At 72.5% G+C, this 57229-nt stretch carries 47 protein-coding genes (2 of these 47 cut by a window edge); 21 read left to right on the forward strand and 26 right to left on the reverse strand.

Annotated elements, in window-relative coordinates:
* The 3 genes from gltX to ABZY20_RS19360 form a co-directional block, all read right to left on the reverse strand.
* Positions 1-963 carry the 5' portion of a glutamate--tRNA ligase gene (gene gltX, locus ABZY20_RS19350; RefSeq protein ID WP_356442730.1) on the reverse strand. The gene continues 531 nt to the left of window position 1, outside the view, so 963 of the gene's 1494 nt are visible here — the first part of the coding sequence; it begins with the start codon at positions 961-963; the stop codon falls past the left edge of the window.
* Positions 956-1732: a fumarylacetoacetate hydrolase family protein gene (locus tag ABZY20_RS19355; protein WP_356442731.1), complete on the reverse strand. Its 777-nt coding sequence runs from the start codon at positions 1730-1732 to the stop codon at positions 956-958. The genes gltX and ABZY20_RS19355 overlap by 8 nt, the downstream gene beginning before the upstream one ends.
* A 173-nt stretch (positions 1733-1905) precedes the next feature.
* Positions 1906-2097, reverse strand: coding sequence for a hypothetical protein (locus ABZY20_RS19360; protein ID WP_356442786.1), 192 nt, complete (start codon positions 2095-2097; stop codon positions 1906-1908).
* A 600-nt stretch (positions 2098-2697) separates the two neighbouring features.
* Between ABZY20_RS19360 and ABZY20_RS19365 the strand changes: the two genes are divergently transcribed.
* From ABZY20_RS19365 to ABZY20_RS19400, 8 genes are all read left to right on the forward strand, one after another.
* Positions 2698-6474 carry a nitrate- and nitrite sensing domain-containing protein gene (locus tag ABZY20_RS19365; protein WP_356442732.1) on the forward strand — a complete coding sequence of 1259 codons (3777 nt, stop codon included), beginning with the start codon at positions 2698-2700 and terminating at the stop codon, positions 6472-6474.
* A gap of 9 nt (positions 6475-6483) precedes the next feature.
* The gene (locus ABZY20_RS19370) at positions 6484-6897 is read left to right on the forward strand and encodes a roadblock/LC7 domain-containing protein (protein ID WP_030851929.1); all 414 of its coding nucleotides are present in this window, start codon (positions 6484-6486) and stop codon (positions 6895-6897) included.
* Positions 6898-7008: 111 nt separating this feature from the next.
* Positions 7009-7404, forward strand: coding sequence for a DUF742 domain-containing protein (locus ABZY20_RS19375; protein ID WP_031121441.1), 396 nt, complete (start codon positions 7009-7011; stop codon positions 7402-7404).
* Positions 7385-7960, forward strand: coding sequence for an ATP/GTP-binding protein (locus ABZY20_RS19380; RefSeq protein WP_356442733.1), 576 nt, complete (start codon positions 7385-7387; stop codon positions 7958-7960). The genes ABZY20_RS19375 and ABZY20_RS19380 overlap by 20 nt, the downstream gene beginning before the upstream one ends.
* Positions 7961-8338: 378 nt before the next feature.
* Complete coding sequence (locus ABZY20_RS19385; protein ID WP_356442734.1) at positions 8339-11638, forward strand: nitrate- and nitrite sensing domain-containing protein; 3300 nt, start codon at positions 8339-8341, stop codon at positions 11636-11638.
* A 10-nt stretch (positions 11639-11648) separates the two neighbouring features.
* Positions 11649-12062, forward strand: coding sequence for a roadblock/LC7 domain-containing protein (locus tag ABZY20_RS19390; protein ID WP_004983065.1), 414 nt, complete (start codon positions 11649-11651; stop codon positions 12060-12062).
* A 94-nt stretch (positions 12063-12156) separates the two neighbouring features.
* A complete protein-coding gene (locus tag ABZY20_RS19395; RefSeq protein WP_356442735.1) occupies positions 12157-12729 on the forward strand; it encodes a DUF742 domain-containing protein in 573 nt (190 codons plus the stop codon).
* Positions 12710-13291 (forward strand): ATP/GTP-binding protein, encoded by a 582-nt coding sequence (locus tag ABZY20_RS19400; RefSeq protein WP_014675207.1) that lies wholly within the window; start codon positions 12710-12712, stop codon positions 13289-13291. Before ABZY20_RS19395 ends, ABZY20_RS19400 begins: the two co-directional genes overlap by 20 nt.
* 171 nt (positions 13292-13462) lie before the next feature.
* Here the strand turns inward: ABZY20_RS19400 and ABZY20_RS19405 are convergent, their stop codons facing one another.
* The 4 genes from ABZY20_RS19405 to ABZY20_RS19420 form a co-directional block, all read right to left on the reverse strand.
* Complete coding sequence (locus ABZY20_RS19405) at positions 13463-13657, reverse strand: acyl-CoA carboxylase subunit epsilon (protein WP_356442736.1); 195 nt, start codon at positions 13655-13657, stop codon at positions 13463-13465.
* Between the two features lie 35 nt (positions 13658-13692).
* Positions 13693-15276 carry an acyl-CoA carboxylase subunit beta gene (locus ABZY20_RS19410; RefSeq protein WP_356442737.1) on the reverse strand — a complete coding sequence of 528 codons (1584 nt, stop codon included), beginning with the start codon at positions 15274-15276 and terminating at the stop codon, positions 13693-13695.
* Positions 15277-15430: 154 nt separating this feature from the next.
* On the reverse strand, positions 15431-17818 hold the full coding sequence (locus ABZY20_RS19415) for a polysaccharide lyase 8 family protein (RefSeq protein WP_356442738.1): 2388 nt from the start codon (positions 17816-17818) through the stop codon (positions 15431-15433).
* Positions 17819-17910: 92 nt separating this feature from the next.
* Positions 17911-18762, reverse strand: coding sequence for an SDR family NAD(P)-dependent oxidoreductase (locus ABZY20_RS19420; RefSeq protein ID WP_356442739.1), 852 nt, complete (start codon positions 18760-18762; stop codon positions 17911-17913).
* Between the two features lie 358 nt (positions 18763-19120).
* Here ABZY20_RS19420 and hpnR point away from each other — a divergent pair, with 358 nt between their 5' ends.
* Both hpnR and ABZY20_RS19430 read left to right on the forward strand, forming a co-directional pair.
* Complete coding sequence (hpnR, locus tag ABZY20_RS19425; protein WP_356442740.1) at positions 19121-20620, forward strand: hopanoid C-3 methylase HpnR; 1500 nt, start codon at positions 19121-19123, stop codon at positions 20618-20620.
* Positions 20621-20635: 15 nt separating this feature from the next.
* A complete protein-coding gene (locus tag ABZY20_RS19430) occupies positions 20636-21523 on the forward strand; it encodes a DMT family transporter (protein ID WP_356442741.1) in 888 nt (295 codons plus the stop codon).
* A 208-nt stretch (positions 21524-21731) separates the two neighbouring features.
* On the opposite strand, the gene ABZY20_RS19435 is transcribed toward ABZY20_RS19430, so the two are convergent.
* A complete protein-coding gene (locus tag ABZY20_RS19435) occupies positions 21732-23021 on the reverse strand; it encodes a glycosyltransferase (protein ID WP_356442742.1) in 1290 nt (429 codons plus the stop codon).
* 135 nt (positions 23022-23156) lie between these two features.
* Between ABZY20_RS19435 and ABZY20_RS19440 the strand changes: the two genes are divergently transcribed.
* Together ABZY20_RS19440 and ABZY20_RS19445 are read left to right on the forward strand one after the other, a co-directional pair.
* Complete coding sequence (locus ABZY20_RS19440; RefSeq protein ID WP_356442743.1) at positions 23157-23762, forward strand: YceI family protein; 606 nt, start codon at positions 23157-23159, stop codon at positions 23760-23762.
* 218 nt (positions 23763-23980) lie between these two features.
* Complete coding sequence (locus ABZY20_RS19445; RefSeq protein ID WP_356442744.1) at positions 23981-24766, forward strand: serine protease; 786 nt, start codon at positions 23981-23983, stop codon at positions 24764-24766.
* Positions 24767-24981: 215 nt separating this feature from the next.
* Here ABZY20_RS19445 and ABZY20_RS19450 read toward each other — a convergent pair whose 3' ends face one another.
* Entirely contained in the window at positions 24982-25575 is a 594-nt protein-coding gene (locus ABZY20_RS19450) for a helix-turn-helix domain-containing protein (protein ID WP_356442745.1), read from the reverse strand.
* A gap of 71 nt (positions 25576-25646) precedes the next feature.
* On the opposite strand from ABZY20_RS19450, the gene ABZY20_RS19455 reads away from it, so the two are divergent.
* Positions 25647-26585, forward strand: coding sequence for a DMT family transporter (locus tag ABZY20_RS19455; protein WP_356442746.1), 939 nt, complete (start codon positions 25647-25649; stop codon positions 26583-26585).
* 165 nt (positions 26586-26750) lie between these two features.
* Positions 26751-27932 (forward strand): Cmx/CmrA family chloramphenicol efflux MFS transporter, encoded by a 1182-nt coding sequence (locus ABZY20_RS19460; RefSeq protein WP_356442747.1) that lies wholly within the window; start codon positions 26751-26753, stop codon positions 27930-27932.
* Positions 27933-28265: 333 nt separating this feature from the next.
* On the opposite strand, the gene ABZY20_RS19465 is transcribed toward ABZY20_RS19460, so the two are convergent.
* Positions 28266-29603, reverse strand: a complete 1338-nt coding sequence (locus ABZY20_RS19465; RefSeq protein WP_356442748.1) for a hypothetical protein — start codon at positions 29601-29603, stop codon at positions 28266-28268.
* Between the two features lie 154 nt (positions 29604-29757).
* Here ABZY20_RS19465 and ABZY20_RS19470 point away from each other — a divergent pair, with 154 nt between their 5' ends.
* Entirely contained in the window at positions 29758-30444 is a 687-nt protein-coding gene (locus ABZY20_RS19470; RefSeq protein ID WP_356442749.1) for an SLATT domain-containing protein, read from the forward strand.
* A gap of 24 nt (positions 30445-30468) precedes the next feature.
* Here ABZY20_RS19470 and cimA read toward each other — a convergent pair whose 3' ends face one another.
* From cimA to ureA, 5 genes are all read right to left on the reverse strand, one after another.
* Positions 30469-32073, reverse strand: coding sequence for a citramalate synthase (cimA, locus tag ABZY20_RS19475; protein ID WP_356442750.1), 1605 nt, complete (start codon positions 32071-32073; stop codon positions 30469-30471).
* 348 nt (positions 32074-32421) lie between these two features.
* On the reverse strand, positions 32422-33027 hold the full coding sequence (locus tag ABZY20_RS19480) for a TetR/AcrR family transcriptional regulator (protein WP_356442751.1): 606 nt from the start codon (positions 33025-33027) through the stop codon (positions 32422-32424).
* Positions 33028-33035: 8 nt separating this feature from the next.
* On the reverse strand, positions 33036-34112 hold the full coding sequence (locus tag ABZY20_RS19485; protein WP_356442752.1) for an agmatine deiminase family protein: 1077 nt from the start codon (positions 34110-34112) through the stop codon (positions 33036-33038).
* Between the two features lie 10 nt (positions 34113-34122).
* On the reverse strand, positions 34123-35835 hold the full coding sequence (locus ABZY20_RS19490) for an urease subunit alpha (protein ID WP_356442753.1): 1713 nt from the start codon (positions 35833-35835) through the stop codon (positions 34123-34125).
* Positions 35832-36536 (reverse strand): urease subunit gamma, encoded by a 705-nt coding sequence (ureA, locus tag ABZY20_RS19495; protein ID WP_356442754.1) that lies wholly within the window; start codon positions 36534-36536, stop codon positions 35832-35834. Before ureA ends, ABZY20_RS19490 begins: the two co-directional genes overlap by 4 nt.
* Before the next feature lie 115 nt (positions 36537-36651).
* On the opposite strand from ureA, the gene ABZY20_RS19500 reads away from it, so the two are divergent.
* Positions 36652-38115, forward strand: a complete 1464-nt coding sequence (locus ABZY20_RS19500) for a cytosine permease (protein WP_356442755.1) — start codon at positions 36652-36654, stop codon at positions 38113-38115.
* A 553-nt stretch (positions 38116-38668) separates the two neighbouring features.
* On the opposite strand, the gene ABZY20_RS19505 is transcribed toward ABZY20_RS19500, so the two are convergent.
* Entirely contained in the window at positions 38669-39757 is a 1089-nt protein-coding gene (locus tag ABZY20_RS19505) for a branched-chain amino acid aminotransferase (RefSeq protein ID WP_356442756.1), read from the reverse strand.
* 241 nt (positions 39758-39998) lie between these two features.
* Positions 39999-41042: a 3-isopropylmalate dehydrogenase gene (locus ABZY20_RS19510; protein WP_356442757.1), complete on the reverse strand. Its 1044-nt coding sequence runs from the start codon at positions 41040-41042 to the stop codon at positions 39999-40001.
* Between the two features lie 143 nt (positions 41043-41185).
* Here ABZY20_RS19510 and ABZY20_RS19515 point away from each other — a divergent pair, with 143 nt between their 5' ends.
* On the forward strand, positions 41186-42754 hold the full coding sequence (locus ABZY20_RS19515) for a metallophosphoesterase family protein (protein ID WP_356442758.1): 1569 nt from the start codon (positions 41186-41188) through the stop codon (positions 42752-42754).
* Between the two features lie 46 nt (positions 42755-42800).
* Here the strand turns inward: ABZY20_RS19515 and ABZY20_RS19520 are convergent, their stop codons facing one another.
* Both ABZY20_RS19520 and ABZY20_RS19525 read right to left on the reverse strand, forming a co-directional pair.
* The gene (locus ABZY20_RS19520; RefSeq protein WP_356442759.1) at positions 42801-42932 is read right to left on the reverse strand and encodes a hypothetical protein; all 132 of its coding nucleotides are present in this window, start codon (positions 42930-42932) and stop codon (positions 42801-42803) included.
* A 252-nt stretch (positions 42933-43184) separates the two neighbouring features.
* Complete coding sequence (locus tag ABZY20_RS19525) at positions 43185-43727, reverse strand: GNAT family N-acetyltransferase (protein ID WP_356442760.1); 543 nt, start codon at positions 43725-43727, stop codon at positions 43185-43187.
* Positions 43728-43822: 95 nt separating this feature from the next.
* On the opposite strand from ABZY20_RS19525, the gene ABZY20_RS19530 reads away from it, so the two are divergent.
* Entirely contained in the window at positions 43823-44770 is a 948-nt protein-coding gene (locus tag ABZY20_RS19530) for an NADP-dependent oxidoreductase (protein WP_356442761.1), read from the forward strand.
* A 59-nt stretch (positions 44771-44829) separates the two neighbouring features.
* Here ABZY20_RS19530 and pruA read toward each other — a convergent pair whose 3' ends face one another.
* Positions 44830-46461 carry an L-glutamate gamma-semialdehyde dehydrogenase gene (gene pruA / locus ABZY20_RS19535; RefSeq protein WP_356442762.1) on the reverse strand — a complete coding sequence of 544 codons (1632 nt, stop codon included), beginning with the start codon at positions 46459-46461 and terminating at the stop codon, positions 44830-44832.
* Positions 46462-46648: 187 nt separating this feature from the next.
* Positions 46649-47575 carry a proline dehydrogenase family protein gene (locus ABZY20_RS19540; RefSeq protein ID WP_356442763.1) on the reverse strand — a complete coding sequence of 309 codons (927 nt, stop codon included), beginning with the start codon at positions 47573-47575 and terminating at the stop codon, positions 46649-46651.
* A 151-nt stretch (positions 47576-47726) separates the two neighbouring features.
* On the opposite strand from ABZY20_RS19540, the gene ABZY20_RS19545 reads away from it, so the two are divergent.
* Complete coding sequence (locus ABZY20_RS19545; RefSeq protein ID WP_356442764.1) at positions 47727-49055, forward strand: helix-turn-helix domain-containing protein; 1329 nt, start codon at positions 47727-47729, stop codon at positions 49053-49055.
* A 100-nt stretch (positions 49056-49155) separates the two neighbouring features.
* Positions 49156-50445: a vanadium-dependent haloperoxidase gene (locus ABZY20_RS19550; protein WP_356442765.1), complete on the forward strand. Its 1290-nt coding sequence runs from the start codon at positions 49156-49158 to the stop codon at positions 50443-50445.
* A 27-nt stretch (positions 50446-50472) separates the two neighbouring features.
* Here the strand turns inward: ABZY20_RS19550 and ABZY20_RS19555 are convergent, their stop codons facing one another.
* The gene (locus ABZY20_RS19555; RefSeq protein WP_356442766.1) at positions 50473-51051 is read right to left on the reverse strand and encodes a TetR/AcrR family transcriptional regulator; all 579 of its coding nucleotides are present in this window, start codon (positions 51049-51051) and stop codon (positions 50473-50475) included.
* 85 nt (positions 51052-51136) lie between these two features.
* Here ABZY20_RS19555 and ABZY20_RS19560 point away from each other — a divergent pair, with 85 nt between their 5' ends.
* Positions 51137-52672 carry an MFS transporter gene (locus ABZY20_RS19560; RefSeq protein ID WP_356442767.1) on the forward strand — a complete coding sequence of 512 codons (1536 nt, stop codon included), beginning with the start codon at positions 51137-51139 and terminating at the stop codon, positions 52670-52672.
* 116 nt (positions 52673-52788) lie between these two features.
* On the opposite strand, the gene serA is transcribed toward ABZY20_RS19560, so the two are convergent.
* The 4 genes from serA to ABZY20_RS19580 all read right to left on the reverse strand — a co-directional run.
* Complete coding sequence (gene serA, locus ABZY20_RS19565; RefSeq protein WP_356442768.1) at positions 52789-54378, reverse strand: phosphoglycerate dehydrogenase; 1590 nt, start codon at positions 54376-54378, stop codon at positions 52789-52791.
* A gap of 221 nt (positions 54379-54599) precedes the next feature.
* Positions 54600-55598: a ketol-acid reductoisomerase gene (gene ilvC / locus ABZY20_RS19570; RefSeq protein ID WP_356442769.1), complete on the reverse strand. Its 999-nt coding sequence runs from the start codon at positions 55596-55598 to the stop codon at positions 54600-54602.
* A gap of 121 nt (positions 55599-55719) precedes the next feature.
* A complete protein-coding gene (gene ilvN / locus ABZY20_RS19575; protein ID WP_010048631.1) occupies positions 55720-56244 on the reverse strand; it encodes an acetolactate synthase small subunit in 525 nt (174 codons plus the stop codon).
* 21 nt (positions 56245-56265) lie between these two features.
* Positions 56266-57229, reverse strand: the 3' portion of a protein-coding gene (locus tag ABZY20_RS19580; protein WP_356442770.1) for an acetolactate synthase large subunit. It continues 884 nt past the right edge of the window; 964 of the gene's 1848 nt are visible here — the last part of the coding sequence; its start codon lies off the right edge, out of view — the gene reads right to left on this strand; the stop codon is at positions 56266-56268.

The following is a 57229-nucleotide window of genomic DNA, read 5'->3' on the forward strand; positions in this document are numbered from 1 at the left end:
GTTCGGGTTCACGTCGGAGATGTCGAACGCGGCGACCATCTCGTCGATCGTGAAGACGTCCTGGTCGGCCGAGAGGGACCAGCCGAGCAGCGAGAGGTAGTTGAGCAGGCCCTCGGGGAGGAAGCCGCGCTCCCGGTAGAGGTTGAGGGAGGACTGCGGGTCGCGCTTGGAGAGCTTCTTGTTGCCCTCGCCCATCACGTACGGCAGGTGGCCGAAGGACGGGATCTCCTTGGCGATGCCCAGCTCGATCAGCGCCTTGTACAGGGCGATCTGGCGGGGGGTGGAGGAGAGCAGGTCCTCGCCGCGCAGGACGTGGGTGATCTCCATCAGGGCGTCGTCGACCGGGTTGACCAGCGTGTACAGCGGGGCTCCGTTGGCGCGGACGATGCCGTAGTCCGGGACGTTCTCCGGGGTGAAGGTCAGCTCGCCGCGGACCAGGTCGGTGAAGGTGATCGTCTCGTCGGGCATGCGGAAGCGGACGATCGGCTCGCGGCCCTGGGCCCGGTACTCCTCGACCTGGGCGGCGCTCAGCTCACGGCAGTGGCCGTCGTAGCCGGAGGGCTTGCCGGCGGCGCGGGCGGCCTCGCGGCGGGTGTCCAGCTCGTCCTGGGAGCAGTAGCAGTGGTAGGCGTGGCCGGCGTCGAGCAGCTTGGCGGCGACGTCCTTGTAGAGGTCCATGCGCTGCGACTGGCGGTACGGCGCGTGCGGGCCGCCGACCTCGGGACCCTCGTCCCAGTCGAAGCCGAGCCAGCGCATCGAGTCGAGCAGCTGGGTGTACGACTCCTCGGAGTCGCGCGCCGCGTCGGTGTCCTCGATGCGGAATACGAATTGAGCACCGCTGCCCTGGTGGTGCTTGGCGAACGCCCAGTTGAACAGGGCGGTGCGCACCAGGCCCACGTGGGGGTTACCGGTGGGCGACGGGCAGAAACGGACGCGTACGGGGGAGCCGGGTGCGCTAGCCACGCTTGACAACCTTGTTGGTGAGAGTGCCGATGCCTTCGATGGTGACGGCGACCTCGTCGCCGACGTTGAGGGGGCCGACCCCAGCCGGGGTGCCCGTGAGGATCACGTCGCCGGGCAGCAGCGTCATGGCCTCGGAGATGTTGACGATCAGGTCCTCGACGGAGTGGGTCATCTCGCTGGTGCGGCCGAGCTGGCGCTGCTGGCCGTTGACCGTGAGCTGGATGGTGAGGTCGGCCGGGTCCAGGTCCGTCTCCACCCAGGGGCCCAGCGGGCAGGAGGTGTCGAAGCCCTTGGCGCGGGCCCACTGCTTCTCGCGCTTCTGGACGTCACGGGCGGTGATGTCGTTGGCGCAGGTGTAGCCGAGGATCACCTCCTTCACGCGCTCGCGCGGGACCTCGCGGCACATGCGGCCGATGACCACGGCCAGCTCGGCCTCGTGGTGCACCTCGGAGGAGAAGGACGGGTACTGGATCTCGTCGCCGGGGCCGATCACCGAGGTGGAGGGCTTGAAGAAGGCGAAGGGCGCCTCGGGGACCTCGTTGCCCAGTTCCCTGGCGTGCTCGGCGTAGTTGCGGCCGAAGGCCACGACCTTGTTGGGGAGCACCGGCGGCAGCAGCCGGACCTTGCCGAGGGGCACCTTGGTGCCGGAGAGCTCGAAGTCCGCGAACGGGATGCCCTTGATGATGTCCAGGACGAGCTCGTCCTGCTTCTCGCCCTCGATGGCGCCGAAGGCGACGTTCCCGTCGATGGAGAATCTGGCGATGCGCACGGGATGCTTGGCCCCTTGACTGAAGCGGCTGGAGTCTGACGCTCCAGGCTAACGCGGGGAGGGGTCCCCGCAGCGCGCACGGCGAAGGGGCGCCCCCGTCCGTGGGAGCGCCCCTGGAAATCCGTCGCCCGCCGCCGTGAGCATCCGGCGGCCGGTACGCGTACTACCCGGTGTCATTCCGCGGCCGCGGCGGCCGCGACCGGGGGGTCCATGAGGACGGTGCGCTTGGGGTTGGCGGTCTGGGTGGGAAGTTCGACGCGGTGCTCCGGCTGTTCCGGCGTCTGCAGTTCGTCGGCGTCGTCCAGGTGCGCCAGCGTCGTGCGTCGCGGGTTGGCGATCTTGTGGAACATCGTCGTCGTCTTCACTGTTTACTTGACCCTGTCCTGTCACGGGCGCCGGGAGGGTGCGGGACCCCCACGGGGGCGCGGGTTGTCGGTTTTGCCTTCTCTGTAAAGCGTCAGGCTAAACATGGGATTCCCGGCTCTTTCGCTGAGGAGCCGCCTTCGGCGTGTGAGTTTGCTCACGAAGTAGAGGGCAATTCCGGCAATCCGGACGCACCCCGCAGACCGACGAAGCGGACATTGACCCCCTGAAGCGCTTATTCCGCTCCTGATCATGGCGACTGGGACACCGGACCGCACTCGGCAAGTCGCGTGCATATGCCCGAAATGGGCGAACTCGCTTTCTACGGCGGGTGATTCGCCACTCACGTGGTGTCACCTATGTCACGGCCTGGCCTACGAGCCTTGTTGGAGATCCTGTGCTGTGCTGGAATGCCACGGACCGCCGCGGGATCGAGCCGGCGCACAGGGGGCGCACAGACGCGCCGAGTGGCGGCCAGAAGGGGGAGCCAGCGCCGGTCACTCACGACCACCACGGGGGCGTTTTCAGGGCGTCCCCAGAACGCCGACACCGTGCCCCGCCGTCCAACCGACGGGGTGCCTGGTCCAGAGGTTGCGACGCTAGTGCAGGGACGTTTCAAGAGGGATGGCAACGCTTCGGCGGAGCCGGAGCCGCACGGCGGGACTGGCCCCATGAATGGCGGCCCCTCGCCCCAGCACGCCCAGAACCCGGGCCCGGCGGGCGACGGCGGTGAGCGCCCCGGGCGCCCCGGTGCGTCGGCCTCCTCCGGACCCGCGAGCCCGCCCGCCCCGGCGCTGAAGCCGCCGACGGGCCCGACCGGCCCCGGCCCGCGAATAGCCCTGCGGAACTGGCGCATCTCCACCCGACTGGTGTCGCTGCTCGCCCTCCCCGTGGTCGCGGCGACCTCGCTGGGTGCCCTGCGTATCGACCAGTCCATGGACGACATCCAGCAGCTCGACAACATGAAGCTGCTGACGGACATGACCAAGCAGGCCACCGAGCTGTCCGCCGCCCTCCAGGAGGAGCGCGACCAGTCGGCGGGCCCGCTCGCGCACGGCGGCAAGGCGACCGACTTCGCGGTCAAGGGACTTCGCGAGAAGACCGACCGGGCCAGGAAGAACTTCCTCGACAGCTCCGAGGAGATCGACAGCGCCAGCAAGGACGGCAACCTCAGTGGCGTCCGCGAGTACCTCATCCAGATCGCCACCGAGCTCGGCGACCTGGAGCAGATCCGCAAGAACGCCTACGCGGACGAGGACAACTCCACGCAGACGATCGAGGCGTACCACCGTCTGATCGAGAACCTGATCGCCCTTTCCCAGGACATGGCCGAGGCGACCAGCAACCCGGACATGATCCAGCGCACCCGTGCGCTGGCCGCGTTCTCCTCCGCCAAGGAGTACTCCTCGATCCAGCGCGCGGCCCTCGCCGCGGCGCTGCCCGCCAGCAACACCACCACCGGCAAGCTCTCCCCGAACGACCGGCTCTACGCCCAGTCGGCCTCGGAGAGCCAGAAGTCCGAGATCCGCAGCTTCAAGAGCATCTACGGCGAGGACGCCGCCGCCGAGCTGCTGAAGCCGATCGAGGACGGCGGCAACTCCACCATCAAGGCGACCGACACCTACGCGGGTCGCGCCCTGGTCTCCGCGAGCGGTCTCGCCCAGCAGGACAAGCGGTCCTACCGCGACTGGCTGGACGACAGCTCCACCAAGATCCAGCAGATGAAGAACATCGAGCACACCCTGCTCGAGGAGATGGAGCAGAAGGCCCGCGAGCTGCGCAGCGCCACCGAGCGCGACGCGATCATCTCCGGTGCGCTGATCCTCCTCGTGCTCGGTGTCTCGCTGGTCGGCGCCTTCGTCGTGGCCCGCTCGATGATCCGCTCGCTGCGCCGCCTGGAGGAGACGGCCACCAAGGTCGCCTCCGACCGTCTGCCGGAGCTGGTCAAGCAGCTGTCCGAGTCCGACCCGCAGGACGTCGACACGTCCGTGGAGTCGGTCGGTGTGCACTCCCGGGACGAGATCGGTCGGGTGGCCGCGGCCTTCGACGACGTGCACCGCGAGGCGGTCCGCCTCGCCGCCGAGCAGGCCCTGCTGCGGGGCAACGTCAACGCGATGTTCACCAACCTCTCGCGCCGCTCCCAGGGCCTCATCCAGCGTCAGCTGTCGCTCATCTCCGAACTGGAGTCCCGCGAGGCCGACCCGGACCAGCTCTCCTCGCTGTTCAAGCTCGACCACCTCGCCACGCGCATGCGCCGTAACGGTGAGAACCTCCTCGTCCTCGCCGGTGAGGAGCCCGGCCGCCGCTGGACCCGCCCGGTCCCGCTGGTCGACGTGCTCCGCGCCGCCGCCTCCGAGGTGGAGCAGTACGAGCGCATCGAGCTGGCCTCCGTGCCGACGACCGAGGTCGCCGGCCGCGTGGTCAACGACCTCGTGCACCTGCTCGCCGAGCTGCTGGAGAACGCCACCTCGTTCTCCTCGCCGCAGACCAAGGTCAAGGTCACCGGTCACGCCCTGCCCGACGGCCGGGTGCTGATCGAGATCCACGACACCGGCATCGGCCTCTCCCCCGAGGACCTCGCGGCGATCAACGAGCGGCTCGCCTCTCCCCCCACGGTGGACGTCTCCGTCTCCCGCCGCATGGGTCTGTTCGTGGTCGGCCGCCTGTCCCAGCGGCACGGCATCCGCATCCAGCTCCGCCCGTCCGACTCCGGTGGTACGACCGCGCTGGTCATGCTGCCCGTCGACGTCGCCCAGGGCGGCAAGAAGCCCCAGCCCAAGCAGGGCGGTCAGCCGCCGGTCGGCGGTGGCGGTCCGGCCGCCGCGCAGGCGGCCGCCGGTGCGGCCGCGGCCCGGCGGGCCGCCGCCGGTCAGAGCGGTGGCGCCCTCGGGGCCGGTGCGTCCGGCGCGTTCGGCGGCGGCGGGGGCCGGCTCGGTGCCGGCCAGGGCCCGCGGGCCGCACTGCCCGGCCGGGACGGCGACGCCGGCCGTCCGGCAGGTCCGGGCGGAGCGCGCGGGCCGCAGGGTCAGGGCAACTCGATGTTCGAGCAGGGTTCGCCCGCGCAGGGCCGTCCCGCTCCCGCGGGTGCCGGGTTCGGCCAGGCGCCCGGCGCACCGCAGGGTCTGCAGGCCGCGGGCACCGAGGCGCCGCAGGGCCGGGAGGGCCGCGGTGGCCGGGGCCGGCAGCAGGGCCGCCACGCCGAGCAGGGCAAGGGCCGCCGGCAGCAGCCGCAGCTGCCGCCGCGCGGCGGTCCGCGGGCCGAGCTGCCCGGCGGTGACGCGCAGCAGCAGCGCGTGCCGAGCTGGAGCGACGAGAACGCCCAGCCCCCGGTACCGCGCGCCCCGATGGACTCCCCGCGCGGGCACGAGGAGCAGGACGTCTCCCGCACCTCCGCCCTGCCGCGCGTCGACGACCGCCAGGGCCCCGGCTCGACGGCGGAGCTGCCGGCCGTGCCGTCGGCCGACTTCGGCGCTCCCCGGCACAGCAGCGGGTCGCAGGACCAGAACCAGTTCGTCCGCCCGGACGTCTTCGGCACCGGATCGGGCCGCCGAGACCCCGCGTCCACGAGCGGTCAGTTCCCGGCCCCGCAGGGCTACGACAACGGCGCGACGGGCCAGTTCCCGGCGCCGCGCCAGGACAGCGGCTCGGCCGGGCACTACGCCGGCCCGGGCCAGGACGGCAACGCGACGGGCCAGTTCCCCGCGCCGCGCCAGGACGGCGGCTCCACCGGTCAGTACCCCGCGCCGCGCCGGGACAACGGCTCCGGCCGCCCGGGGCTTCCGGGCCCGGCCACTCCGGCCGACCCGGCGGGCACCGGCCAGTTCGAGCGGCAGCAGGTCAACGGCGGGTACAACGGGTCCGACTTCGGCGCCCCGCGTCTGCCGGCCCCGCAGCCCCGGCAGGAGCCCGAGGCGCTGCCGCCGGCGACCGGCCCGGGCGACGGGCGTACGCCGCTGTACGACACGCTCGAGACCAACTGGTTCCACGGACAGCAGGGCCAGCAGGAGCAGCAGCCGCAGAACAACGGCTCGGCTCCGGCCCCGCAGCAGCCGCAGGGACCCACCGGTCCCCAGCGGTCCGCGTCCGCGAACTGGCGCACCTCGCCCAACGACGACCTCGTCCGCCAGGCCGAGCGCGTCCGCCAGCCCGCCGCGGGTGGTGTCACCACCTCCGGTCTGCCGCGCCGGGTGCCCAGGGCGAACCTCGTCCCGGGCACGGCGCAGCAGCAAACCCACCAGAGCGGTCCGCAGGTCTCACGCGCCCCCGATGACGTGCGCGGCCGGCTGACCAATCTCCGTCGGGGAATCGCACAGGGTCGTCAGGCCGGGTCCACCCAGACCGGCAGCCACCCACGGCCCACTCACCAGCAGGAGCGTTAGTTGAGCCCGATGAGCCAGGCGGCACAGAACCTCAACTGGTTGATCACCAACTTCGTGGACAACACCCCCGGGGTGTCCCACACCGTCGTCGTCTCCGCCGACGGTCTCCTCCTGGCGATGTCGGAGGGCTTCCCGCGCGATCGCGCGGACCAGCTCGCGGCCGTCGCCTCGGGCCTGACGTCGCTGACGGCGGGCGCCTCCCGGATCTTCGAGGGCGGCGAGGTGGCGCAGACGGTCGTGGAGATGGAGAGGGGATTCCTCTTCCTCATGTCCGTCTCGGACGGCTCGTCCCTGGCCGTGCTCGCGCACCCCGAGTGCGACATCGGCCTCGTCGGCTACGAGATGGCTCTCCTGGTCGACCGCGCGGGCGCGGTACTCACCCCCGACCTGCGAGCCGAACTCCAAGGCAGTCTGCTCCACTGATCCCCCCCGGCACCACCCGTCTCACCACATCACCGTCCGGCCGCCACATACCCCACACAGGCCTGGTCAGACGGCATGACTGACCGACTCAGTGTCCCGCCCGGAGGACCCATGACCCCGCCCACCGCCTCTCATGATCCGTACGCGGAGCCGTACGAGGACGAGGGCGACCAGCCGCTGGTACGGCCGTACGCCATGACCGGCGGCCGGACCCGGCCGCGCTATCAGCTCGCCATCGAGGCACTGATCAGTACGACGGCGGACCCCGCCGCGCTCATGGGACTGCTCCCGGAGCACCAGCGCATCTGCCACCTCTGCCGCGAGGTGAAGTCGGTGGCCGAGGTCTCGGCGCTGCTCAACATGCCGCTGGGCGTGGCCCGGATCCTGGTCGCGGACCTGGCGGAGGCCGGTCTCGTCGCGATCCACCAGCCGGGCGGCGACGAGGCAACCGGTGCGCCGGACGTGACACTGCTCGAAAGGGTGCTCAGTGGACTTCGCAAGCTCTGACGCGGGTCGTTCCACCACCTCCGCGAAGATCGTGGTGGCGGGCGGCTTCGGCGTGGGCAAGACCACGTTCGTCGGCGCCGTCTCGGAGATCAACCCGCTGCGCACCGAGGCCGTGATGACCTCGGCGAGCGCGGGGATCGACGACCTGACCCACACCGGGGACAAGACCACCACCACGGTGGCCATGGACTTCGGCCGTATCACCCTGGACCAGGACCTGATCCTGTACCTCTTCGGTACGCCCGGTCAGGACCGCTTCTGGTTCATGTGGGACGACCTGGTGCGCGGCGCCATCGGCGCGGTGGTCCTGGTGGACACCCGGCGCCTGGCCGACTGCTTCCCGGCCGTGGACTACTTCGAGAACAGCGGCCTGCCGTTCGTCATCGCCCTCAACGGCTTCGACGGGCAGCAGCCCTACTCCCCCGACGAGGTGCGCGAGGCGCTCCAGATCGGGCCGGACACCCCCATCATCACCACGGACGCCCGGCATCGCGCCGATGCGAAGAGTGCCCTGATCACGCTGGTCGAGCACGCGCTGATGGCACGCCTGAGGTAGCACCCAAATCTGAGGCACCATACGGAAGTTGTCGTAGATACACCGGAGCCGGCTGTGTCCTTTGACACGGTCGGCCAAGGTGTTCATAACGTTTCGGCAGAGGAATCGAGTGGTGCGGCCACGCGTCGCGCACATCCGGTCTCGCTGCGCGCACAATCGCCCCGCCTTTTGGCGGGGCTCGCTCTTTATGACCGTTTTATCTGGGGCTCAAGAGACTCTGAAAGCCCGCCCCCGACTGTTTGGAAGAGCGCAGGTCGTCGTGCTGGAATGCCTGAACTGCCCAATAGTCAATGACGTACGCGTGCGTCGATGGCCTGGTTGGGCTCTGAGACACTGCGGCACAACGTTGGTGCCGACCGCCGAGAGGTTGTTGGTCGAGTGAGGCGAAGCAAGAACAGTCCCGAGCCGTCGGCCCGGGGCAACTTCACCCCGCCGCCGCGCACAGCGGCGCCCGCCCCCGTGCCCGGTTCGGAGCCGACGGCCGCGCCCGCGAAGAGCGGTGGCCGCCTCTCCCCGCGCAACTGGCGCGTGGCGACCAGGCTGAACGCGATCCTGCTCATACCCGTGCTGGTCGGCCTCGTCATGGGCGGCTTCCAGGTGAAGAGCTCGATCGACACCTGGCAGGAGGCCGAGGACGCGGAGAACACCGCGCGTCTGGTGCAGGCCTCCCTCACCTACGCCAACGCCCTCTACAACGAGCGGGACCTCACCGCGACCCCGCTGCTGCAGGGCAAGGGCGCGAACGACCCGACCGTCGTCAAGGCCCGCGCCGCGACCGACAAGGCCGCCGACGGCTTCGACGACGCAGCCCAGAGCATGCCGGACAAGCCGGGCCTGGAGCGCCGCCTTGGCCTGTTCCGCGAGGCCGAGCCGAAGCTGAGCAAGCTGCGCGCCGCCGCCTACACCTCCCAGCTCAAGGGCGTCCAGACCCAGGAGGGCTACGTCGACGTGGCCCACCCGCTGATGGAGTTCGCCAACGAACTCGGTCTGGGCACGGGCAACATCACCAGCTACGGGCGGACGGTCTACGCGATCTCGCTGACGAAGGCGGCGCTCTCCCTGGAGCGCTCCATCGGTATGCACATGCTGGTCAAGCCGGGCCCCACGCCCAGCCAGCTCGCCAGCCAGCGCGTCGCGCTCTCCTCCTACGCCTACCTCGAGCGCATCGCCATCGAGGAGTACAAGGGCGGTGGCACCGAGGCCGACGCGGCCAAGCTGGAGCAGACCGCCCAGGACATCAAGGCCAAGGGCGCGGACCTGGCCAAGGAGGCCAAGCAGAGGGACCCCGACTACGTCCCGCCGCCCGCCAAGGTGGAGACGATGATCGGGGAGGTCGCCCGCCTCGACACCACCGACCCGGCCGCCCGCGCCGCACTCGCCGCCAAGGGCATCACCCCCGCCAACTGGTGGGCCGTGAACACCCTCAAGTTCGACGGCTACCGCCAGATCGAGTCCGACCTCGCCGACACCGCGGTGACCGAGGCCGCGCAGATCGCCGACGACGCCCAGCGTGACGCCTACATCACGGGTGCCACCGTCGTCGTCGCACTGCTCCTGGCGTTCATCCTGGCCGGCGCGGTCGCCCGCCAGATGAGCCGCTCGATGCGCCAGCTGCGCAACGCCGCCTTCGGCATCGCCGAGCAGCGCCTGCCGATGCTGGTCGACCAGCTCTCGCGCACCGACCCCGGCCGTGTCGACACCCGTGTCCAGGCCATCCCGATCACCACCACGGACGAGATCGGCGAGGTCGCCCGCGCCTTCGACCAGGTCCACCGCGAGGCCGTCCGGCTCGCCGCCGAGCAGGCCCTGCTGCGGGGCAACATCAACGCGATCTTCACCAACCTCTCGCGCCGCAACCAGTCGCTGATCGAGGGCCAGCTGACCCTGATCACCGACCTGGAGAACAACGAGGCCGACCCGGACCAGCTGGAGAACCTCTTCAAGCTGGACCACCTCGCGACCCGTATGCGCCGCAACGGCGAGAACCTCCTCGTCCTCGCCGGCGAGGAGCCCGGCCGCCGCTGGGACCAGCCGGTGCCGCTGGTCGACGTGCTGCGCGCCGCCTCCTCCGAGGTGGAGCAGTACGAGCGCATCGAGCTGTCGGGCGTGCCGGAGGCCGAGATCCACGGCCGGGCCGTGACCGACCTCGTGCACCTGCTCGCCGAGCTGCTGGAGAACGCCACGACGTTCTCCTCCCCGCAGACCAAGGTCCGGGTGACCGCGACCCGGCTGCCCGACGGCCGCGTGATGATCGAGATCCACGACAAGGGCATCGGCCTGACCGCCGAGGACTTCGCGGACATCAACCACAAGCTGGCCAACCCGCCGACCGTGGACGCCGCGATCTCCCAGCGCATGGGCCTGTTCGTGGTCGGCCGGCTGTCCGACCGGCACGGCATCCGCGTCCAGCTGCGCCCCTCGGGCGAGCAGGCGGGCACCACCTCGCTGGTCATGCTGCCGGACGCGATCACCCACGGCGGTGGCGGCGAGCAGCACGTGGACCGCGACGAGTTCACGGTCTCGCAGATCATCCCGGAGCAGAACTTCGGCGGTGAGAACTTCGGCCAGCCGATGCGCACGGCGGCCGAGCTCGGCTTCGACGACAGCCGTTACTCGGACGTCCCCGACGACATACGCGAGCTGGACCCCGTCGGCCGCTCCCTGATGCGCGAGGAGCGCAGGGCGGCCCTGGAGTCCCAGAACGACCAGCAGCCCGCCCTGCCCGGGCGGGACGGCTCCCGGGAGCAGTCCGACCCCTCCGGCTACGCCGACGAGTACCACGCGCAGCAGGGCTACGACGCCGGCCGGTCCTACGACACCGGCCAGAGCGGCTACCCGGAGCAGCAGCCCTCGGCGTACGACCGCCAGGCTCCGTACGAGGAGCAGCAGGCGCCGTACGAGGAGCAGCGGCAGACGGCGTACGACGAGCCGCAGCGGCCGGCGTACGAGGAGCAGTACTACGCGCCGAACGGCGGCCTGCCGCAGAACGACACCTTCTCGTCGAACGGCGGCTACCCGGATCCCTCCTATGCGGAGCCGGCCCAGGAGCAGTCCTCGGGTCAGGGCGCGGGTGCGGCGGAGAACTTCCCGGCGTTCGAGCAGCGGCGCTACCAGGACGACTGGCCGCAGCAGGACGGCTACCGCAACGGCTACCCGAACCAGTACCCTTCTCAGGCCCCGGAAACGGAATCTGCGCAGGCCGCTGACGCGGGTGAGCAGGACCGCGTAGGCTTCGACCGTCCGGAAACGGCCCCCTCCTCCGCCCACGCGCTGACGGACGCCGGGCTTCCCCGCCGCGGATCCACCGCGGGCGGTGCGAACGGCTCCGGCGAACGGCACGCGAGCCAGCAGCCGCCGGCCTCCTCACCGGAGAGCAACGGCGACGGCGACTGGCGCTCGGCGAACGACGAGCGCTGGCAGCAGGCCTCGCAGCTGAGGAAGCCCAAGGCGGGCGGGGTCACCTCCTCCGGCCTGCCGAGGCGGGTACCCAAGGCCAACCTGATCGAGGGTGCCGCCGAAAGCACCCCCCAGGGAGGCCCACAGGTCTCCCGCGCCCCGGAGGACGTCCGGGGCAGGCTGAGCAACCTGCGCCGGGGCGTCCAACGCGGACGCAGCGCAGGCAGTGAAACGAACGGCCAGGGCTTCGGTCCTGACAGCACCTACAACCAGGAGCGTTAGTGTGAGCCCGATGAGCCAGGCGGCACAGAACCTGAACTGGTTGATCACCAACTTCGTGGACAACACCCCGGGGGTGTCCCACACGGTGGTGGTCTCCGCCGACGGACTCCTTCTGGCGATGTCCGAAGGCTTTCCCCGCGACCGCGCCGACCAGCTCGCGGCCGTCGCCTCCGGTCTGACGTCTCTGACGGCAGGCGCGTCCCGGATCTTCGAGGGCGGCAGCGTGAACCAGACGGTTGTGGAGATGGAACGGGGATTCCTCTTCATCATGTCCATCTCCGACGGCTCCTCGCTCGCGGTTCTCGCACATCCGGAGGCGGACATCGGCCTCATCGGGTACGAGATGGCCCTGTTGGTGGACCGAGCGGGTACGGTCCTCACCCCGGACCTTCGTGCGGAGCTCCAGGGCAGCCTGCTCAACTAACAGACGGACGGTGCGTTTTGGCGTCCCGGGGCCGTAAGGTCTTGGGACGCGGCTCCACAGCGATGGGTGCCAGGCACAGTCGGAGGAGGAGAAAGTGGCAACACCCCCAGGCGGTTCGTCGGGCAACTGGTCGTACGACCCTGCCCAGGGTCACGGCGACGGTCAGAACCCGAACCGTTACAACTTCCCCTCCGCGCCCAGCCACCGGCAGCCGTACGCGCCCCAGGGCCCCGGCCCGTCGCCGTACGACCAGCCGCCGGCTCCGCGCATCCAGCCCGTGCAGCCGCAGCGCCGCACCCCCGAGCCGGCGCCCGCTGGGGCGTCGAACAACCCGTTGGTGCGTCCGTACGCCATGACCGGCGGCCGGACTCGCCCGCGCTACCAGCTCGCCATCGAGGCGCTGGTGCACACCACCGCGCAGCCGCACCAGATGCAGGGCCAGTTGCCCGAGCATCAGCGGATCTGCAACCTCTGCCGGGAGATCAAGTCGGTCGCCGAGATCTCGGCGCTCCTGACGATCCCTCTCGGCGTGGCCAGGATCCTCGTCGCCGACTTGGCGGAGGCGGGACTGGTCGCCATCCATCAGCCCGGCGGCGACGAGAACGCCGGCGGCCAGCCAGACGTGACACTGCTCGAAAGGGTGCTCAGTGGACTTCGCAAGCTCTAGCGGAGGGCCTTCCCGCTCCACCACGTCCGCGAAGATCGTGGTGGCTGGCGGCTTCGGCGTGGGCAAGACCACGTTCGTCGGCGCCGTCTCGGAGATCAATCCGCTGCGCACAGAGGCCGTCATGACGTCCGCTTCGGCGGGGATCGACGACCTCACCCACACCGGGGACAAGACCACCACCACGGTGGCCATGGACTTCGGCCGTATCACCCTGGACCAGGACCTGATCCTGTACCTCTTCGGTACGCCCGGTCAGGACCGCTTCTGGTTCATGTGGGACGACCTGGTGCGCGGCGCCATCGGCGCGATCGTGCTGGTCGACACGAGGCGTCTCGCCGACTGCTTCCCGGCCGTCGACTACTTCGAGAACTCGGGTCTGCCGTTCGTCATCGCGCTGAACGGCTTCGACGGCCAGCAGCCGTACACCCCGGACGAGGTCCGGGAGGCGCTGCAGATCGGCCCGGACACGCCCATCATCACGACGGACGCCCGGCATCGGGCCGATGCGAAGTCGGCGCTGATCACGCTGGTCGAGCACGCGCTGATGGCGCGACTGCGCTGATCCGACCCGTGGGACAGCCCCCGGCGGCCTCTGGGCTGCCGGGGGCTGTCGCGTTGCCGGGTGCGGGGGGGCGGGCTGGTCGCGCCCGCGCGGCGGAGCCGCACAGTGATGCAGCCCCGCGCCCCAAGAAAGAAGGCCCCTCTGCGAGGGGCCTTCTTTGTGGTTCTGCGTTCAGCGCCAGCTGTGCGGGGCGCGGAAGCCGGGCTCGCGTTCCAGACGGCGCCAGCCGGCCTTCACGCGGCCGCGGTGGGCCGGGGCCGGGTCCGTGGGGCGGGCGGCGGCGCGGGCCAGGAGGATCGCCGTGATGGCGGCGACCTCCTCGGGCTCGGCGTGGCCCTTCTCGACGCGGATGTCAGGGGTGTCCATGGGTGTCAGTCTCCGTGGCTGAGATGTCCGCCGGGTTACTGCGGCGGGTTGCCGTGCTTGCGGGACGGCAGATCGGCGTGCTTGGACTGGAGCATCGCGAGGGAGCGGATGAGGATCTCGCGGGTCTCGGCGGGGTCGATGACGTCGTCGACCAGGCCGCGCTCGGCCGCGTAGTAGGGGTGCATGAGCTCGGACTTGTACTCCTTGACCATGCGGGCGCGCATGGCCTCGGGGTCCTCCGCCTCGGCGATCTGGCGGCGGAAGATGACGTTCGCGGCGCCCTCCGCTCCCATGACGGCGATCTCGTTGGTCGGCCAGGCGTAGGTGAGGTCCGCACCGATGGACTGGCTGTCCATGACGATGTACGCACCTCCGTAGGCCTTCCGCAGGATCAGGGAGATCCTCGGCACGGTCGCGTTGCAGTAGGCGTAGAGGAGCTTCGCGCCGTGGCGGATGATGCCACCGTGCTCCTGGTCGACGCCCGGCAGGAAGCCGGGGACGTCCAGAAGAGTGATGATCGGGATGTTGAAGGCGTCGCACATCTGTACGAAGCGGGCCGCCTTCTCGGAGGCCTCGATGTCCAGGACGCCCGCCAGCGACTGGGGCTGGTTCGCCACGATGCCGACCACCTGGCCGTCCATCCGGCCCAGCGCGCAGATGATGTTGCGGGCCCAGCGCTCGTGGACCTCCAGGTACTCGCCGTCGTCGACGATCTCCTCGATGACCTTCGCCATGTCGTACGGCCGGTTGCCGTCCGCCGGGACCAGGTCGAGCAGCACGTCCGAGCGGCGGTCGACCGGGTCGGAGGCCTCCGCGCGGGGCGGGTTCTCGCGGTTGTTCTGCGGGAGCAGGGACAGGAGGTAGCGCACCTCGGCGATGCACGTTTCCTCGTCGTCGTAGGCGAAGTGGCAGACGCCGCTGGTCTCGGCGTGCACGTCGGCGCCGCCGAGGCCGTTCTGCGTGATCTCCTCACCGGTGACCGCCTTGACGACGTCCGGGCCGGTGATGAACATCTGCGAGGTCTCGCGGACCATGAAGACGAAGTCGGTCAGGGCGGGGCTGTAGGCCGCGCCGCCCGCGCACGGGCCGAGCATCACCGAGATCTGCGGGATCACGCCCGAGGCCTTGGTGTTGCGCTGGAAGATGCCGCCGTAGCCGGCGAGGGCGGAGACGCCCTCCTGGATGCGGGCGCCGGCGCCGTCGTTCAGGGAGACCAGGGGGGCACCGGCCGCGATGGCCATGTCCATGATCTTGTGGATCTTGGTGGCGTGGGCCTCGCCCAGCGCGCCGCCGAAGATGCGGAAGTCATGGGCGTAGACGAAGACCGTGCGGCCCTCCACCGTGCCCCAGCCGGTGATCACACCGTCGGTGTACGGCTTCTTGGTCTCCAGGCCGAAGCCCGTGGCCCGGTGCCGGCGCAGCTGCTCGACCTCCCGGAAGGAGTCCGGGTCGAGAAGAAGGTCGATGCGCTCGCGCGCGGTCAGCTTGCCCTTGGCGTGCTGCGCCTCGGTCGCCTTCTCGCTCGGTCCGGCCACCGCCTGCGCACGGATCTCGTGCAGTTCGGCCACGCGTCCGCGCGCGTCGGTCGGCTCACCCGGCGCCTCATCCAAAACGGTCATGTAGCGACCTTACGAAGAGAACCGGGGAATGCGGGCCGTCGACTCCTCACAGTCTCCGGCGTGTTTTCCTGGTAGCCCTGAACAGAACCAGGGCGGGGTGCAGGCTTTTCGACTGCTCAGAGGGCCTGCGGCTTGTAGGGGTCACACAAGCGGCTCAGTCGAGGGACACCTCACACCGATGGGTGCCGCATGCCGTCCCCGGGGTGAATCCGAGCCTCAGTCGAGGGCTTGTCGAGAGCACCTCGACCGTGTCGTCCGCGTGGAGCACCCGGCGGACCGGACGGTCCCAGACGATCTCCAGGCGCTCGCCCGTACGGGGCGGCTCGCTGACGCAGAGCGTAGCGCGGCGGCCCCGGCGGACCGTCAGCACGCTCGCTCCGGCGGAGGCGGTGAGGGGGCCCGCCGTGCCGGGCCGCCAGAAGTTCGCGGCCAGCACGCCGAGGGAGGGCACCCGGACCGCCTGCCGGGCGGCGTCGTTGGCGAGGACGGACAGCCAGCGGTGGCGCCGGGCGGCGCGGCGTGCGACTGCGCGGCGGGACGCCCCGGGCATCAGGACGTAGGCGTAGGAGGCGTCCCGGGGGTCGGTGCCGTGGTCGAGCCAGAGGGTCTGCCAGCGGCGGGTGCGGCGCTCGTCGGTGCCGCCGGTGTTGATGTCGGACCAGGCGCCCGTGCGGTCCTCGCGCAGGGTCTCCGGCTCGCCGTCGAGCAGCACCCAGCCGCCGTGGTCCTCCAGGTGGGCCCAGTGCGGGCCCTGGACGAAGCGCTGGGCGCCGTTCTCGCCGAGGTTGCGGTTGTCGACGACCGTCTCGACGGGGACGCCGTCGGCGCAGCTGATCCCGGCGCCCAGGCAGACCACCGCGTCCGCCAGGCAGAACCAGGACTTGCGGGCCTGGAGCGTGGAGCCGAGGCCCTTGAGGTGCTGGCCGAGGGCCGCGTAGGTGCCGTCGGTGGTGCCGCCGACCCAGCGGGCGTCGGGGCGGGCGGTGCCCCACTCGCCGCCCTCCCGGTCGGCCAGGCGCCGGGTCGAGACGGTGGTGCCGGGCAGGCGGTACGGATCAACGGTGGGCCAGTACCAGTCGGTGTACTGGTCGCTCGCGCCGGACCACCAGCTGACCATGCCAGCGCCGGTGTGCCAGCCGCGCGGGTTCTCGCCGTTGCCGCACTCGTAGTGGGCGATGCGGTCGCTGGCCATGGCGATGTTCAGGGTGAAGCCGGGGCCGCGGTGGACGGCGCGGTCCATGGCGGCGAAGAGGTGGTGCCCGGCGGGTTCGGGAGCGGCCGGGGCGGGTGAGGCGGCGACGGCGTGCAGCCGGGCGAGGTCGGCCACACCGAACTGGGGTGCCGTCAGGACCGGGGTCACCGTGTCCCGTTCGATCCAGCCCTTGATCAGGGCGTGCCAGCGGTCGCGTTCCGCGGGGCTCGCGCCGGCCGCGAGCAGGGCGACGGCGGCGATGAGCCGGTGGCCGTGGTAGTGGTCGCTGCGCAGGATCCCGCGGTCGTCGGAGGTGAGGTGGCCGCGGCTGACGGCACGGCCGTTGACGCTGTCCATGACCAGGCCGTCGTGGAGGAGCGGCGCGTAGGCGCGTTCGACGCTGTCGAGGACGATCTGCCGGCGCGGGTCCGTGACCTCCCAGTCCGATCCGGCGAGCAGGGCGAAGAGCCGGGCGAGGCCGTCGAGGAGGACCTGGCCGTAGGTGCCCGAGTAGGCGACCCAGGTGTGCTGGACGAAGGAGCCGTCGGCATGGAGGCCGTCGCCCAGGGTGACGTACGGGAAAACCGGGGAGAGCGCGTCGCGGGCGAGGGCGATCTTGGCGGGGGTGCGGCCGAGGATGCCGCGCAGGGCGACGGAGCGGCACAGGTCGACGCGGTTGGCGCCGGTGGAGGTGCCGGTGTAGTCGCCGAGGGCCGTGTCGGGCACGAAGTGGTCGACGGCGGCGCAGGCGGCCCGGACGCGGGCGTCGCCCGCCTCCTCGTGGAGGGCGGCGGTGATGTCCAGCAGCAGGCGCGGGCTGCCGATCTGCCACTCCCACCAGTTGCCGTAGCGGGTGGTGGAGGGGTTGTAGACGGTGGCCGAGAGGTGGTCGAGGCCGCGCAGGACGTCGGCCAGCAGGCCCGGGTCGGCGGTCGAGCCGGTGCCGGGCTGGGCCCAGGCCTGGGTCATGGTCCACAGCCGGCCGTAGCTGAGGGTGATGCCGGCCGGCGGGTCGAAGGGCCGCCCCGGCCAGAGGGAGCCGGGCGCGGGGCTCATGGTGGCGCGCAGCGCGCGGGCGAGCGTGCCGGTCTCGGCGAGCCGGGAGGCGTAGGGCGGTGCGGCCGGGTCGTAGCCGTCGCCGAGGGTGATGGCGAGCCAGCGCCGGCGGAGGGCGTCGTAGGGGTCGCCGGAGTCGCCGTCCGCGCCGCCCGCGCCCGTGTCCGGGGCAGCGGGAGCCGCCGCGCCGGTCGCAGCCAGGGCCGCCGCCAGCAGCAGGGCGCGGCGACTGGGGCGAAGGGGCGCGGCGGCCCGGGCCGTGCGGCGGGCGAGGACGCGGCGCTGGGGAGTCATGCCCCTGCCCTACCACGCCCGGGCGGTCACCTGAACGGATGATTCGGCCGGAGTGCCCGGACGGCGCAACGGGCCGCGGCGGCGGGGGCCGGTCAGCCGAAGCGGTTCAGCAGGCGGCGGTACAGCCGCGGGGCGAGGCCGCGGACGCGGGCCGGGAGGGTCAGCCAGCCGGGGACGTGGGCCTCGTCGCGGCCCTGGCGTACGGCCGCCAGGACCGCGTCGGCGACGCTGCCGGGCGGGACGGGGCGGGGGTGGGAGCGGTCGTAGGGCTTGCCGCGGCGGGTGAAGAAGGCCGTGTCGACGGGACCGGGCACGACGAGGGTCACGCCCACGCCGGTCCCGCGCAGTTCCTGGCGCAGCGCCTCGGCGAAGGCGGCCAGGCCGGCCTTGGCGGCGGAGTACACGGCTTCCTCCCGTACGCCGACGCTGCCCGCGATGGAGCCGATCAGCACCACCCGGCCCCGGCCGGCCGCGATCATGGTGGGCAGCACCTCGCGCACGAGGTGGAGGGTGGCGTTGAGATCCAGGCTGATCACCCGGTCGATGTCGGTGTGCGGCATGGTGGTGAAGGGGCCCGCCCAGCCGATGCCCGCCCCGGCGACCAGGAGGTCGACGCGCCCGGTCGTGTGCAGCGCGGACTGGGCCAGCAGACGCGGTCCGCCCGGGGCGGCGAGGTCGGCGGGCAGGACCACGGCCGAGGTGCCGGACGCCGTCAGTTCCAGGCGGTGCCGGTCCCGTCCGCTCAGCAGCAGCTGCCAGCCGTCCATGGCGAGGCGCCGTGCCGTGGCCGCCCCGATGCCCGAGGAGGCCCCGGTGACGAGGGCCACGCGCCGGTCCAGACGCCGCTGGGGACCGTGCTCGCGCACCCGGGCGGGGGCCGCGGGACGGGGTCGGGGGTTGCCCGCCGGTGGGTCGTGGGCCGGGCCGGAGCCGGTGAGTGTCACGAGTCGGTCTCCCTGCGCTGTGCGTTGCGTTCGCCGTGGACTCGTCTTCCTGTACGCGGATCCTCCCGGGGACTCCCCGGGGACCCCTCGAAGCGGAATTTCTCCTTCCAGGACACCGCCACCGCGGGGCCGTGCGCCAGTGCTGGGGCGTTCCCGTGGCACCGGCTCATCCGATCCGATGTGCGCCGTGCCGTGCGCGACCGCGGGCCGGGCCGGTCGGCGGGCGGATGCGGCAGGACCACTCCTACGGGCCGCGCGGTGCCGCCAGGCGGCGGTATGGGGCGCACGCGGCGGGGCCGCGCGGGGTTACGTAGGGAGCATCCCCGTGTCCGGTACGGCTTCCCGTGGCGAGGTGTCCATGCGTGTACTGCTCGTCCACCCGAGCGCCCTGATGTACTCCGAGATCTTCCTGCGGCTCGAACCCCTGGGCCTCGAACGGGTCGCGGGCGCCGCCCGCGAGGCCGGCCACGAGGTGCGGGTCGTCGACCTCCAGGTGCTGAGCCTCGATTCGCTGTGGGCCGAGGTGCGCTCGTTCCGTCCTGAGGCGCTCGGCATCTCGCTCAACTACCTGGCGAACATCCCCGAGGCCATCGACCTGGCCGCCGAGGTGAAGCAGGCCGTGCCGGGCTGCTTCGTCTTCCTGGGCGGGCACAGCGTCTCCTTCGTCGCCGAGGAGGTGCTGGAGCAGGCCGAGGGCGCGGTCGACGCGGTGGTGCGCGGCGAGGGCGAACCGGCGATCGCGCCCCTGCTGGAGGCGGTCCGGGACGGCGGCGTGCAGGACGTGCCCGGGATCGTCACGACCGCCGGCCGGGGCCCGGCCCCGCTGATGCTGCACAGCATCGACGAGCCGCTGCCCGCGCGGGACCTGATGCGCTCCCGCCGGCGCTACTTCATCGGCGAGCTCGACCCGTGCGCCTCCATCGAGTTCACCCGCGGCTGCCCCTGGGACTGCTCGTTCTGCTCGGCGTGGACCTTCTACGGCCGCAGCTACCGCAAGGCGTCGCCGGAGGCGGCGGCCGACGACCTGCAGAACATCAGGGAGCCGAACGTCTTCATCGTCGACGACGTGGCCTTCATCCGCCCCGAGCACGGGAACGCGATCGCCGCGGAGGTGGAGCGGCGCCGCATCCGCAAGAGCTACTACCTGGAGACCCGCAGCGACGTCCTGCTGCGCCACCCCGAGGTGTTCGAGCGGTGGGCGCGGCTGGGGCTGGAGTACATGTTCCTCGGGATGGAGGCCATCGACGCGGAAGGGCTGGAGCTGTACCGCAAGCGGGTCAGCCCGGACGAGAACCTCCGCGCCCTCCAGGTCGCCCGCCGCCTCGGCATCAAGGTCGCCATCAACCTCATCGTGGACCCGGCCTGGGACGAGGAACGCTTCCGGGTGGTACGGGAGTTCGCGATGGCGGTGCCGGAGATCGTGCACTTCACGGTGATGACGCCGTACCCCGGCACGGAGATCTGGCACACCGAGTCGCGGCGCCTGACCACCCGCGACTACCGCCTCTTCGACATCCAGCACGCGGTGGTGCCCACCACGCTCCCGCTGGAGCGCTTCTACGAGGAACTGGTCCGCACCCAGGCCGTCATCAACCGCAAGCACCTGGGCCTGCGCACCGCCTTCGGCGCGGCCCGGGTGCTGGGCCGCAACCTGCTGCACGGGCAGACCAACTTCGCGCGCATGCTGTGGAAGTTCAACCAGGTCTACAACCCGCGCCGGCAGTTCGCCGACCACAGCATGCCGGTGCGCTACGAACTGCCGCTGCCGCAGCGCCTCGACGTCGGCGACCGGCGGCGGCTGTACGTGCACACCCGGGGCGCGTCCCCCGGCGCGCCCTCCCGCCGGGCCACCGAGTAGCACCGCCGGACCGGCATGCCGATCGCGGTCGCGGCCTCCCTCGCCGCCGGCGTGTGCTTCGCCGTGGCCGGTGTGCTCCAGCAGTGGGCGGCGGGCGCCCGCCCGGACACGGAGGCGCTGTCGCCGCGGCTGCTGGGCCGGCTGGCCCGCGACCGGGTGTGGCTGACCGGCATCGGCCTGGCCGTGGTGGCCTACGGCTTCCAGTCGCTGGCGCTCGCGTACGGGCCGCTGAGCCTGGTGCAGCCGCTGATCGTCGCCGAACTGGTCTTCGCCGTACCGCTGTCGGCCCGGCTGCGCCGGATGCGGCTGGGGCGCCGCGAGTGGTTCGGCACGCTGGCGGTGGCGGCCGGGCTGGCACTGGCCCTGGTCTCGGCCAGGCCGCACGGTGGCCGTCCGGACGCGGCGGACGCGCTGTCCTGGCTGCTGGTGCTGGGCGCGGGCGCCGGGCTGGTGTGCGGTGCGCTGGCGGCGGCACGGCTGCTGTCCGGCCCGTGGCGGGCCTCGGCGACGGCGCTGGCGGCCGGGGTGGTGATGGGCACCCAGTCCGTCCTCCTCGCGGCGACGGTGGACCGCCTGCGCCACGGCCTGCTCGCCGCCCTCACGGCCTGGCAGACCTACGCCCTCGTCCTCGCGAGCGTCTGCGGCCTGCTCCTCATCCAGAGCGCGTTCCAGCAGGGCCCGCTGGCGGCGAGCATGACGGTGCTGGACGCCACGGAGCCGGTGGTCGCCGTGACGGTGGGCACCGCGGTGTTCGGCGAGTCGATCCACACGGGCTGGCCGGTGTCGGCGGTGACGGTGGCGGGACTGGCGCTGGTCGTCGCGGGCATCGCGAGCCTGGACTCGTCACCGCTGATCGCCGCGCTGCGGGGGCGGGGGGCCGGGGAGGCGGGGAGGCGGGGGTGAGGAGCCGGGGCGGGGGGGGCCGACGAGCCGCGCGTGGCGGAGGGCGTCGCGCAGCCAGCCCGTCTGCACCGCCCGGCCACGGTCTCAGTGACCCGGCTCCCGTGCCCGGGGCCCTCTCAGGTACGGCCTCTGCCCCTGCCCCCGGCCCGCTCGACCGCGTCCCCGCGCAGGCTCCTCGGCACACCGCTGTGCCGAAGGGGCGCGTCCCTCACCTCCTCCCCGCGCTCTCCCCGCGTCGGGACGGGACGCGGGGGAGCCAGACGGGCAGGAGGTCCTCCGCCAGTACGCGGTCCCAGGAGGGGTGGGTCTCGCGGGCCGTGGTGGCCGCGCGGCGGCGCAGGGCCGTCAGCAGGCGCGGCCGGTCGACGAGCGCGCCCAGGGCGTCCGCCCACTCCCCCGGGTCGTCGTGGCGTACGACGACGCCGTCACGGCCCGGCGCGGTGAGCCAGTGCGTGGTGTGCGCGCCCTCGGGCAGCACGACCGCGAGGCCGCTCGCCATGGCCTCGGCGACGACGTTGCCGCTGGTCTCGGTGCGCGACGGGAACGCGAAGACGTCGCAGCCCGCGTACACCCGGGCCAGCCGGTCCTGCGGGAGCGGGCCGAGCAGGCTGACGCCGTCGCCGAGAAGGGCGCCGACGGACTCCGTCTCCGCGCCCGCACCGGCCATGACGAGGTGCGCGGCCCGGCCCCGTTCGCGCAGCAGCCGCATGCTCTCGGCCAGCAGCGGCACGCCCTTCGTCGCGTCGACCCGCCCCGCGAACAGCACCAGCGGACGGTCGGACGGCACGCCGTACTCCCGGACGAGCCGGGCGCGTGCCGCCGGGTCGGGGCGGAAGCGGTCGTGGTCGATGCCCCGGCGCAGCAGGCCGACCCGGTGCGGTCCGAGCGTACGGGCGAGTTCCCGGCGGCCCGCCGGAGTCGGGACCAGCACCCGTTCGCAGCACTCCAGGAGCCGGCCCTGCCGCCGGCGCAGCCAGGTCTCCGCGTGGTCCGCCAGGAAGCCGCCCGCCGCCGGGGGGTCCCCGGGCAGCCACCGGCCGGCCAGATAGCGGACGTAGACCGAGGCCAGCCGCGGCACGTCGGTGTGCACGGAGCCGAGCAGCCGGGGCTGCGGGGCGGCGGTGCGGGCGCGCCGCCGGGCGAGACGGACGGCGGTGGTGGCGTAGGCGAAGCAGTGCGTGAGGTGCCAGACGTCGTGGCGCGGCAGCAGGGCGGCGAGCCGGGGGTGGTACGGGACCAGGTCGGTGATGTCCTCGGCGCCGTCGGCCGAGGTGAGGGCGCCCGTGCCGAGCACCGGGCGGAGCATGGCGAGGCGCACGTGGGGGGAGAGGACCTCGACCCGTTCGCGTTCGCCGAGGAAGTAGACGGTCAGGTCGAGTCCGCGCCGGGCGTCGGCCGGCAGCCGGGAGGCGCTCCGGGCGAAGTGCTCCCAGCACTTCACATGGCCGCCCGAGGGGCCGCCGCGCAGGAGCTCGACCAGTACCGCGACCGAGGTCACGGGCCCCGGGTACCACCCGGGCCGCGGGTCCAACCGCGACACCCCCGCAGAACTGTTGAAAGTTGAACGGAATAGGTCTACGGTGGGACCCGTTAAGAAGTTCAACGTTCAACTTACTCCCCGAAGGAGCACGACATGAGCATCTTCAGCCGCAAGGACACCGCGACCGCCCCCGCCCCCACCGCCGCCGCGAACCCGGACCTCGCCGCCCTGACCGGCGACTACACGATCGACCCCGCGCACTCGACGCTCGGCTTCACCGCCCGGCACGCCATGGTCACCAACGTCAAGGGCAGCTTCCAGGAGTTCTCCGGGACGCTCCACCTCGACGGCACCGACCCCTCGCGGTCCACGGCCTCCCTGGACGTCGTGATGGACAGCATCGAGACCGGCAACGCCGACCGTGACGGCCACCTCAAGAGCGCGGACTTCTTCAAGGCGGACGAGTTCCCGGCCATGACGTTCCGCTCCACCGGGGCGGAGGACCTGGGCGGCGGCGACTACCGGATCACCGGCGACCTGACGATCCTCGGCACCACCCGCCCGCTCTCCATCGACCTGGAGTTCAACGGCGCCGCGAAGGACCCGTTCGGCAACGAGCGCGTGGGCTTCGAGGGCAAGGCGGAGATCCTGCGCTCCGACTGGGGCCTGACCTGGAACGCCGCGCTGGAGACCGGTGGCGTCCTGGTCTCCGACAAGATCAAGCTGAGCTTCGACATCTCCGCGATCCGCACCGCGTGAGCCGGCGGCGTCCGGCCCGGTGACCTCGCACCGGGCCGGACTGGCCGGATCGTGCCCCTTGCGTGAGAACCGTCGGCCTTCCCATAATCCAGCAGCAGAATTTTGACCAGTCCATGCCAGTACATGGACGTTCTTTTTTCCCATGCTGCTGTCATGTGCTCGTCAATCTGATGTCTCGGTTGCACCTCCCCAGTCAACCCCCCACGGAAGGCATCACGTTGAAGAGACTCCTCACCGCGCTCAAGAGATGCGCGGTCCTCGGCGCCGCCGCTCTCGCGATCGTCAGCCTCCAGCCCGTCTCCGCGGCACAGGCCGCCCCCTCGCCCGTCGTCGGCGGAACCCGCGCCGCACAGGGCGAGTTCCCGTTCATGGTGCGGCTGTCCATGGGCTGCGGCGGCGCGCTCTACACCCAGCAGATCGTGCTCACCGCCGCGCACTGCGTGGGCCGGTCCGGCGCCAACACCGGCATCACGGCCACCGCCGGGGTCGTCGACCTCCAGTCGACCAGCGGCCGGGTCCAGGTCCGCTCCACGAAGGTGCTGCGCGCGCCCGGCTACAACGGCACCGGCAAGGACTGGGCGCTCATCAAGCTCGCCCAGCCCATCAACCTGCCGACCCTGAAGATCGCCACCACCGCGCAGTACAACACCGGTGACTTCACCGTCGCCGGCTGGGGCGCGAACCGCGAGGGCGGCTCCCAGCAGCGCTACCTGCTGAAGGCGACCGTGCCCTTCGTCAGCGACGCCGCCTGCAAGGCCTACGGCGGCCTCTACAGCGGTCTCGTCGCCGGCGAGGAGATCTGCGCCGGCTTCGACGCGGGCGGCGTGGACACCTGCCAGGGCGACTCCGGCGGCCCGATGTTCCGCAAGGACAACGCCGGCGACTGGATCCAGGTCGGCATCGTGAGCTGGGGCGAGGGCTGCGCCCGGCCCGAGGCCCCCGGCGTGTACACGGAGGTCTCGGCCTTCGCCTCCGCGATCGCCTCGGCGGCCGCCACTCTCTGAACCGCTCCACGGCTCCCGGGCCCGGCACCGGTCGGTGCCGGGCCCGTTCCGCGCGGCGCCCCGCCGGACCCCAACTTCTCTCCTGACGCAGCCACTTGGGCAGATCTGCTCCCTGGGGTCCGGGCGCGGAGCACGCCGAGCAAGGGGACCGGGTTCGTCCCGTCGGAGTCGGTCATGGCGCCACCGCAGGGCCGCACCAGGACAGGTGCTGTCCCCTAAGGGCGTGCGAGCAGCGCGGCCGCCTGGTCGCGGGCGTGGGTGAGGGCGTCCGGGAAGACGCCCAGGCCGTGCGCGACGAGGGCTCCCTCGTGCAGCAGCATCAGCGTGCGGGCCAGCGAGTCCGCCGACCCGGGCGCGATGTCCGCGGCGAGCTGCGCGAACAGGGCGAGCATCCAGCGCTTCTGCCCCGTGATGACCGCGTGGGCCGGATGCGCGGGGTCGCTGATCTCCGCGTGGGCGTTGACCATGCTGCAGCCCTTGGGGCTGAGTTCCTCCGCCCAGGAGCGGGAGGCGTCGAAGACGGCGAGGACGCGCTCGCGCGGGTCCGGCCCCGCCGCGTCGAGGTGCCCGGCGAGGAACGCCCGCCAGCGCTCGTCGCGTCCCGCGAGGTACTCCACGACGACCTGCTCCTTGGAGCCGAACCGGTCGTAGAGCGTCTTCTTGGTCACGCCGGCCTCGGCGGCGATGAGGTCGACCCCGACGGCGTGGATCCCGCGCTCGTAGAACAGCCGGGTGGCGGCGTCCACGACGCGGCGGGCCGCGGGGGTCAGCATGACCCGGCGGGGGCTCGGTTCGGCGGCGGTACCCATGACGCCCACTATACCGATCTGTATAGTGGCCGGAGAACAGGTATACCGATCTGTCTACTGGGTGTGATGCCGTGAACATCCTGCTCTCCCTCGCCTTCGTCCTGTGCTGGAGTTCCGGCTTCATCGGGGCCAAGCTCGGCGCGGGCAGCGCGTCCGCGATCACGGTGCTGATGTGGCGGTTCCTGCCGCTGGCCGTCGTCCTCCTCGCCGTCGCCGTGGTGCTGCGCGGAGCCTGGCGGGGGCTCACCGCCCGGGACGTGACCCGCCAGGCGGTCATCGGCGTGCTGTCGCAGAGCGGCTATCTGCTCAGCGTCTACCACGCGATCCAGCTCGGCGTCTCCAGCGGCACGACCGCCCTGGTCGACGGCGTGCAGCCGCTGGTCGCCGGGGCCCTCGCGGGGCCGCTGCTCGGGCAGTACGTGTCGGGCCGGCAGTGGGCCGGGCTGGCCCTGGGGCTGAGCGGCGTCGCCCTGGTCACCCTGGCCGACGCGGCGGCGGGCCACGGCGTGGCCTGGTGGGCGTACACCGTCCCGCTGCTCGGCATGCTCGCGCTGGTCGCGGCGACGTTCCTGGAGAGCCGGTCCCCGGTGCGGGTCGCGCCCTCGGTTTCGCTGACGATCCACTGCGTCACCAGCGCGGTCCTCTTCAGCGCCCTGGCGCTGGCCGCCGGGGCCGCTGCGCCTCCCGCCGAGGGCGGTTTCTGGCTGGCCGTCGCCTGGCTGGTGGGCCTGTCCACGTTCGGCGGGTACGGGCTGTACTGGCTCATCCTGGAACGCTCGGGCGTCACCAGGGTCAACACGCTGATGTTCCTCATGGCCCCCGTGACGGCCGTCTGGGGCGCGCTGATGTTCGGCGAGCCGTTCGGGTTCAGGACCGCCGCCGGGCTGGCCGTCTGCCTGGCGGCCGTCGTGGTCGTGCACCGGGGCGGCGGACGGGGGGACCCCGGGCTGACCGCCGCCCGGGGCGGGCGCCGGGAAAACCACTGGACCCGGTCACCCGGGCGCGCCTAACGTGCCGTCCGTGTCCAGCCCCGAAGCGTCCAGACCACGGCCACCGGCTCTCCGGTGGCTGTCCGTGACGCCGATGCCGGGCCGCTGAGGCCCGCTCGCTCCGCTGCCGGTGCGCCGTCCGACGTGTTCTGATCCGTCGTCGACTTACGGGTGCGGAGTTCCTTCATGCCGTTCGCTGTCTTCTTGCTGGGCCTTGCCGTGTTCGCGCAGGGCACGTCCGAGTTCATGCTGTCCGGGCTGGTGCCGGGCATCGCGCGGGACCTGGGGGTCTCCGTCCCCGCCGCGGGGGCGCTGACCTCCGCCTTCGCCGTGGGGATGGCCGTCGGGGCGCCGCTCGTCGCCGGGCTCGCCCGGCGCTGGCCGCGGCGCGGTGCGCTGCTGGCGTTCCTCGTCGTGTTCCTCGCCGCGCACGTCGTGGGCGCTCTCACGGACCGTTTCGCGGTGCTGCTGGCCACCCGGGTGGTGGCGGCGCTCGCCGGGGCCGGTTTCCTCGCCGTCGCCCTCGTCGCCGCCGTGGGCATGGTCCCGGCCGACGCGAAGGGCCGGGCGACGTCGGTGCTGCTGGGCGGGGTGACGCTGGCCTGCGTGGCCGGGGTGCCGGCCGGGGCGGTGCTGGGCTCGCTGTGGGGGTGGCGGACGGCGTTCTGGGCCGTGGCGCTGGTGTCGCTGCCCGCGCTGGTGGCGGTGGCGCGGTCCGTGCCGGGTGGCGCGGCCGGGGGCACGGCACCCGCGCTGCGCGGTGAGCTGCGGTCGCTGCGCGATCCGCGGCTGCTCGTCACCCTGCTCCTGGGCTGCCTCGTCAACGGCGCGACCTTCTGCACCTTCACCTATCTCGCGCCGCTGGTCACCGAGGTGACAAGGCTCGACCGCGGCTGGGTGCCCGGGGTGCTCGCGCTGTTCGGCGCCGGGTCGTTCGCGGGCGTGACCGTCGCGGGCCGCTTCGCCGACCGGCGTCCCGTGACCTTCCTGGCCTGCGGGGGCGTCGCGGTGGGGGTGGGCTGGTGCCTGCTGGCCCTCGGCGCCGGGCACCCGGTCCCGGTGCTGGCGCTGGTCCTCGCGCAGGGGGCGCTGTCGTTCGGCGTCGGCGCGACGCTGATCTCCCAGGCCCTGTACGCGGCGCCCGGGGCACCGACGCTGGCCGGCGGCTTCGCCACGGCCGCGTTCAACGTGGGCGCCGCGGTGGGTCCGTGGGCCGGCGGCACGGCGATCGACGCCGGTCTCGGATACCGGGGGCCGGTGTGGGTCAGCGCGGGGCTGGTGGCGCTGGCGTTCACGGTGGCCGTTGCGGGGGTGGCGGCGTCGCGGTGGCGGGAGCGGGTTCCGTGCCGGGAGCCGATCCGGCGTTGACGTCGCGGGAGCGGGTGGCGGCGCCGTTCCGGCGTTGACGTCTCGGGAGCGGGGCGGCGGTCCGCGAGCCGGTGAGCGCCCTTGAGCGACACGGCGCCGCCGGGCCGCCGCCGCCCGGGCAGCGGCAGCGGCGCATCGCACTGCGAGAACTGGGGATCCATGCGCAGCACCGCGCGGCCGGAATCTCGAAGCTCGCAGGGCACCACGGCCGCGCGAGCCCAACACCCCGACGGCTCGCGTCGGCGGAACACTTCGCGGCATCACGCGACCGCCGCCCCACCGCCCGAGGGGCACACCGGCCGCTGCCCGAAATCCCCCTCCGATGGTCTGCCGTCAGAATCCGCCGCCGAAGTCCCCTCCCCCGCCGAAGTCGCCGCCGCCGAAGCCGCCGCCGAAATCGCCGGTGTGGAAGTCGGCGCCGGAGACGTCGCCGCCCTCGTAGCCGCCGAAGTCGCCGTAGCCGGAGCCGTAGTCGGCCGCGTAGGCGGGGCCGGCCATCATGCTGCCGAGCATGGTGCCGACGAGGAGGCCGGGCAGGAGGCCGCCGCCGAAGTAGCCGCCCGCCCAGGGGCCGTAGGCCGGGCCCGCCTCCCAGTACGGGCGGCGGCCGGTCTCGGTGTCGACCTCGCGGATCGCGGGGTCACGGCCCTCGGCGAGCCGCCGCTGGTCGGCCGCGCAGACCGGGACGTCGCGCGTGGTGCCGCCGGGCGGCGTCCAGCTCGCGTCCGCGACCGAGGGGCCGTGACGCGGATCGAAGAAGCAGGGCGGGCGGCGCTCCGGCAGTGGGCTGCCCGTGCGGCGGGCGTCGAGCCGCGCGAGGGAGAACCGGCCGTCCTGGACGGCCTCGGTGACGGCCTTGACGTCCTCCGGTCGCGTGGCGGCCGCCATCAGGGACTTCGCCTGTTCGTAGGCGTCGAGGGCGCGTTCGTAGTCGCCGCGCATCGCGTCGTCGGCGCCGGGTTCCCCGGGGTGGAAGTCGAGGCGGTCGAGCTCCTCACCGAACGCGGTGATGTCCTCGTCGACGACGACCCGCAGCTTCTCCAGCGCGGCCCGCTGCTCCTCCTCGTGGCGGCGGCGGTTGCGCCGGGCCACGGCGTAGGCGCCCGCGCCGCCGGCCGCCACCAGGGCGCCGACGGTGATCAGGCCGCCGACCGGCACGTCGCCGCCCGAGCCGTCGCCCCAGCTGCCCGGCGCCGACCCGCCCATGTTCCGCAGGGCGTCGTCGACGAAGTCGTTGAGCTGGGCCTTGGCGTCGCCGGAGTCCTGTACGGCCGTGACCAGGTTGGACACCGCCTGGCGGCTCATCACGGAGCTGTCGGCGCGGGCGTCGAACTCCTCACCGAGGCGGATGCCGTACAGGCCGGTGACGCCCGTCTCGGTACGCAGGTTCCGGAACAGGTCCTGCGTGGGGTAGTCGGCCGGGAGGACGGCGACGAAGACAGGCTTGTCCGCGTCCTCGATCTTGTCGGCGAGCGCCTGGGCGTCCGATTCGGCCAGCACGCCGGAGGCGGCCGGATCGACGTAGACGGGACTCTCGCGCAGCGAGTCGGCGACCTTCGACAGGTCGGTGGCCGCGTGCGCACCGGGCGCACCGGCCGCCAGCACCGCCAGGACGGCGGCGACCGGCACGATCAGCAGACGGAGGACGGTACGCACCAGTGCGGCCTTCATATGTTCGAAGCTACCCGAAACGGGACAGAAAGGGATATCCGCCCGGGTGGTCACTTCACGACGCCCCTGCCCCTACGATGCCCCTGGCCCACTGCCGTGGGCCGGTCCGGGGGTCCGGTCCAGGCGGCGCACCAGAAGGGGCGGGATGAGAGGCATGTTCACCAGACGCAGGGCCGCGGACATGACGGTGTCGTCACTGGCCGAGCTGGACCGGTCGCGGACGCGGGCCGACCTGCTCTGGGAGCTGTTCCGGCACGCGGAATCCGAGGTGACGACCGCGATCGGCTGGTACCTGGCCAGGCGCCGGGGACCGTCGGCGTGGTCACGATCGCTGCGGGCGCTCGCCGCGCTGCTGGGCATCGCCGGCACGCTGATCCCGCTGGTGCACACGGCCTCGCCCGCCCTCGTGCAGCCCGAGTGGGGCTTCGTGTTCCTGGCCGGCGGGGCGGGCTGCGTGCTGTTCGACCGGATCTTCGGCTTCTCGGCGTCCTGGACCCGCTACATCCGCACCGAACTGGCCCTGCAGCAGATCCTCAAGAAGGCGCAGTCCGACTGGGCGCAGCTGTTCCTGCGTACCACCGACTCCCCCAGCGACAAGGAGCAGGCCGCGCTGCTGGCGGTGATCGAGCGGCTGCGCACGGACGCCCAGCGGCTGATCGAGGAGGAGGGCTCGGCGTGGGTGGGCTACCTGGCCGACGGCGTCGAGGAGCTGACCCGCTCCACCTCCCCGTCCGCCGGCCAGCGCCCGCACTCCGCGGGCCTGTTCCGCCTGGACCGGGTGCCCGGCCGGGACCGGGTCGGCGACGTGCCGGGCCCGCGGTCCCGGGACACGGCGATGTGACCCGGGCCCGCCGACGGCCGCCCGCTACTGCGCCGGGGCCACCCCGGCCCGCAGCAGGCCGTACGTGTACGCGTCCTCCAGGGCCTGCCAGCTCGCCGCGATGACGTTCTCGGCGACCCCCACCGTGGACCACTCGCCCGAGCCGTCGGACGTGGAGATCAGGACGCGGGTCGTGGAGTTGGTGCCGTGCCTGCCCTCCAGGATGCGGACCTTGTAGTCCACCAGCTCCAGCTTGGCGAGCTGCGGGTAGATCTTCTCCAGGCCCACGCGCAGGGCGCGGTCGAGGGCGTTGACCGGGCCGTTGCCCTCGGCCGTGGCGACGATGCGCTCGCCCTTGGCCCAGAGCTTGACCGTGGCCTCGTTGGCGTGGGAGCCGTCGGGCCGGTCCTCGACGATGGCGCGCCAGGACTCGACCTCGAAGTAGCGCAGCGGCTTGCCCTGGACCTCGGTGCGCAGCAGCAGTTCGAAGGAGGCGTCGGCCGCCTCGTAGGTGTAGCCCTCGAGCTCGCGCTCCTTGACGCGGTCGACCACCCGGCCGACCAGCTCGCGGTCGTCGCCGAGGTCGACGCCGAGCTCCTTGCCCTTGAGCTCGACGGAGGCGCGCCCGGCCATGTCGGAGACCAGCATCCGCATGGTGTTGCCGACCTGCTCGGGGTCGATGTGCTGGTACAGGTCGGGGTCGACCTTGATGGCGGAGGCGTGCAGGCCGGCCTTGTGGGCGAAGGCGGAGAGGCCGACGTAGGGCTGGTGCGTGGAGGGCGTGAGGTTGACGACCTCGGCGATGGCGTGGGAGATCCGCGTCATCTCGCGCAGGTGCCCGTCGGGCAGGACCTTCTTGCCGTACTTCAGCTCCAGGGCGGCCACGACCGGGAAGAGGTTGGCGTTGCCGACGCGCTCGCCGTAGCCGTTGGCGGTGCACTGCACGTGCGTGGCGCCCGCGTCGACGGCGGCGAGGGTGTTGGCGACCGCGCAGCCCGTGTCGTCCTGGGCGTGGATGCCGAGCCGGGCGCCGGTGTCCGCCAGGACCGTGGAGACGACCGCCTGGACCTGGGCCGGCAGCATGCCGCCGTTGGTGTCGCAGAGGATCACCACGTCCGCGCCGGCCTCGGACGCCGTGCGGACCACGGACTTCGCGTACTCGGGGTTGGCCCGGTAGCCGTCGAAGAAGTGCTCGCAGTCGACGAAGACCCTCCGGCCCTGCTCCGTCAGGAAGGAGACGGTGTCGCGGACCATGGCCAGGTTCTCGTCCAGGGTGGTGCGCAGGGCGAGCTCGACATGGCGGTCGTGCGACTTCGCGACCAGCGTGACCACCGGCGCGCCGGACTCCAGCAGCGCTCTGACCTGCGGGTCCTCAGCGGCGGTCGTGCCGGCCCGGCGGGTGGAGCCGAACGCGACCAGCTGGGCGTGCCGGAAGTCGATCTCGTCCCGGGCACGGGCGAAGAACTCGGTGTCGCGGGGGTTCGCGCCGGGCCAGCCGCCCTCGATGAATCCCACGCCGAAGTCGTCCAGGTGCCGAGCGATGGCGAGCTTGTCGGCGACGGTGAGGTTGATGCCCTCCCGCTGGGCGCCGTCGCGCAGGGTGGTGTCGAAGACGTGGAACGAATCGTCGAGCTCGCTGCTTGCGGTCATGGTCTCAAGGCTCCTGAGGATTGAATCTCGGTCGTACCGGAATGACCGGCTCCACCGCCCTCACATACTCCCTCGCGCTCTCGCTCCTGACTGCGGGTGGGCCAGAAAAGCGAAAAACCCCTCGCGGGTGCGAGAGGTCTGCGCGCGGGTCGAGGACGACGGTGTCCGCCCGTACCTGGTCGTACGTGGCGGTCACTGCGGACCGGCGCGCCTGCTGCCGATAATCATGGCGAACGAGAGCACGGGGGCAGTCTGGCACAACCCCCGCATCCGGCTCACGTTTGTCTCAGGATGCGGTCGGTCACGTCGCGTGACGGACGGGACGGGCGAGGCGCCCGCACCTGCCGTTCAGGCGTCCGCCAGGAGGCTGTCGGCGAGGAACTCGTGCACGTGGCGCAGGACCTGGGCCCGGTCGGTGCCGCGCAGCCCGATCGCGACGTGGATGGAGAAGCCGTCCAGCAGCGCCCGCAGCCGGGCGGCGAAGCGGTCCGGGTCGACGCGGCGGAACTCCGCCCGGGAGACGCCCTCGGCGAGCAGGGCGACCAGGTCGCGGTGCCAGGCGCCCTCGATGGCGGCCTGCCGGTCCCGGGCCTCCGCGTCTGCGGCGGCGCTCTGCGAGCGGTTCCAGACCTCCAGCCACAGCGTCCAGTGCGGGTCGCGGTGGCCGTCGGGGACGTACAGGTCGACGAAGGCGTCGAGGCGTTCGCGGGCGGGGGCGGTCCGGGTGAGCAGCCGGGCGCGCTCGGCGCCGAGGCGGCCCTCGCTCCACTCCAGGGTGCGCAGCAGCAGTTCGTCCTTGGAGCCGAAGTAGTAGAGCAGGTGCCCGCTGCTCATCCCGACCTCGCGGCCGAGCGCCGCCATGGTGAGCTTCTCCAGGCCGCGCTCGGCGATCATCTCCATGGCGGCGGCGAGCACGTCCTCGCGGGGCGGGGCCTGCTTTCGCCCACCGGCCATGTGCGCTCCTAGGTCCTCGGTTGCTGCTGGGTGATGCAGTGGATGCCACCACCGCCCGCGAAGATCGTACGGGCGTCCACCAGCGTCACGGTCCGCTCGGGGAACAGCCGGCGGAAGATGCCGGCGGCGATCTCGTCGCGCGGGTCGTCGAAGCCGCACAGCACCACGCCGCCGTTGCAGAGGTAGTGGTTGATGTAGGAGTAGTCGGCCCAGTGGCCGTCGGCCTCCAGCACGGTCGGGGCGGGGACCTCGACGACCTCCAGGCGGCGGCCGCGGGCGTCCGTCTGCGCCTTCAGCAGGCCGATGACCTCCCGGGTGACCTCGTGGTCGGGGTGGGCAGGGTCGGGCTGGGAGTGCGCCACGACCACGCCGGGCCGGGCGAACGCCGCGACGATGTCGACGTGGCCCAGGGTGCCGAAGCCGGGATGGGGGTATCCCCTGCCCGGGCGAAGCCGAGAGCTCGGGGGAGGGTAGTCGCCGGTCAGGCCGCGCGGCAGCCAGATCGCCTTGCGGGTGCCGAGCTGGGCGTGGATCTCGGTCTCCACCTGCTCCCGGCTCCAGCCGGGGTTGCGCTCCGGGCCGAGCTGGACGGTCTCGGTGAGCAGGACCGTGCCCTCCCCGTCGACGTGGATCGCCCCGCCCTCGTTGACGAGCCGCGAGGCGTACGTGCGCGCCCCCGCGAGGTCGGCGACGTGCGCGGCGATCTTCGCGTCGTGCTCCCAGGCGGCCCACTCCTGGGCGCCCCAGCCGTTGAACGTCCAGTCCACGGCCGCCAGCCCGCCCCGCCCGTCGGTGAGGAAGGTGGGGCCGATGTCGCGCATCCAGGCGTCGTCGAGGTCCCGCTCGACCGTGTCGATCCCCTCGCCCAGCAGCGCGCGGGCCTCGCCCGAGTGTCCGGGGCCGCACACCACCGTCACCGGTTCGAAGCGGCGGACCGCGCGGGCGACGGCGGCCCAGGCGAGGCGGGCGGCGGCCAGTTCCCCGGGGTCGTCGAAGGTCGCGTTCGGGCCCGGCCAGGCCATCCAGGTGCGCTCGTGCGGGGCCCATTCGGCGGGCATGCGGAAGCCGTCGGCGGCTGCGGACATGAGTGGATCCTCAGAGGAAGTAGAGACGGTTGAGGGAGACGGACTCGGCGGGTGCGGAGCGCAGCGGCTCGCCGTCGAGGGTGACCAGTCCGGTGCGCCGGTCGACGTCCACGGTCCCGGTACGGGAGTTCCGGCGCAGGTCGGCCGGGCCGATGCCGCGCGTGCCGCGCACGGCGACCCTGCGGCGGCGGGTGGGCAGCAGGTCGTGCCCCTGGTCGGCGGCGGCCTGCGCGACGAACGCCACCGAGATCTCGGCCGGGGTCGCCCCGTGCGCCCCGAACTGCGGTCCGAGGACCAGGGGTTCGCAGGTGTCGGTCGCCGCGTTCGGGTCGCCGGTGACGCCGTACGCCGGGAAGCCGGCCTTCAGCACCAGTTGCGGCTTGGCCCCGAAGTACTCCGGACGCCACAGCACGATGTCGGCGAGCTTGCCCGTCTCGAGGGATCCGACCTCGTGCGCAAGGCCGTGCGCGATGGCGGGGTTGATGGTCAGTTTCGCCATGTAGCGCAGGACGCGGGCGTTGTCGTGGCCGTCGTCGCCGGCGCCGAGCTCGGCCTTCATCTTCCCGGCCATGGCGAAGGTGCGGCGGACGGTCTCGCCCGCGCGCCCCATGCCCTGCGCGTCCGAGGAGGTGATGCCGATGGCACCCAGGTCGTGCAGGACGTCCTCGGCGCCCATCGTCCCGGCCCGGATGCGGTCACGGGCCATCGCGGCGTCGCCCGGCAGGTCGGTCTTGAGGTCGTGGACGGAGACGATCATGCCGTAGTGCTCGGCGACGGCGTCCCGGCCGAAGGGCAGGGTCGGGTTGGTGGAGGAGCCGATGACGTTCGCGACGCCCGCCATCTTCAGCACGTTCGGGACGTGCCCGCCGCCGCAGCCCTCGATGTGGAAGGCGTGGATGGTCCGGCCCTCCAGCACCCGCAGGGTGTCCTCGACGGAGAGGCACTCGTTCAGCCCGTCGCTGTGCAGGGCGACCTGGACGTCGTGCTCCTCGGCGACGCGCAGGGCGGTGTCCAGGGCGCGGGTGTGGGCGCCCATGTCCTCGTGCACCTTGAAGCCCGAGGCGCCGCCCTCGGCGAGGGCCTCCACCAGGGGTGCCGGGTGGGAGGACGAACCCCGGCCCAGGAAGCCGATGTTGACCGGCCAGGCGTCGAAGGCGCCGAACGCGTGCCGCAGCGCCCAGGGCGAGTTGACGCCGACGCCCCACACGGGCCCGAACTCCTGGCCGATGATCGTGGTCACCCCGGAGGCGAGCGAGGCCTCCATGACGCGCGGCGACAGCAGGTGCACATGGGTGTCGACGGCCCCGGCGGTGGCGATGAGCCCTTCTCCGGACACGATCGACGTCCCCGTCCCGACGACGACGTCGACCCCGTCGAGGGTGTCGGGGTTCCCGGCCCGGCCGATCGAGTGGATCCGGCCCTCGCGGATGCCGATGGACACCTTCCGGATGCCCTGCACGGCGTCGATCACCACGACGTTGCTGACGACGACGTCACAGGTCTCCCGGACCGCGGCGGCCTTCAGGTGCAGCCCGTCGCGGGCGGTCTTGCCGAACCCGGCGAGGAACTCGTCGCCGGGCCGCTGGGAGTCGGACTCGACCTGGACGACCAGCCCCGAGTCGCCGAGCCGGAGGCGGTCGCCGGCGCGGGGGCCGTGGGTGGCCGCGTACTCGTAAGGGGTGAGGCGGCGGGCCTCGGCGGGGTGGCCTCCCGGGCGGCTCATCGTGCGGCCTCCTGCCCGGTGGTGTCCGGTACGCCGAGGTAGCCGCAGGCCGCGGCTCGCCTCAAGGCCTCCTGCTTGGCACCCGGGGCGTCCAGCGGCCCGTCGACGAGCCCGGCGAAACCGATGGCGATCCGCTCGCCCCCGATCGGCACCAGCCCGACCTCGGCGCTCTCCCCCGGCCCGAACCGGACGGAGGACCCCGCGGGCACGGCGAGGCGCATGCCGTAGGCCCGGCCGCGGTCGAAGTCCAGCCGCGGGTTGGCCTCGAAGAAGTGGAAGTGGGAGGTGACGGAGACCGGCACGGCGGCGGTGTTGACGACCGTCAGCCGGATGTCCGGCTCCGGCTCGGCGTGTTCCGGCCCGGGCAGCAGCGCGCCCGGGGCGTCCGGTCCCGACCCGCCGCCGAGGGGGTCGGAGACGACCGCGAGCCGCGAGCCGTCGTCGAAGACCGCCTCGACGTGCACCTCGGTGACGACGTCGGCGACGCCGGGCAGCACGTCGCCGGGCCCGAGGACGGACCGGGCGGCCTCGACGGCCTCGGCGAGCCGCTTGCCGTCCCGGGCGGCCTCGCACACCGTGTCGGCGATCAGCGCGGTCGCCTCGGGGACGTTGAGCCTCAGTCCCCTGGCCCTGCGGGCGCGGGCGAGCTCGGCGGCGCCGAAGAGCAGCAGCCGGTCGCGTTCGGTCGGGGTCAGCCGCATGTCACTCCCTCCATTTAGAGCATCACTCTAAACACGAATTGCCCGCGGCCGAAAGGTTGACGGCGGACCATTGCGCCCATCACATTGAATGTCGCTCTAACCGAGGGAGACCAGCATGCCGATCGAACAGCGCGGAGTCGACACCGTCCCCGAGGAGGAACGCACCAGCGGACCACGGGACCTCGTGGCGATCCTGCTCGGCTCCAACCTCTGCCTCGGCGTGATCGTGTTCGGCTGGCTGCCGCCGTCCTTCGGCCTGGACTGGTGGTCGTCGGTCAGCGCGGTGGTGGCGGGCACCGTGGCCGGCGTGGCGCTGACCGCTCCCCTGGCGCTGATCTCGCTGCGCACCGGCACCAACCTGTCGACCTCCTCGGGCGCCCAGTTCGGGGTGCGCGGACGGCTGGTCGGCTCGGTCGTCGGCCTGCTGCTGGCCCTCGGCTACACCGCGCTGACCGTGTGGATCGGCGGGGACGTGATGGTGGGCGTGCTGAGCCGGCTGGCCGGACTGCCGCAGGGCGGGGTCTCGTACGGCGTCGTCTACGGGCTGCTCGCCGCGGCCACGGTCGCGGGCGCGGTGTACGGCTACCGGGTGCTGCTCGCCCTGTCCCGGATCCTCGCCTTCGGCATGACGGCCCTGCTGGCGCTGGGCGTGATCGCCTACGCCCCGCACTTCACCACCGCCGCGCTGCCGGAGACCGGCGGCCACCTGCTGGGCGGCTTCTGGCCGACGTGGCTGCTCGCGGCGGTGGCGGCCGGGCTGTCCGGGCCGATCGCGTTCATCACCCTGCTCGGCGACTACACCCGCTACATCTCCCCGGCCCGCCACTCCTCCCGCCGGGTCCTGCACGCGACCTGGCTGGGGCTGACGCTGGGCCTGCTCGTGCCGCAGTTGTTCGGCACGTTCACGGCGTACGCGGCCCGGGCGGCCCTGGACTACGCCGACCCGCTGGTGGCGGCGGCCCCCGCCTGGTACCTGCTCCCGCTGCTGCTCGCGGCCTCGGCCGGCTCGGTCGGCAACGCGGGTCTGATGCTCTACTCGATGGGCCTGGACCTGGACGCGATCCTGCCGCGCGCCTCCCGGGCGAAGGCCACGTACACGGTCGCCGTCGTGGCCACGGCCTGCGTCTTCGCCGGGCACTGGTTCTCCAGCGCGCAGGACGCGATGACGTCCTTCGTGCTGCTCCTGACGGCGGTCGGCACGCCCTGGGCGGTCATCACCCTGATCGGCTTCGCCCGCTGCGGCGGGGTGTACGACGCGGACGCCCTGCAGGTCTTCAACCGCCGCGCACGGGGCGGCGTCTACTGGTACCGCAACGGCTGGAACGTCCCCGCGACCCTGTCCTGGGCGGCCGGCGCGACGGTCGGCGCCCTGTCGGTGTCCCTGCCGTCGTACGAGGGCCCGCTGCTGGCCCTGACGGGCGGCGTGGACTGCAGCTTCCTGCTGTCGGGCCTGGTGGGCGGGGTGGCGTACGCGCTGTCGAGCCCGGGGTCCGCGCGCAGGCACCCCGGGGCGGACGCGACGCCCGTGGGGGCCTCGCGCCCGGCGGACACGGAAGGCGCGTCGAGCACGGCGCGGTGACCGCGGCACGGGGCGGGGGCGGTACGCCGACGGGGCGAGCGGGGCCGCCGGCCCGGACCGGTTCCGGGCCGCCGGCTCCTGGGCCCACCCGCGAAGGGGCGAGCCGGGCTTCCGGCCCCACCGCTTCCGAGCCGACCGCTCCCGGGCCATGGCCTCGAAGGCCGGGCCCCGACAGGGCAAGCCCGGTTCCCAACCCCACCGCCTCCGAGCCAACGGCTTGCAGCCCTACGACCCTCACGCGGCCAGGCACCGCCAGAAGAGCCCTGCCCCAACCCACCGCCCCCAGGCCGATCAGCCCCAGACCCACCCTCGAAGGCACGGCGCCGACAGAGCGGGCCCCGCTTGCGGCCCCACCGCCTCCAGCCCCGCCGCCTCCACGCCCACGGCCCACAAGCCGGGCGGCACGGCGCGCCCGGCTGCCAGCCAGGGCCCACAACGCGGAAGCCGGGCGCCGCCGGGAAGGCAGGTCCGGCTTCGGGGGCGGTCGATTCCGGGGGTGCGCCGGCAACGGCCCGAGGTCCGGGGCGGAGCCCGGGCCCCCGGGCCCCAGTGCTCAGGCCAGCCGGTGCATCCAGCCGTGCGTGTCCTCGGCCGTGCCGCGCTGGATGTCGAGCAGCGCCTGACGCAGCCGCAGCGTGACCTCGCCCGGCTCGCCGCCGCTCTGCTTCCACTCCGCCCCGGCCCGCTTCACCGTGCCGACCGGCGTGATCACCGCGGCCGTGCCGCACGCGAACACCTCGGTCAGCGACCCGTTCTCGGAGTCCCGCTGCCACTGCTCGGCGGAGATCCTGCCCTCCTCGGCCTCGTAGCCGAGGTCGCGCGCGACCGTGAGCAGGGAGTCACGGGTGACGCCCTCCAGGATCGAGCCGGTGAGGGACGGCGTGACGATCTTGTTCCCGTACACGAAGTACAGGTTCATCCCGCCCAGTTCCTCGACCCAGGTGTGCTCGACGGCGTCGAGGTAGCAGACCTGGTCGCAGCCCTTCGTCGCGGCCTCGGCCTGCGCCAGCAGGGACGCCGCGTAGTTGCCGCCGGTCTTGGCGTCGCCCATGCCGCCGGGGACGGCGCGCACGCGGTCCTCGGAGACCCAGATCGACACCGGCTTCACCCCGCCCGGGAAGTAGGCGCCGGCCGGGGAGGCGATCACCAGGAAGAGGTACTCGTTGGCCGGCTTCACACCGAGCCCGACCTCCGTCGCGATCATGAACGGGCGCAGGTAGAGGGACTCCTCGCCGCCGTGCGCCGGCACCCATGCCTTGTCCTGCCGCACCAGCGCGTCGCACGCCTCGATGAACGTCTCGACCGGCAGCTCCGGCATCGCCAGCCGCCGCGCGGACCGCTGGAAGCGCTCGGCGTTCTTCTCCGGCCGGAACGTGGCGACCGAGCCGTCGGGGCGGCGGTAGGCCTTCAGCCCTTCGAAGATCTCCTGCGCGTAGTGCAGCACCGTGGTGGCGGGGTCCAGGGAGATCGGCGCGTAGGGCACGAGCTGCCCGTCGTGCCAGCCGCGGCCCTCCGTCCACTTGATCGTCACCATGTGGTCGGTGAAGTGGCGGCCGAACCCGGGGTTGGCCAGGATCGCCTCGCGCTCGCTGGCGGAGAGCGGGTTGGCGGAGGGCTTGAGCTCGATCGTGGGCGTCGTCATGGGTTGATGTCCTTCACCGGTTGTAGTGACGGGCCGCGCTCGGTACTGCTCTGATGGTGACCAGTGCTAGGACGTCCGAGCATTCCCTCATTGCGCGGCCTCGCGTTCGATTATCGCCCGGGGGCGGCGGCGGAAGGAACGGGGTGAATGCGACCCGGTGGTCGAGGATGGCACCCGGCGGGAACACGCGGAAGCCGCCGGGCGCGGAGGCGACCCGGCGGCTTGCTGAGAGCGCGGCGGGTCAGCCGGCTACTCGTACGGCGAGCGCGTCGCCGATCTCCGAGGTGGAGCGGGCGGGCTTGCCGGCGCGCTCGCCGAGGTCGGCGGCGACCGCCTCGTCGATGCGGGCGGCCTCGGCCTCGTAGCCGAGGTGGCGCAGGAGCAGGGCGACGGACAGCACGGTGGCGGTCGGGTCGGCCTTGCCCTGGCCGGCGATGTCCGGGGCCGAGCCGTGCACGGGCTCGAACATCGAGGGGAACTCGCCGGACGGGTTGATGTTCCCGCTGGCGGCGACGCCGATGCCGCCGGAGACGGCCGCGGCGAGGTCGGTGACGATGTCGCCGAAGAGGTTGTCGGTGACGATGACGTCGAACCGCTCGGGCTGCGTGACGAGGTAGATCGTCGCCGCGTCCACGTGCATGTACTCGGTGGTGACCTCGGGGTACTCCGCGGCCACCTTGTTGAAGATGTTCGTCCACAGGTGACCCGCGAAGGTCAGCACGTTGTTCTTGTGGATCAGCGCCAGCTTCTTGCGCGGGCGGGCCTGGGCGCGCTCGAAGGCGTCGCGCACGACCCGCTCGACACCGAAGGCCGTGTTCACGGAGACCTCGGTGGCGACCTCGTGCTCGGTGCCCTTGCGGATCGTGCCGCCGTTGCCGGTGTACGGGCCCTCGGTGCCCTCGCGGACCACGACGAAGTCGATCTGCGGCTCACCGGCGAGCGGGGTGGCGACACCCGGCAGGAGCTTCGACGGGCGCAGGTTGACGTGGTGGTCGAAGGCGAAGCGGAGCTTGAGCAGGAAGCCGCGCTCCAGGACGCCGGACGGCACGGACGGGTCGCCGATCGCGCCGAGCAGGATGGCGTCGTGCTGCTTCAGGGCGTCGAGGTCGGCGTCGGTGAGGGTCTCACCGGTGGCGTGGTAGCGCCGGGCGCCGAAGTCGTACTCCTTGGTCTCCAGCTTCACATCCTGCGGAAGGACGGCGGAGAGGACCTTCAGGCCTTCGGCCACGACCTCCTGGCCGATGCCGTCACCGGGGATCACTGCGAGATTGATGCTGCGAGACATGCGGGCACCCTACTCCTCGTCCCATGGGATGACACAAGGTGTCCGTGATGCGGACACCCGACCGGGTGGCCGCACGCGGCCGTCGACCCCCGTTCACCCGTATGTGTGGCGGCCGTTGGCCTCCGATGGGAAGTTCTCCGGTCATGGAGATCCCCCACTTCGGCATCCCGCCCGAGCTCGCCCGCCGGATGAGCATGGCGGAACAGCACGCGTACCTGCGCACCCGGCTGTCCCGGCGGCGCACGCTGGTCACCGCGGGCGCGGTGGCGAGCGGGCTGCTGACCGGCTGCTCCGGCTCGGGGCCGGGCGGCGCCACGGCGACGCGGAGCCCGTCGGCGAGCACGTCCCAGGCGCCCGGCTCCTTCATCACGCCCTTCGGCCGCCACCTCGCCTTCGGCGCCGATCCCCGGACGCAGATGCGGATCTCCTGGCAGGTGCCGCTCGCGGTGCGCAAGCCGTACGTCCGGGTCGGCACCCGCCCCGGCGACCTCGGCGGCAAGGTCGAGGCCGAACTGCGCGCCCTGCACACCCCGGAGCTGAAGGGCGCACGGGCGGCCATCGAGCAGTTCTACGTGCACGCCGCGCTGGACGGCCTGCGTCCGGACACCACCTACTACTACGGCGTCGGACACGAGGGCTTCGACCCGGCGTCCCCGGAGCACCGCTCCACCGTCGCGTCGTTCCGCACGGCTCCCGCGCGCCCGTCCGGGCGGTTCGTCTTCACCGCGTTCGGCGACCAGGGCGTCGGCGCCGAGGCGGCCCTCAACGACCGCATGCTGCTGCGCCGGAAGCCCGCCTTCCATCTGCACGCCGGCGACATCTGCTACGCCGACCCGACCGGCAAGGGCAAGGAGTCGGACGTCTTCGACGCCACCCAGTGGGACCGGTTCCTGAAGCAGACCGAGCCGGTGGCCCGTTCGGTGCCGTGGATGGTGACGACCGGCAACCACGACATGGAGGCCTGGTACTCCCCCGACGGCTACGGCGGTCAACTGGCCCGTTTCTCCCTGCCGGACAGCGGCTTCGACCCGCGCACGGCGCCGGGCGTCTACTCCTTCACCTACGGAAACGTCGGCGTGGTCGCGCTGGACGCGAACGACGTGTCGTACGAGATCCCCGCCAACTTCGGCTACACGCAAGGGCGGCAGACGCGCTGGCTGGACCGGAGGCTGGGCGAGCTGAGGGCATCGCGGGACGTCGACTTCATCGTCGTCTTCTTCCACCACTGCGCGTACTCCACGTCCACGCACGCCTCGGACGGCGGGGTGCGGGCCGCGTGGCTGCCGCTGTTCGCGCGGCACGAGGTGGACCTGGTCATCAACGGGCACAACCACGTCTACGAGCGGACCGACGCCGTCCGGGACGGCGAGGTGGGCAGGCCGGTGCCCATCGGCGGGACGACGGACCCGCGCCGGGACGGGATCGTCTACGTCACCGCGGGCGGCGGCGGCAAGGAGCTGTACGGGTTCCCGGACGGCGCGCGGGAGAGCTACGAGGGCGACGTCACCGACGGCGAGGCGGTCGAGTCGTTCCGGTGGACCAGGTCCCGGGGCACGAAGGCGGAGTCCGCGCCGTGGTCCCGGGTGCGCTACCGCGGGTTCTCGTTCCTCTCCGTGGAGGCGCTGAGCGGCGCCGCGCCGAGGCTGGAGGTGTCGGCGCTGGCGTCGAGCGGTGAGCGCATCGACCACTTCGAGGTGCGGCGCGGGGCGTGAGGCCCCGCGCCGCGCCCCGTCGGGCGGCTCCCGGTCCTGGTGCGGCTCAGTGGCCGGTGGATCCGCCGTTGTCCCTGCGGTCGAGGGCGCGCTGGAGCGCGGCGGCGGCGTTCTGGCGCTCGGACTCGCTCGTGCGGGAGGTGTGGCGGACTCGGCGGCGGACGGTCGTCTCGGCCATGGGAGATCGACTCCTTCGAAACAGCACGGAGTGCGGAAGAGGGGGATTCGAGACGCCGGAAGGGGCGGGGAGCGGTGGCCGCAGGGGTTGCCTGCGCGGGGCCCGGCTCACGACCGCCATTCGCTTGGTCGAGCGAGACGTTCGGCTCCTACAAAGCTAAGGGAGTCCGGAGCGTCTGTCTCCACAATTACTCGGACTTCCTACTATCTGAGACGGCGAACCGGGCCGCACCGCCCCGGCCTGCGGTGATTCCTAGAGCACGTCCCCGTCCCGCCAGTCGAAGAGCAGTTCGTGCGCCGGGTCGAGCGGGACGGCCGGGACGGGACGGACGTAGGTGCTCCCCTCCTCCTCCCGCAGGCGGACGGCGCCGTACCGGGGGCTGAGGGCGTGCACCTCCCCGCGCCACGGCCGCCAGCCCCGGGCGGTGTAGAGGCGGGCGCCGTCGTCGCTGGCGGACAGGGCGCCGAGGTCGTAGGCGCGGTCGACGACGCGTTCCAGCTCCGCCATGACCCGCCCGCCCAGACCGGCCCGGCGGGCGTCGGCGCGGACGGCGACGTTCTCGACGTACCCGGTGCGCAGCCACCGGCCGCGGTGCCGGACCCGGCGCATCACGACCGCCCCGTGCGCGGCGAGTCCGGAGCCGTCGTGGACGAGGACGTGCAGGCCGCCGAGGCCGTGGTCGAAGTCCTCGTCGCCGAAGTCGCCGTCGAAGGCGGCGTCCAGCAGGGTCCGTACGGCGGCGAGTTCGGCGGCGTCGAGGTCTGCGGTGTGGGCGGTGCGGGCGCGGAAGGTCATCGGCCCAGTATGCGAACGGGGCCGGTCGCTCTCGACTGGTTATGGGCAGCACCCGCGCGCAGGATGGAAGGGTCCGGCTCCGGGAGGGAGACCCGATGACCACGGCAGAGCCGCGCGTACAGCTGATCACCCAGCACCGCTTCGGCGGACCGGACGTGCTGGAGGTCGAGGAGCACCCCCGGCCCGAGCCCGGCCCCGGCCAGGTCCTGCTGCGGGTGCACGCGGCCGCGGTCGGACCGGCGGACCGGCCGGCCCGTTCCGGTGCCGCCCCGCTGTTCGGTGAGCCGCCGTTCACCCTAGGGCACGACGTGTCCGGGGAGATCGAGGAGATGGGCCCGGGCGTCACGCGGTTCCGGACCGGCGACGAGGTGTTCGGCCGGATCGACGGCGGCGGCCACGCCACCCACGTCACCGCCCCGGCCGGCCACTTCGCCGCGAAACCCGCGGGGCTGGACCACGCCCACGCGGCCGCCGCGCCGACGGCGGTGCTCACCGCCTGGCGGGCCCTGATCGACATCGCCCGGGTCGGTCCGGGCAGCCGCGTGCTGGTGCGCGCGGCGGCCGGTGGCACCGGTCATGTGGCGGTCCAGCTGGCCGCGGCGGAGGGCGCCCACGTCGTCGGGGCCGCCCGGGCCGAGGACCACGCCTTCCTGCGCGACCTGGGCGCCGACGCGCTCGTCGACGACACGGCCGGGGACCTCGCCGAGCTGGTCCACGACATCGACGCGGCCCTCGACCCGGTCGGCGGCGACCGGGCCCCGAGCCTCCTCGACACCCTGCGCCCGGACGGCATCCTGCTCTGCTGCGTCCCGTCCGACCTGGGCCTGTCGCCCGAGGACGCGGAGGCGCGCGGGCTGCGCTTCGCCCTCGTCCCCGACACCCCGTCGGGCGACCTCCTGGCCCGGGCCGCCCCGCTCCTCGCCGACCGCCGCATCCGCGTGCACGTGACGGCGACCCTGCCCCTCGCGGACGCGGCCCGCGCCCACGCCCTGGCCGAGGAGGGCCGCGCGCGGGGCGTGGTCGTCCTGGTGCCGCACCCCTGACCCCCGGGTACGCCGCGGGGCCGGGCCACGACGGCCCGGCCCTACGGTGCGCACGGTGCTCAGCCCATGTGCGGGTAGGTGTAGTCGGTCGGCGGGACCAGCGTCTCCTTGATGGCGCGGGTCAGCGTCCAGCGCATCAGGTTCTGCGGGGCGCCGGCCTTGTCGTTGGTGCCGGAGGCACGGCCGCCGCCGAAGGGCTGCTGGCCGACGACGGCGCCGGTGGACTTGTCGTTGATGTAGAAGTTGCCGGCCGCGTAGCGCAGTTTGTCCGCCGTGTACGCGGCGGCCGCGCGGTCGTTCGCGATGACCGAGCCGGTCAGGGCGTAGTCGGAGACGGCCTCCATCTGGGTCAGCATCTCGTCGTACTTGTCGTCCTCGTAGACGTGCACCGCGAGGATCGGGCCGAAGTACTCGGTGCGGAACACCTCGTTCTCCGGGTCGTCGCACGCGATGACGGTCGGGCGGACGAAGTACCCCTCGGAGTCGTCGTAGGTGCCGCCCGCGACGATCGTGCAGGAGGCGTCCTCCTCGGCGCGGTCGATGGCGGCCTTGTTCTTGGCGAAGGCGCGCTCGTCGATGACGGCGCCGATGAAGTTCGACAGGTCGGTGACGTCACCCATCCTGATGCCGTCGACCTCGGCCGCGAACTCCTCCTTGAAGCCGGAGTTCCAGATCGAGGCGGGGATGTACGCCCGGGACGTGGCGCTGCACTTCTGGCCCTGGTACTCGAAGGCGCCGCGGGTCAGGGCGGTCTTCAGGATCGCCGGGTCCGCCGAGGGGTGGGCGACCAGGAAGTCCTTGCCGCCGGTCTCGCCGACCAGGCGCGGGTAGGTGCGGTACTTCTCGATGTTGTTGCCGACCGTCTTCCACAGGTACTGGAAGGTCTTGGTCGAGCCGGTGAAGTGGATGCCGGCGAGGTCGCGGTGCTCCAGGGCGACCTTGGAGACCTCGATGCCGTCGCCGGTGACGAGGTTGATGACGCCCTTGGGCAGACCGGCCTCCTCCAGGAGCTGCATCAGCAGCACGGCGGCGTGGGTCTGCGTCGGGGACGGCTTCCAGACGACGACGTTGCCCATCAGGGCCGGGGCGGTGGGCAGGTTGCCCGCGATGGCGGTGAAGTTGAAGGGCGTGATCGCGTAGACGAAGCCCTCCAGCGGCCGGTGGTCCAGCCGGTTCCACACGCCCGGGGAGTTGGCCGGGGGCTGCTCGGCGAGCAGCCTGCGGGCGTAGGAGACGTTGAAGCGCCAGAAGTCGACCAGCTCGCAGGGGGTGTCGATCTCGGCCTGCTGGGCGGTCTTGGACTGGCCGAGCATGGTGGAGGCGGCGAGCGTCTCGCGCCACGGGCCCGCCAGCAGTTCGGCGGCGCGCAGGATGATCGCCGCGCGGTCGTCGAAGGACATCGCGCGCCAGGCGGGCGCGGCGGCCAGGGCCGCGTCGATCGCGTCCTGGGCGTCCTGCTGCGTGGCGTTGCGGTAGGTGCCGAGCACGGCCTTGTGGCGGTGCGGCTGGACGACCTGGAAGGCCTCGCCGCCGCCCATGCGCTTCTCGCCGCCGATGGTGCAGGGCAGGTCGATCGGGTTGTCGGCCAGCTCCTTCAGCCTGGCCTCCAGCCGGGCCCGCTCGGGCGAGCCGGGGGCGTAGCCGTGCACCGGCTCGTTGACGGGGGTGGGGACCTGGGTCACAGCGTCCATGGGTTCCGTAACTCCTTACTGAGCGGTGGTTCGGTCTCAGCCCTTGAAGAGCTGTCAGCCCTTGGTGAGCATCGAGCGCGCGAAGAAGCGCAGGTTGGCCGGCTTCTCCGCGAGACGGCGCATGCTGTGCCTACCCGGGGGACGACCCCCGGACCCCCGGCAGGGGCCGCGGCACAGCCCTGTCACGTCAGCCACGGGTCATCACACTCCTGGCGAAGAACCGCAGGTTGGCCGGCTTCTCCGCGAGACGGCGCATGAAGTAGCCGTACCAGTCGGTGCCGTAGGCGGTGTAGACGCGCATGCGGTGGCCCTCGGCGGCCAGCCGCAGGTGCTCCTCGGTGCGGATGCCGTAGAGCATCTGGAACTCGTAGTCGCCGGGCTTGCGCCCGGCCCGGTGGGCGAGTTCCTGGCCGATGGCGATGAGGCGGGGGTCGTGGGAGCCGATCATCGGGTATCCCTCCCCCTGCATCAACGTCCGCAGGACGCGGACGTATGCCCGGTCGATGTCGTGCTTGTTCTGGTACGCGACGGAGGCGGGCTCCTTGTAGGCGCCCTTGACCAGCCGCACCCGGCTGCCGCTGGCGGCGAGGCGGCGGGCGTCGTCCTCGGTGCGGAAGAGGTAGGCCTGGATGACGCAGCCGGTCTGCGGGAAGTCCTTCCGCAGTTCCTCGTGGATGGCGAACATCGAGTCCAGGGTGGTGTGGTCCTCGGCGTCCAGGGTGACGGTGGTGCCGATCTCGGCGGCGGCCTCGACGACCGGGCGGACGTTCTTCAATGCCAGCTCATGGCCGCCTTGGAGGGCCTGCCCGAACATCGACAGCTTCACGGACATCTCGGCGCGGGTGCCGAGCTCCAGCGGCTTGAGGCGGTCGATCAGCTCCAGGTAGGCGTCTCGGGCGGCGGCGGCCTGCGCCGGGCTGGTGATGTCCTCGCCGACGACGTCCATCGTCAGCTCCAGGCCCTGATCGGTGAGGTCCCGGATCACGGGCACGATGTCGTCGACGTCCTCGCCCGGGATGAAGCGGTCGACGACCTGCTTGGTCACCGGGGCCGCCGAGATCAGGCGTCGCATCCGGTCGCTGCGTGACGCGGCGAGAATCACGGGACCCAGCACGGGGCACCTCCAGAGCACAAGCAACAGAAGGCCGGACCCCGCGCGGGTGTCGCGTCGGGTACGGCACGGAGAACCACCGTGAAACCTAAGGATCCCTCCGATCGTCGGCCATCGACAGCTGTCACGCATCCGTGCCGCAGATCTCAGACAGATGTATGAAGGGGCCGGTGCGGTGGGGGACAATGCCCGCGTGACGTCGGAACACAGAGGCGACTACGAGGAGCTGGTCGACGAGGTCTCGGAGCTGCTCGGCGCCCCCGCGACCCTGGAGAACCGCGACTTCGAGCTGATCGCCTTCGGGGCCTACGACAGCGAGGGCGACCTCGACCCGTCGGCCCTGGACCCCGTGCGCACCCGCTCGATCCTCACCCGCCGCTCGACGGCGGCCGTGCGGGCGTGGTTCGAGGGCTTCGGCATCACCCGCGCGACCGGCCCGGTCCGCATCCCGCCGACCCCGGAGGCCGGTGTCTACCGGGGCCGGATCTGCCTGCCCGTCCGGCACCGGGGAGTGGTGCACGGCTACGTCTGGCTGCTGGACGACGAGCCCGGCCCGAGCGAGGCCCAGCTGTCGGCCGCCATGCGGGTCACGGCCCGCATCGGCGCCCTGCTCGCGGACGAGGCACAGCACGGCGCCGACCTCAGCCGGGAGCTGCGCGCCGTCCTGACCGCCGAGCGCGACTGGCAGCGCGACATGGCGATCGCCGAACTGCGCACGGCTCTCGGCCCGCGCGCCGACGGCCCCCACACGGTGGTCTGCGTCGCGCCCTGGCCCTCCGCGGACCCCGACGACGCCCCCTCGGTCCGCACGATGCCGGGCGCCTCGGCCCTGTGCACCCTGCCGTGGGGCGCCGCACAGCAGTGCGTGGCCGTCCTGATCCGGCTGCGGTCACCGGACACCCTGACCCCGGCGACGACGGCGGCCGCGCGCCTGCTGGAGCGGACGGGCCCCGCCCCGGCGTCCGGCGGGCAGGGGGCCGCCGGCGGCACCGCACCGGGGGCGGCGGGCGGCACCTCACCGGGCGCGCCGGACGGACCCGCCGGTGCCGCCGCGGGTCTCGCCACCGCCCGGCCCGGTCTCGCCGGCCTGGGTGCCGCCTGGGCGGAGGCCGCGGCGGCGGCCCGGGCCGCGCTGGCGGAGCCCCGGCTGGGACCGGTCGCCCGGTGGACGTCGATCGGTCCGTTCCGGCTGCTCACCGCCCTGCCCCCGCAGATCGCCCACGACCCCGCGGTCGGCCCGCTCCTCACCCCCGCCCACCGCCCGCTCGCCCGCACCGCCGAGGTCTACCTCGACTGCGCCGGCCAGGCCGCCCGGGCCGCCGCCGAGCTGGGCATCCACCGCCAGACCCTGTACTACCGGCTCTCCCGCGTCGAGAAGCTCACGGGCCTGGACCTGGACGACGGCGAGGACCGGCTGCTGCTGCACATGGCGCTGAAGTCGGCCCGGCTCGCCCCCGGGGATGCCCCGGGACCGACCGGGTGACTCTCCTCGCCCGAGCGAGCGGATCAGAGGGCTCACAGGCGGTTCCGGGCGCCGCACGGGTCACCCATCTCCCGGTTGGCCGTCTCTGGGAGGAGTTCACGTGCGGAAGCGACGCGCCTGGTCGGCGAGGCGGACGGTGGTGTCGGGCGTGGCCTGCGGGATGCTCTCCCTCGCGCTGCCCGGCTCCCACGCGCAGGCCGGTCCCGGCCACGAGGACGAGGACCTGCGGAGCGCTTCCGTCGTCGTCGACTGGATGCGCACGGCGGACGCCGTGGTCGAGGCCGAGGCCCGCCCGGCCCCGCCCGAGTCGTTCGTCTGGGAGGCGTACGTCTCCACCGCCGTCTACAACGCCGTCGTCGGCGTCGAGGGCCGCTTCGCCCCGTACCGCTGGGACGGGCGCGCACCCCGTACGGCGTCCTCCGCGGCGGCCGCCGCCTCGGCGGCGCACCACGTGCTGCGCCACCACTTCCCCGGGGCGGCCCGCCGTCTGGACACCGCCCTGGCCGGCACCCTCGCGCGGATCCCCGACGGCCGGGCCGAGAACGAGGGCGTCGCGTTCGGCAAGCGGGCCGCCGCCCGCATCCTCGACCTGCGCCGCGACGACGGCCGCGGCGCGTCGGTGCCCTTCCCGGCCCGGCCGCGCCCCGGCGTCTGGCGGCCCACCCCGCCCGGGCACGCGCCCTTCTCCAACGCCTGGATCGGCCGGCTCCGGCCGCTGCTGATGGACTCGCCGCAGCAGTTCCGCCCCGGCCCGCCGCCGTCCATGCGCTCCCAGCGGTACGCGAGGGACCTCGCCGAGCTGGTGGCCTACGGGGGCCGCACCGGCTCCCAGCGGACCCCCGGCCAGACGGACACCGCGCGGTTCTTCGTCGCCCTCGAACTGCAGGAGGCCCTCGGCGACCACGCCCTGCGGCACGGGTTCGACATCGCCGAGACCGCGCGCCTGTACGCGGCGGCGAACACCTCCCAGGTGGACTCCGTCATCGCCGCCTGGGACGCCAAGCTCCACTACGGGACCTGGCGGCCGGTCACCGCGATCCGGGAGGCCGACACCGACGGCAACCCGGCGACCCGCCCCGACCGGACATGGGAGCCGCTGCTCGTCACCCCGGCGCACCCCGACTACCTCAGCGGCCACGCCACCATGGGCGGCGCGCTGATGCGCACCCTGACCGGCCTGTTCGGCACCCCCGAGGTCGACCTGCGCATCCGCTCGGACGTGACGGGCACGACCCGCCACTACCGCTACGCCCACGAGTACGTACGGGACGTCGTCGACGCCCGGGTCTGGGGCGGGATCCACACCCGGACGGCCGACGAGGCCGGCGCCGCCACCGGACGGCACCTGGCGGCCTGGGCGCTGCGGAAGCACTTCCGCCCCGTCCCCTGACACCGGCGGTGATGGGCGGCCGCCGGGTCACGTCCCGGCGGCGCCCTCGATCACCTGCCGCAGCCCGGCCGCCAGCTGCCCGGCCTCCGGCGCGCTCTTCGGATCGAAGGTCCACTGCGCCATGAGCCCCATCATCAGGGTCAGGTAGAAGGACCCGAGGGTGTCCACCCGCTCCTCGGGGACGTCCTCCTCACGGCCTCCGTGGAAGAGCGTGACGATCCCGCGCGCCCCCTCGCGCTGGGCCCGCGCCAGATGCTCGCGCACCTCCGGCAGCTGGTCCCCCATGGCCACGATCTCCATGCTGAGCCGCCACAGGGACCCGGGCTCGCGCATGGTGCCGATGATGTTCTCCCAGACCTCGGTGAACCGGTCCAGCGACCCGGGCTCGCCGCGCAGTTCGCCGCCTCCCTCGAAGGCGTCGGACATGCCCTCCACCATCTCGACGTACGCCTGCGCCAGCAGCGCGTCCTTCGAGCCGTAGTGGTAGCCGATCGACGCCAGGTTCGTCCCCGACTCCTTGACGATGTCGCGCGCGGTCGTGCGCAGGAAGCCCTTCGCCAGCAGGCAGCGCTGGGCGCCGGCGAGCAGATCCTCACGGTGTCCCATGGCACGCCACCCTACCGCGGAATCCAGACAGACGTATTAAACAGCCGTACTAGACAGCTGTTTAATACGCTCGTACAGTCCTGCCATGACGACGACGCCCCACGCACCGCCCCGCGCCGGCCGCCGCGAGTGGACCGCTCTCGGCGTGCTGATGCTGCCGCTGCTGCTGGTCTCCATGGACGTCTCGGTCCTCTACTTCGCGATCCCGGCGATCAGCGCCGACCTGGAACCGAGCGCCGCCCAGCAGCTGTGGATCCTCGACGTCTACGGCTTCGTCCTGGCCGGCCTGCTGATGACCATGGGCTCGCTCGGCGACCGCGTCGGGCGCCGCCGGCTCCTGCTGATCGGCGCCGCCGCCTTCGGCACGGCCTCCCTGGTGGCGGCCTACGCGGACAGCGCCGGGACCCTGATCGCGGCCCGTGCCCTGCTCGGCGTCGGCGGCGCCACACTGATGCCGAGCACGATGGCGCTGGTCCGCACGATGTTCACCGACCCCGGGCAGCGCGCGAAGGCCATCGGCCTCTGGTCGGGCGTGATGACGGCCGGCATCGCCCTCGGCTCGGTGCTCAGCGGCGTCCTCGTCGAGCACTTCTGGTGGGGCTCGGTCTTCCTGGTGAACCTGCCGGCCATGGTGCTGCTCCTCGTCCTGGGCCCGCTCCTGCTGCCGGAGTCCAGGAGCGAGCACCCGGGCCGCTTCGACTGGCCGAGCGTCCCGCTGTCCCTGGCCGCGGTGCTCCCCGCGATCTACGGACTGAAGGAACTCGCCGCCGAGGGCTGGAACGTGCGGTACGCCCTGTCGGTGTCGGCCGGGATGCTCTTCGCCGCGCTGTTCGTGCACCGGCAGCGCACGGCGGCCTCCCCGCTCATCTCCCCCGCGCTGTTCCGGCGCCCCGGCTTCGGCCCGGCCATGGCCCTCAACCTGGTGGCCGCCTTCGGCATGATGGGCTCGGCGTACTTCACCACCCAGTACCTCCAGTCGGTCCTGGACAAAGGCCCCCTGGAGGCGGCCCTGTGGAGTCTGCTGCCGTCGGCGCCCATCGGCCTCGCGGCCCCGCTCAGCGCCCGGCTCGTGCAGCAGGGCGTGCCCCGGGCCCATGTCGTCGGCGGCGGATTCGCGGTCGCCGCGTGCGGCTATGTACTGCTGGCCCTGACCGGTACCGGCTCCCTCTGGCTGCTGCTGACCGCGTGCGCCGTCCTGGCCTGCGGCATCGTCGCCGTCATGGCGCTGGTGGTCGACCTGGCCATGACCGCTGCCCCCGTGGAGAAGGCGGGCGCGGCCTCGTCGCTGATGGAGACGGGCACGGAGTTCGGCGGTGCGCTGAGCATGGCGTTCCTCGGCTCCATCGGCACGGCCGTCTACCGCCACCGGATCCCCGGCTCCGCGCCCGCCCCGGCCCACGAGACGCTGGGCGGCGCGCTGGCGGTGGCCGGCCGGCTCCCGGGGCGCGCGGAAGACGCCCTGGCGGCCGCGGCACGCGAGGCCTTCACCAGCGGCATGCACGCGGCGGCCGTCACCGGGGCGGTACTGCTGGCCGGCGCGGCGGCAGCGGCGGTGGCGACCCTGCGCCGGGTCCGGGACCACGAGCCGCTGGCACCGGAGCCGCGGGAGGCGGCCGTCTGACGGAGCGTCCGGTACGACGAAACGCCGGGCGGGCTGATGTGCTCAGCCCGCCCGGCGTTCGCGGACGGGTCCGTCCGAGGACGAACGGTGCCCCGGGGACACAGCCCCCGGGAAGGTCAGGCCAGGTTCACCGAGCGGGCGGAGGTCGCGCCGATCTCCGCGGCCACCTCGGCCAGCACGGCGGGGGTCACCGTGTCGTCCACGGTCAGCACCGCCAGCGCCTCGCCGCCGGCCACCGCACGCGACACCTGCATGCCCGCGATGTTGAGACCCGCCTCACCGAGGATGCGGCCCACCGTGCCGACGACACCCGGGCGGTCCTCGTACTTCAGCACCAGCATGTGGTCGGCGAGCGCGAGGTCCACGTCGTAGTCCCCGACGGCGACGATCTTCTGCAGGTGCTTGGGACCGGCCAGCGTGCCGGAGACCGACACCTCCTCGCCGTCGGCGAGGGTGCCGCGCACCGTCACGACGTTGCGGTGCTCGGTCGCCTCGGAGCTGGTCGTCAGGCGGACCTCGACACCGCGCTCCTGCGCGAACAGCGGGGCGTTGACGTACGACACCGTCTCGTCGACGACGTCCTCGAAGACACCCTTGAGGGCGGACAGCTCCAGCACCTTCACGTCGTGCTGGGTGATCTCGCCGTAGACCTCGACGTCGAGGCGGACGGCGACCTCACCGGCGAGCGCGGTGAAGATCCGGCCCAGGCGCTCGGCCAGCGGCAGACCCGGCTTGACGTCCTCGGCGATGACACCGCCCTGCACGTTCACCGCGTCCGGCACGAGCTCACCGGCGAGGGCCAGGCGCACCGAGCGGGCGACGGCGATACCGGCCTTCTCCTGCGCCTCGTCCGTGGAGGCGCCCAGGTGCGGGGTGGCGACGACCTGGTCGAACTCGAACAGCGGGGAGTCCGTGCAGGGCTCCTTCGCGTACACGTCGAGACCGGCGCCGGCGACGCGGCCCTCCTTCAGCGCCGAGTACAGCGCCTCCTCGTCGACGATCCCGCCGCGCGCGGCGTTGACGATGCGCACGCTCGGCTTGACCTTGCGCAGCGCCTCGTCGCCGATCAGGCCGAGGGTCTCGGGGGTCTTGGGGAGGTGGACGGTGATGAAGTCGGAGACCTCCAGCAGCTCGTCCAGCGACAGCACCTTGACGCCCATCTGCGCGGCCCGCGCGGGCTGCACGTAGGGGTCGTAGGCGACGACCTTCATGCCGAACGCGGACATGCGCTGCGCGACGAGCGCGCCGATGCGGCCGAGGCCGACGACGCCGAGGGTCTTCTCGGCCAGCTCGACACCCGTGTACTTGCTGCGCTTCCACTCGCCGTTCTTCAGCGCGGCGTTGGCCTGCGGGATGTTGCGGGCGGTGGCGAGGAGCAGACCGCAGGCCAGCTCGGCGGCGGTCACGATGTTCGAGGTGGGGGCGTTGACGACCATCACGCCGGCCTTGGTGGCGGCGGAGACGTCCACGTTGTCCAGGCCGACGCCGGCTCGTGCGACGACCTTGAGCTTGTTCGCGGCGGCGATCGCCTCGGCGTCGACCTTGGTGGCCGAGCGGATCAGGATCGCGTCCACGTCGGCGATGGCGGGGAGCAGCTCGGCGCGGTCCGCGCCGTTGCAGTGCCGGATCTCGAAGTCCGGGCCCAGCGCGTCGACGGTGGCGGGCGACAGCTCTTCAGCGATGAGTACGACGGGTTTCGAGCTCACGTGAGTCCTCACAAGTCCAGTGCTGCGGACGGCCGTCCCGACGGCCGCAGGCGGTGGAGGGGTGCTTGCCGCGTGGAAGACGCACGACGCTGTGGGCCTGACGCGTATATATGCAGCAGTGTAGTGGTGCGGCGGGGGGCGTCTTACGTCTCTGCGGAAGGATCACCCGCACGGGAAAAAGGCCCGGCCGCGGCGTCGGTGCCGCGGCCGGGCCCGGGGGCTCACGCCTCCTCGTCGACCCAGCTCATGAGCTTGCGCAGCTCCTTGCCGGTGGTCTCCAGGAGGTGCTCGGAGTCCTGCTTCTTGTACTCGTTGTACTTCTTCAGACCGCCGTGGTACTCGTCCATCCAGTTCCTGGCGAAGGTGCCGTCCTGGATCTCGGCGAGGACCTTCTTCATCTCGGCCTTGGTGGCGTCCGTGATGATGCGCGGGCCGGTGACGTAGTCGCCCCACTCGGCGGTCTCGGAGATCGACCAGCGCATCTTCTCCAGGCCGCCCTCGTACATGAGGTCGACGATGAGCTTCAGCTCGTGCAGGCACTCGAAGTAGGCGATCTCCGGCTGGTAGCCCGCCTCGGTCAGCGTCTCGAAGCCGGCCTTCACCAGGGCCGCGGTGCCACCGCAGAGGACGGCCTGCTCACCGAACAGGTCGGTCTCGGTCTCCTCGGTGAAGGTCGTCTTGATGACGCCGGCGCGGGTGCCGCCGATGCCCTTGGCGTACGACAGGGCCAGCGCGAAGGCGTTGCCCGTGGCGTCCTGCTCGACGGCGGCGATGCAGGGAACGCCGCGGCCCTCCTCGTACTGGCGGCGGACCAGGTGGCCCGGGCCCTTCGGGGCGACCATGCAGACGTCCACGCCGGCCGGGGGCTTGATGAAGCCGTAGCGGATGTTCAGGCCGTGGCCGAAGAACAGGGCGTCGCCGTCCTTCAGGTTCGGGGCGATGTGCTCCTCGTAGACCTGGGCCTGGATGGGGTCCGGGACGAGGATCATGATGACGTCGGCCTCGGCGGCGGCCTCCGAGGGGCTCACCACGCGCAGGCCCTGCTCCTCGGCCTTGGCCTTGGACTTGGAGCCCTCGTGCAGACCGACGCGCACGTCGACACCCGAGTCACGGAGCGACAGCGCGTGGGCGTGGCCCTGGCTGCCGTACCCGATGACCGCGACCTTGCGGCCCTGGATGATGGACAGGTCGGCGTCGGCGTCGTAGAACAGCTCGGCCACTTTGGGTTCTCTCCTCGGGAGTGCAGGTGTTGCGTCCCACCGTATGACGGGGGGCGGAAGGGAAGTCTGAGGGTCTCGGAATACGGGCGGCCGACGGCGCGCCGACCGCCCGTTTCCGGTCTTACGCCGACCGGTCCAGGGCGCGCAGCGACCGGTCCGTGATGGAACGGGCACCGCGTCCGATCGCGATCGTGCCGGACTGGACGAGCTCCTTGATGCCGTACGGTTCCAGCATCTTGAGCATCGCGGACAGCTTCTCGCCGGACCCGGTGGCCTCGATGGTCACGGCCTCCGGGGAGACGTCGACGGTCTTGGCGCGGAACAGCTGGACGATCTCGACGATCTGGGAGCGCGTCTCGTTGTCGGCGCGCACCTTCACCAGGACGAGTTCGCGCTGCACCGCCTGCGACGGCTCCAGCTCGACGATCTTCAGCACGTTGACGAGCTTGTTGAGCTGCTTGGTCACCTGCTCCAGCGGCAGGTCCTCCACCCCCACGACGATGGTGATGCGGGAGATGTCGGGGTGCTCGGTGACGCCGACCGCGAGCGAGTCGATGTTGAAGCCGCGGCGGGAGAAGAGGGCGGCGATCCGGGCCAGGATGCCGGGGGTGTTCTCCACCAGGACGGAGAGCGTGTGCTTGGACATGGTCTTTTACGTCTCTCTCGCTCAGTCGTCTTCGTTGTCGCCGAAGTCGGGGCGGACGTCCCGGGCGGCCATGATCTCGTCGTTGGAGGTGCCGGCGGCGACCATCGGCCACACCATCGCGTCCTCGTGGACGATGAAGTCGATGACGACCGGGCGGTCGTTGATCGAGTTCGCCTCTTCGATGGCCTTGTCCAGCTCGTCCGGCGACTCGCAGCGGATGGCGTGGCAGCCCATGGCCTCCGACAGCTTCACGAAGTCCGGGACGCGCGTGCCGCGGGCCTGCGGGTTGACGTCGTCCGGGCCGGAGTGCAGGACGGTGTTGGAGTACCGCTGGTTGTAGAAGAGGGTCTGCCACTGGCGGACCATCCCGAGGGCGCCGTTGTTGATGACGGCGACCTTGATCGGGATGTTGTTCAGGGCGCAGGTGGTGAGCTCCTGGTTGGTCATCTGGAAGCAGCCGTCGCCGTCGATGGCCCAGACGGCCCGCTCGGGGGCTCCGGCCTTGGCGCCCATGGCGGCCGGGACGGCGTAGCCCATCGTCCCGGCGCCGCCGGAGTTCAGCCAGGTGCCCGGCTTGTCGTACTCGATGAAGTGGGCGGCCCACATCTGGTGCTGGCCGACGCCCGCCGCGAAGATCGTGCCCTCCGGGGCGAGCTGCCCGATGCGCTCGATGACCTGCTGCGGGGAGAGCGAGCCGTCGTCCGGCTGGTCGTAGCCGAGCGGGTAGGTCTCGCGCCAGCGGTTCAGGTCGTTCCACCACATGCCGTAGTCGCCCTGGTGGCCGTCGCTGTGCTCCTTCTGCACGGCCTGGATCAGGTCGGCGATGACCTCGCGGGCGTCGCCGACGATCGGCACGTCGGCGGCGCGGTTCTTGCCGATCTCGGCCGGGTCGATGTCCGCGTGGACGATCTTGGCCAGGGGGGCGAAGCTGTCCAGCTTGCCGGTGACGCGGTCGTCGAAGCGGGCGCCGAGGGCGACGATCAGG

This window comes from Streptomyces sp. NPDC006624 (assembly GCF_040611555.1).
GTDB lineage: Bacteria > Actinomycetota > Actinomycetes > Streptomycetales > Streptomycetaceae > Streptomyces.

Coding starts and splice junctions, on each gene's coding strand:
- ABZY20_RS19375 (WP_031121441.1), top strand. CDS start 7,009: ATGACCCCGCCCACCGCCTCTCATGATCCGTACGCGGAGCCGTACGAG.
- ABZY20_RS19485 (WP_356442752.1), bottom strand. CDS start 34,112: ATGTCCGCAGCCGCCGACGGCTTCCGCATGCCCGCCGAATGGGCCCCG.
- ABZY20_RS19500 (WP_356442755.1), top strand. CDS start 36,652: ATGCCGATCGAACAGCGCGGAGTCGACACCGTCCCCGAGGAGGAACGC.
- ABZY20_RS19405 (WP_356442736.1), bottom strand. CDS start 13,657: ATGGACACCCCTGACATCCGCGTCGAGAAGGGCCACGCCGAGCCCGAG.
- ABZY20_RS19505 (WP_356442756.1), bottom strand. CDS start 39,757: ATGACGACGCCCACGATCGAGCTCAAGCCCTCCGCCAACCCGCTCTCC.
- ilvN (WP_010048631.1), bottom strand. CDS start 56,244: ATGTCCAAGCACACGCTCTCCGTCCTGGTGGAGAACACCCCCGGCATC.
- pruA (WP_356442762.1), bottom strand. CDS start 46,461: ATGGACGCTGTGACCCAGGTCCCCACCCCCGTCAACGAGCCGGTGCAC.
- ABZY20_RS19510 (WP_356442757.1), bottom strand. CDS start 41,042: ATGTCTCGCAGCATCAATCTCGCAGTGATCCCCGGTGACGGCATCGGC.
- ABZY20_RS19545 (WP_356442764.1), top strand. CDS start 47,727: ATGTATGAAGGGGCCGGTGCGGTGGGGGACAATGCCCGCGTGACGTCG.
- ABZY20_RS19415 (WP_356442738.1), bottom strand. CDS start 17,818: ATGACTCCCCAGCGCCGCGTCCTCGCCCGCCGCACGGCCCGGGCCGCC.
- ABZY20_RS19465 (WP_356442748.1), bottom strand. CDS start 29,603: ATGAAGGCCGCACTGGTGCGTACCGTCCTCCGTCTGCTGATCGTGCCG.
- ABZY20_RS19515 (WP_356442758.1), top strand. CDS start 41,186: ATGGAGATCCCCCACTTCGGCATCCCGCCCGAGCTCGCCCGCCGGATG.
- ABZY20_RS19440 (WP_356442743.1), top strand. CDS start 23,157: ATGAGCATCTTCAGCCGCAAGGACACCGCGACCGCCCCCGCCCCCACC.
- ABZY20_RS19490 (WP_356442753.1), bottom strand. CDS start 35,835: ATGAGCCGCCCGGGAGGCCACCCCGCCGAGGCCCGCCGCCTCACCCCT.
- ABZY20_RS19555 (WP_356442766.1), bottom strand. CDS start 51,051: ATGGGACACCGTGAGGATCTGCTCGCCGGCGCCCAGCGCTGCCTGCTG.
- ABZY20_RS19530 (WP_356442761.1), top strand. CDS start 43,823: ATGACCACGGCAGAGCCGCGCGTACAGCTGATCACCCAGCACCGCTTC.
- ABZY20_RS19470 (WP_356442749.1), top strand. CDS start 29,758: ATGTTCACCAGACGCAGGGCCGCGGACATGACGGTGTCGTCACTGGCC.
- ABZY20_RS19450 (WP_356442745.1), bottom strand. CDS start 25,575: ATGGGTACCGCCGCCGAACCGAGCCCCCGCCGGGTCATGCTGACCCCC.
- ABZY20_RS19560 (WP_356442767.1), top strand. CDS start 51,137: ATGACGACGACGCCCCACGCACCGCCCCGCGCCGGCCGCCGCGAGTGG.
- ABZY20_RS19520 (WP_356442759.1), bottom strand. CDS start 42,932: ATGGCCGAGACGACCGTCCGCCGCCGAGTCCGCCACACCTCCCGCACG.
- ureA (WP_356442754.1), bottom strand. CDS start 36,536: ATGCGGCTGACCCCGACCGAACGCGACCGGCTGCTGCTCTTCGGCGCC.
- ABZY20_RS19525 (WP_356442760.1), bottom strand. CDS start 43,727: ATGACCTTCCGCGCCCGCACCGCCCACACCGCAGACCTCGACGCCGCC.
- ABZY20_RS19410 (WP_356442737.1), bottom strand. CDS start 15,276: ATGACCGTTTTGGATGAGGCGCCGGGTGAGCCGACCGACGCGCGCGGA.
- ABZY20_RS19370 (WP_030851929.1), top strand. CDS start 6,484: ATGAGCCAGGCGGCACAGAACCTCAACTGGTTGATCACCAACTTCGTG.
- ABZY20_RS19390 (WP_004983065.1), top strand. CDS start 11,649: ATGAGCCAGGCGGCACAGAACCTGAACTGGTTGATCACCAACTTCGTG.
- hpnR (WP_356442740.1), top strand. CDS start 19,121: ATGCGTGTACTGCTCGTCCACCCGAGCGCCCTGATGTACTCCGAGATC.
- cimA (WP_356442750.1), bottom strand. CDS start 32,073: ATGACCGCAAGCAGCGAGCTCGACGATTCGTTCCACGTCTTCGACACC.
- ABZY20_RS19480 (WP_356442751.1), bottom strand. CDS start 33,027: ATGGCCGGTGGGCGAAAGCAGGCCCCGCCCCGCGAGGACGTGCTCGCC.
- ABZY20_RS19460 (WP_356442747.1), top strand. CDS start 26,751: ATGCCGTTCGCTGTCTTCTTGCTGGGCCTTGCCGTGTTCGCGCAGGGC.
- ABZY20_RS19430 (WP_356442741.1), top strand. CDS start 20,636: ATGCCGATCGCGGTCGCGGCCTCCCTCGCCGCCGGCGTGTGCTTCGCC.